The sequence below is a fragment of the Nocardioides sp. GCM10028917 genome (assembly GCF_042666175.1).
Taxonomy (GTDB): Bacteria; Actinomycetota; Actinomycetes; order Propionibacteriales; family Nocardioidaceae; genus Nocardioides.
In genome coordinates this window covers 1-54,558 of the sequence record NZ_JBHTFL010000014.1, presented here as the reverse complement: position 1 = coordinate 54,558, position 54,558 = coordinate 1, and the positions used below count along the sequence as shown (strand labels likewise).

60 protein-coding genes and 1 pseudogene (1 of these 61 only partly in view) are annotated in these 54,558 nt (G+C 71.9%); 40 read left to right on the top strand and 21 right to left on the bottom strand.

What is annotated here, in order from left to right:
• From sufU to ACFQW6_RS22510, 11 genes are all read left to right on the top strand, one after another.
• Positions 1-85 carry the end of a Fe-S cluster assembly sulfur transfer protein SufU gene (sufU, locus tag ACFQW6_RS22560; protein WP_378550890.1) on the top strand. 371 nt of this gene lie to the left of the window's left edge, so the window shows 85 of its 456 coding nt (coding positions 372-456); the start codon falls outside the window, past its left edge; it ends in the stop codon at positions 83-85.
• Positions 82-465, top strand: a complete 384-nt coding sequence (locus ACFQW6_RS22555) for a metal-sulfur cluster assembly factor (protein WP_378550888.1) — start codon at positions 82-84, stop codon at positions 463-465. Before sufU ends, ACFQW6_RS22555 begins: the two co-directional genes overlap by 4 nt.
• Positions 466-610: 145 nt before the next feature.
• Entirely contained in the window at positions 611-1,030 is a 420-nt protein-coding gene (locus tag ACFQW6_RS22550) for a hypothetical protein (RefSeq protein WP_378550886.1), read from the top strand.
• A gap of 54 nt (positions 1,031-1,084) precedes the next feature.
• Positions 1,085-1,867 (top strand): aminoglycoside adenylyltransferase domain-containing protein, encoded by a 783-nt coding sequence (locus tag ACFQW6_RS22545; protein ID WP_378550884.1) that lies wholly within the window; start codon positions 1,085-1,087, stop codon positions 1,865-1,867.
• 17 nt (positions 1,868-1,884) lie between these two features.
• Positions 1,885-2,280, top strand: coding sequence for a hypothetical protein (locus ACFQW6_RS22540; RefSeq protein ID WP_378550882.1), 396 nt, complete (start codon positions 1,885-1,887; stop codon positions 2,278-2,280).
• A 31-nt stretch (positions 2,281-2,311) separates the two neighbouring features.
• Positions 2,312-2,857, top strand: coding sequence for an NYN domain-containing protein (locus tag ACFQW6_RS22535; protein WP_378550880.1), 546 nt, complete (start codon positions 2,312-2,314; stop codon positions 2,855-2,857).
• Between the two features lie 69 nt (positions 2,858-2,926).
• A complete protein-coding gene (locus ACFQW6_RS22530; protein WP_378550878.1) occupies positions 2,927-3,853 on the top strand; it encodes an ABC transporter ATP-binding protein in 927 nt (308 codons plus the stop codon).
• Positions 3,853-4,722, top strand: coding sequence for an ABC transporter permease (locus tag ACFQW6_RS22525; RefSeq protein ID WP_378550876.1), 870 nt, complete (start codon positions 3,853-3,855; stop codon positions 4,720-4,722). The genes ACFQW6_RS22530 and ACFQW6_RS22525 overlap by 1 nt, the downstream gene beginning before the upstream one ends.
• On the top strand, positions 4,719-4,961 hold the full coding sequence (locus ACFQW6_RS22520; RefSeq protein WP_378550874.1) for a helix-turn-helix transcriptional regulator: 243 nt from the start codon (positions 4,719-4,721) through the stop codon (positions 4,959-4,961). Before ACFQW6_RS22525 ends, ACFQW6_RS22520 begins: the two co-directional genes overlap by 4 nt.
• Before the next feature lie 29 nt (positions 4,962-4,990).
• Positions 4,991-5,596 carry an acVLRF1 family peptidyl-tRNA hydrolase gene (locus ACFQW6_RS22515; RefSeq protein ID WP_378550872.1) on the top strand — a complete coding sequence of 202 codons (606 nt, stop codon included), beginning with the start codon at positions 4,991-4,993 and terminating at the stop codon, positions 5,594-5,596.
• A 41-nt stretch (positions 5,597-5,637) separates the two neighbouring features.
• Positions 5,638-6,546, top strand: a complete 909-nt coding sequence (locus tag ACFQW6_RS22510; protein ID WP_378550870.1) for a phosphotransferase — start codon at positions 5,638-5,640, stop codon at positions 6,544-6,546.
• A gap of 10 nt (positions 6,547-6,556) precedes the next feature.
• Here the strand turns inward: ACFQW6_RS22510 and ACFQW6_RS22505 are convergent, their stop codons facing one another.
• Positions 6,557-7,498 carry a neutral zinc metallopeptidase gene (locus ACFQW6_RS22505; RefSeq protein ID WP_378550868.1) on the bottom strand — a complete coding sequence of 314 codons (942 nt, stop codon included), beginning with the start codon at positions 7,496-7,498 and terminating at the stop codon, positions 6,557-6,559.
• Between the two features lie 108 nt (positions 7,499-7,606).
• Between ACFQW6_RS22505 and ACFQW6_RS22500 the strand changes: the two genes are divergently transcribed.
• From ACFQW6_RS22500 to ACFQW6_RS22485, 4 genes are all read left to right on the top strand, one after another.
• Complete coding sequence (locus ACFQW6_RS22500) at positions 7,607-9,205, top strand: ABC-F family ATP-binding cassette domain-containing protein (RefSeq protein WP_378550866.1); 1,599 nt, start codon at positions 7,607-7,609, stop codon at positions 9,203-9,205.
• Positions 9,206-9,235: 30 nt separating this feature from the next.
• Entirely contained in the window at positions 9,236-10,021 is a 786-nt protein-coding gene (locus tag ACFQW6_RS22495) for an enoyl-CoA hydratase/isomerase family protein (RefSeq protein WP_378550864.1), read from the top strand.
• A 92-nt stretch (positions 10,022-10,113) separates the two neighbouring features.
• Positions 10,114-12,003 carry an ABC transporter ATP-binding protein gene (locus ACFQW6_RS22490; RefSeq protein WP_378550862.1) on the top strand — a complete coding sequence of 630 codons (1,890 nt, stop codon included), beginning with the start codon at positions 10,114-10,116 and terminating at the stop codon, positions 12,001-12,003.
• Positions 12,004-12,059: 56 nt separating this feature from the next.
• Entirely contained in the window at positions 12,060-12,830 is a 771-nt protein-coding gene (locus ACFQW6_RS22485) for an SDR family oxidoreductase (protein WP_378550860.1), read from the top strand.
• On the opposite strand, the gene ACFQW6_RS22480 is transcribed toward ACFQW6_RS22485, so the two are convergent.
• Positions 12,774-13,694 (bottom strand): SURF1 family protein, encoded by a 921-nt coding sequence (locus ACFQW6_RS22480; protein ID WP_378550858.1) that lies wholly within the window; start codon positions 13,692-13,694, stop codon positions 12,774-12,776. The genes ACFQW6_RS22485 and ACFQW6_RS22480 overlap by 57 nt on opposite strands.
• Positions 13,695-13,764: 70 nt before the next feature.
• On the opposite strand from ACFQW6_RS22480, the gene moaA reads away from it, so the two are divergent.
• Complete coding sequence (gene moaA, locus ACFQW6_RS22475) at positions 13,765-14,754, top strand: GTP 3',8-cyclase MoaA (protein WP_378550856.1); 990 nt, start codon at positions 13,765-13,767, stop codon at positions 14,752-14,754.
• Between the two features lie 7 nt (positions 14,755-14,761).
• Here the strand turns inward: moaA and malQ are convergent, their stop codons facing one another.
• From malQ to ACFQW6_RS22460, 3 genes are all read right to left on the bottom strand, one after another.
• Positions 14,762-16,621 carry a 4-alpha-glucanotransferase gene (gene malQ / locus ACFQW6_RS22470; protein WP_378550854.1) on the bottom strand — a complete coding sequence of 620 codons (1,860 nt, stop codon included), beginning with the start codon at positions 16,619-16,621 and terminating at the stop codon, positions 14,762-14,764.
• Positions 16,622-16,649: 28 nt separating this feature from the next.
• A complete protein-coding gene (locus ACFQW6_RS22465) occupies positions 16,650-16,847 on the bottom strand; it encodes an acetone carboxylase (RefSeq protein WP_378550852.1) in 198 nt (65 codons plus the stop codon).
• A 197-nt stretch (positions 16,848-17,044) separates the two neighbouring features.
• Positions 17,045-17,335, bottom strand: coding sequence for a DUF3099 domain-containing protein (locus ACFQW6_RS22460; RefSeq protein ID WP_378550850.1), 291 nt, complete (start codon positions 17,333-17,335; stop codon positions 17,045-17,047).
• A gap of 76 nt (positions 17,336-17,411) precedes the next feature.
• On the opposite strand from ACFQW6_RS22460, the gene ACFQW6_RS22455 reads away from it, so the two are divergent.
• The 5 genes from ACFQW6_RS22455 (at position 17,412) to ACFQW6_RS22435 (ending at position 21,609) form a co-directional block, all read left to right on the top strand.
• A complete protein-coding gene (locus ACFQW6_RS22455; protein ID WP_191197183.1) occupies positions 17,412-17,624 on the top strand; it encodes a dodecin in 213 nt (70 codons plus the stop codon).
• An 88-nt stretch (positions 17,625-17,712) separates the two neighbouring features.
• The gene (locus ACFQW6_RS22450) at positions 17,713-18,441 is read left to right on the top strand and encodes a beta-ketoacyl-ACP reductase (protein WP_378550974.1); all 729 of its coding nucleotides are present in this window, start codon (positions 17,713-17,715) and stop codon (positions 18,439-18,441) included.
• A gap of 45 nt (positions 18,442-18,486) precedes the next feature.
• A complete protein-coding gene (gene fabI, locus ACFQW6_RS22445) occupies positions 18,487-19,257 on the top strand; it encodes an enoyl-ACP reductase FabI (RefSeq protein WP_378550848.1) in 771 nt (256 codons plus the stop codon).
• Between the two features lie 19 nt (positions 19,258-19,276).
• Entirely contained in the window at positions 19,277-20,977 is a 1,701-nt protein-coding gene (locus ACFQW6_RS22440; protein WP_378550846.1) for a Mur ligase family protein, read from the top strand.
• Positions 20,974-21,609, top strand: a complete 636-nt coding sequence (locus ACFQW6_RS22435; RefSeq protein ID WP_378550844.1) for a class I SAM-dependent methyltransferase — start codon at positions 20,974-20,976, stop codon at positions 21,607-21,609. Before ACFQW6_RS22440 ends, ACFQW6_RS22435 begins: the two co-directional genes overlap by 4 nt.
• A gap of 26 nt (positions 21,610-21,635) precedes the next feature.
• Here the strand turns inward: ACFQW6_RS22435 and ACFQW6_RS22430 are convergent, their stop codons facing one another.
• The 3 genes from ACFQW6_RS22430 to ACFQW6_RS22420 are packed head-to-tail and all read right to left on the bottom strand — an operon-like array spanning position 21,636 to position 25,761.
• A complete protein-coding gene (locus tag ACFQW6_RS22430) occupies positions 21,636-22,001 on the bottom strand; it encodes a cupin domain-containing protein (protein WP_378550842.1) in 366 nt (121 codons plus the stop codon).
• Positions 21,998-24,784, bottom strand: a complete 2,787-nt coding sequence (cphA, locus tag ACFQW6_RS22425) for a cyanophycin synthetase (RefSeq protein ID WP_378550840.1) — start codon at positions 24,782-24,784, stop codon at positions 21,998-22,000. The genes ACFQW6_RS22430 and cphA overlap by 4 nt, the downstream gene beginning before the upstream one ends.
• Positions 24,781-25,761 carry a cyanophycinase gene (locus ACFQW6_RS22420; protein WP_378550838.1) on the bottom strand — a complete coding sequence of 327 codons (981 nt, stop codon included), beginning with the start codon at positions 25,759-25,761 and terminating at the stop codon, positions 24,781-24,783. The genes cphA and ACFQW6_RS22420 overlap by 4 nt, the downstream gene beginning before the upstream one ends.
• Positions 25,762-25,794: 33 nt before the next feature.
• Between ACFQW6_RS22420 and ACFQW6_RS22415 the strand changes: the two genes are divergently transcribed.
• Together ACFQW6_RS22415 and ACFQW6_RS22410 are read left to right on the top strand one after the other, a co-directional pair.
• The gene (locus ACFQW6_RS22415) at positions 25,795-26,340 is read left to right on the top strand and encodes a SixA phosphatase family protein (RefSeq protein WP_378550836.1); all 546 of its coding nucleotides are present in this window, start codon (positions 25,795-25,797) and stop codon (positions 26,338-26,340) included.
• Positions 26,337-27,125 carry a putative protein N(5)-glutamine methyltransferase gene (locus tag ACFQW6_RS22410; RefSeq protein WP_378550834.1) on the top strand — a complete coding sequence of 263 codons (789 nt, stop codon included), beginning with the start codon at positions 26,337-26,339 and terminating at the stop codon, positions 27,123-27,125. Before ACFQW6_RS22415 ends, ACFQW6_RS22410 begins: the two co-directional genes overlap by 4 nt.
• On the opposite strand, the gene serB is transcribed toward ACFQW6_RS22410, so the two are convergent.
• The gene (gene serB / locus ACFQW6_RS22405; RefSeq protein WP_378550832.1) at positions 27,115-28,332 is read right to left on the bottom strand and encodes a phosphoserine phosphatase SerB; all 1,218 of its coding nucleotides are present in this window, start codon (positions 28,330-28,332) and stop codon (positions 27,115-27,117) included. The genes ACFQW6_RS22410 and serB overlap by 11 nt on opposite strands.
• A 177-nt stretch (positions 28,333-28,509) precedes the next feature.
• On the opposite strand from serB, the gene ACFQW6_RS22400 reads away from it, so the two are divergent.
• Both ACFQW6_RS22400 and ACFQW6_RS22395 read left to right on the top strand, forming a co-directional pair.
• Positions 28,510-28,944 carry a DUF805 domain-containing protein gene (locus ACFQW6_RS22400; protein ID WP_378550830.1) on the top strand — a complete coding sequence of 145 codons (435 nt, stop codon included), beginning with the start codon at positions 28,510-28,512 and terminating at the stop codon, positions 28,942-28,944.
• A 47-nt stretch (positions 28,945-28,991) separates the two neighbouring features.
• A complete protein-coding gene (locus ACFQW6_RS22395; RefSeq protein WP_378550828.1) occupies positions 28,992-29,348 on the top strand; it encodes a VOC family protein in 357 nt (118 codons plus the stop codon).
• 18 nt (positions 29,349-29,366) lie between these two features.
• On the opposite strand, the gene ACFQW6_RS22390 is transcribed toward ACFQW6_RS22395, so the two are convergent.
• Positions 29,367-30,077: a hypothetical protein gene (locus ACFQW6_RS22390; protein ID WP_378550826.1), complete on the bottom strand. Its 711-nt coding sequence runs from the start codon at positions 30,075-30,077 to the stop codon at positions 29,367-29,369.
• A gap of 78 nt (positions 30,078-30,155) precedes the next feature.
• On the opposite strand from ACFQW6_RS22390, the gene ACFQW6_RS22385 reads away from it, so the two are divergent.
• From ACFQW6_RS22385 to ACFQW6_RS22370, 4 genes are all read left to right on the top strand, one after another.
• Positions 30,156-30,962, top strand: a complete 807-nt coding sequence (locus ACFQW6_RS22385; protein WP_378550824.1) for an ABC transporter ATP-binding protein — start codon at positions 30,156-30,158, stop codon at positions 30,960-30,962.
• A 29-nt stretch (positions 30,963-30,991) separates the two neighbouring features.
• The gene (locus tag ACFQW6_RS22380) at positions 30,992-31,453 is read left to right on the top strand and encodes an NfeD family protein (protein WP_378550822.1); all 462 of its coding nucleotides are present in this window, start codon (positions 30,992-30,994) and stop codon (positions 31,451-31,453) included.
• 69 nt (positions 31,454-31,522) lie between these two features.
• The gene (locus ACFQW6_RS22375) at positions 31,523-32,671 is read left to right on the top strand and encodes an SPFH domain-containing protein (RefSeq protein WP_378550820.1); all 1,149 of its coding nucleotides are present in this window, start codon (positions 31,523-31,525) and stop codon (positions 32,669-32,671) included.
• Between the two features lie 10 nt (positions 32,672-32,681).
• Complete coding sequence (locus tag ACFQW6_RS22370) at positions 32,682-33,443, top strand: sulfite exporter TauE/SafE family protein (RefSeq protein ID WP_378550818.1); 762 nt, start codon at positions 32,682-32,684, stop codon at positions 33,441-33,443.
• 305 nt (positions 33,444-33,748) lie between these two features.
• Here the strand turns inward: ACFQW6_RS22370 and ACFQW6_RS22365 are convergent, their stop codons facing one another.
• Positions 33,749-34,762 (bottom strand): alpha/beta hydrolase, encoded by a 1,014-nt coding sequence (locus ACFQW6_RS22365; protein ID WP_378550816.1) that lies wholly within the window; start codon positions 34,760-34,762, stop codon positions 33,749-33,751.
• A gap of 76 nt (positions 34,763-34,838) precedes the next feature.
• Between ACFQW6_RS22365 and ACFQW6_RS22360 the strand changes: the two genes are divergently transcribed.
• On the top strand, positions 34,839-35,990 hold the full coding sequence (locus ACFQW6_RS22360; protein WP_378550814.1) for a PP2C family protein-serine/threonine phosphatase: 1,152 nt from the start codon (positions 34,839-34,841) through the stop codon (positions 35,988-35,990).
• A 3-nt stretch (positions 35,991-35,993) separates the two neighbouring features.
• Here the strand turns inward: ACFQW6_RS22360 and ACFQW6_RS22355 are convergent, their stop codons facing one another.
• The 5 genes from ACFQW6_RS22355 to ACFQW6_RS22335 all read right to left on the bottom strand — a co-directional run bounded on the left by ACFQW6_RS22355 (position 35,994) and on the right by ACFQW6_RS22335 (position 40,024).
• Positions 35,994-36,962: an ATP-binding cassette domain-containing protein gene (locus ACFQW6_RS22355; protein WP_378550812.1), complete on the bottom strand. Its 969-nt coding sequence runs from the start codon at positions 36,960-36,962 to the stop codon at positions 35,994-35,996.
• Between the two features lie 3 nt (positions 36,963-36,965).
• Positions 36,966-37,778 carry an ABC transporter permease gene (locus ACFQW6_RS22350; protein WP_378550810.1) on the bottom strand — a complete coding sequence of 271 codons (813 nt, stop codon included), beginning with the start codon at positions 37,776-37,778 and terminating at the stop codon, positions 36,966-36,968.
• On the bottom strand, positions 37,771-38,583 hold the full coding sequence (locus ACFQW6_RS22345) for an ABC transporter permease (protein ID WP_378550808.1): 813 nt from the start codon (positions 38,581-38,583) through the stop codon (positions 37,771-37,773). The genes ACFQW6_RS22350 and ACFQW6_RS22345 overlap by 8 nt, the downstream gene beginning before the upstream one ends.
• Before the next feature lie 70 nt (positions 38,584-38,653).
• Positions 38,654-39,178: a CAP domain-containing protein gene (locus ACFQW6_RS22340; protein WP_378550806.1), complete on the bottom strand. Its 525-nt coding sequence runs from the start codon at positions 39,176-39,178 to the stop codon at positions 38,654-38,656.
• A 324-nt stretch (positions 39,179-39,502) separates the two neighbouring features.
• Positions 39,503-40,024 carry a YbhB/YbcL family Raf kinase inhibitor-like protein gene (locus ACFQW6_RS22335; protein ID WP_378550805.1) on the bottom strand — a complete coding sequence of 174 codons (522 nt, stop codon included), beginning with the start codon at positions 40,022-40,024 and terminating at the stop codon, positions 39,503-39,505.
• Positions 40,025-40,073: 49 nt separating this feature from the next.
• Between ACFQW6_RS22335 and cobA the strand changes: the two genes are divergently transcribed.
• A complete protein-coding gene (gene cobA, locus ACFQW6_RS22330) occupies positions 40,074-41,309 on the top strand; it encodes a uroporphyrinogen-III C-methyltransferase (RefSeq protein ID WP_378550803.1) in 1,236 nt (411 codons plus the stop codon).
• Between the two features lie 37 nt (positions 41,310-41,346).
• Entirely contained in the window at positions 41,347-42,141 is a 795-nt protein-coding gene (locus ACFQW6_RS22325; protein ID WP_378550972.1) for a TrmH family RNA methyltransferase, read from the top strand.
• Between the two features lie 4 nt (positions 42,142-42,145).
• Here the strand turns inward: ACFQW6_RS22325 and ACFQW6_RS22320 are convergent, their stop codons facing one another.
• From ACFQW6_RS22320 to def, 3 genes are read right to left on the bottom strand one after another with little or no spacing between them, the layout of a single operon-like run.
• Positions 42,146-42,751: a DedA family protein gene (locus tag ACFQW6_RS22320; RefSeq protein ID WP_378550801.1), complete on the bottom strand. Its 606-nt coding sequence runs from the start codon at positions 42,749-42,751 to the stop codon at positions 42,146-42,148.
• A gap of 15 nt (positions 42,752-42,766) precedes the next feature.
• Positions 42,767-43,561: a TrmH family RNA methyltransferase gene (locus tag ACFQW6_RS22315; RefSeq protein WP_378550799.1), complete on the bottom strand. Its 795-nt coding sequence runs from the start codon at positions 43,559-43,561 to the stop codon at positions 42,767-42,769.
• Between the two features lie 4 nt (positions 43,562-43,565).
• A complete protein-coding gene (def, locus tag ACFQW6_RS22310) occupies positions 43,566-44,183 on the bottom strand; it encodes a peptide deformylase (RefSeq protein WP_378550797.1) in 618 nt (205 codons plus the stop codon).
• A gap of 88 nt (positions 44,184-44,271) precedes the next feature.
• Here def and ACFQW6_RS22305 point away from each other — a divergent pair, with 88 nt between their 5' ends.
• The gene (locus ACFQW6_RS22305) at positions 44,272-45,645 is read left to right on the top strand and encodes an acyl-CoA dehydrogenase family protein (protein WP_378550795.1); all 1,374 of its coding nucleotides are present in this window, start codon (positions 44,272-44,274) and stop codon (positions 45,643-45,645) included.
• Positions 45,645-46,862, top strand: coding sequence for an acyl-CoA dehydrogenase family protein (locus ACFQW6_RS22300; protein WP_378550793.1), 1,218 nt, complete (start codon positions 45,645-45,647; stop codon positions 46,860-46,862). The genes ACFQW6_RS22305 and ACFQW6_RS22300 overlap by 1 nt, the downstream gene beginning before the upstream one ends.
• Positions 46,863-46,954: 92 nt before the next feature.
• On the opposite strand, the gene ACFQW6_RS22295 is transcribed toward ACFQW6_RS22300, so the two are convergent.
• The gene (locus ACFQW6_RS22295; protein ID WP_300044628.1) at positions 46,955-47,242 is read right to left on the bottom strand and encodes a YiaA/YiaB family inner membrane protein; all 288 of its coding nucleotides are present in this window, start codon (positions 47,240-47,242) and stop codon (positions 46,955-46,957) included.
• Between the two features lie 97 nt (positions 47,243-47,339).
• On the opposite strand from ACFQW6_RS22295, the gene ACFQW6_RS22290 reads away from it, so the two are divergent.
• Genes ACFQW6_RS22290 through ACFQW6_RS22270 form a run of 5 tightly spaced genes read left to right on the top strand, consistent with a single transcriptional unit; the run spans position 47,340 to position 52,076 of the window.
• Entirely contained in the window at positions 47,340-48,779 is a 1,440-nt protein-coding gene (locus ACFQW6_RS22290) for a pyridoxal phosphate-dependent decarboxylase family protein (protein ID WP_378550791.1), read from the top strand.
• Between the two features lie 23 nt (positions 48,780-48,802).
• Positions 48,803-49,420 carry a hypothetical protein gene (locus ACFQW6_RS22285; RefSeq protein ID WP_378550789.1) on the top strand — a complete coding sequence of 206 codons (618 nt, stop codon included), beginning with the start codon at positions 48,803-48,805 and terminating at the stop codon, positions 49,418-49,420.
• 11 nt (positions 49,421-49,431) lie between these two features.
• A complete protein-coding gene (locus ACFQW6_RS22280; protein WP_378550787.1) occupies positions 49,432-50,868 on the top strand; it encodes a GuaB1 family IMP dehydrogenase-related protein in 1,437 nt (478 codons plus the stop codon).
• 1 nt (position 50,869) lies between these two features.
• Complete coding sequence (locus tag ACFQW6_RS22275) at positions 50,870-51,535, top strand: sulfotransferase (protein WP_378550785.1); 666 nt, start codon at positions 50,870-50,872, stop codon at positions 51,533-51,535.
• Complete coding sequence (locus ACFQW6_RS22270) at positions 51,528-52,076, top strand: nucleosidase (RefSeq protein WP_378550783.1); 549 nt, start codon at positions 51,528-51,530, stop codon at positions 52,074-52,076. Before ACFQW6_RS22275 ends, ACFQW6_RS22270 begins: the two co-directional genes overlap by 8 nt.
• 297 nt (positions 52,077-52,373) lie before the next feature.
• Here the strand turns inward: ACFQW6_RS22270 and ACFQW6_RS22265 are convergent.
• Positions 52,374-53,307: pseudogene (locus ACFQW6_RS22265) on the bottom strand (IS481 family transposase).
• Between the two features lie 93 nt (positions 53,308-53,400).
• Here ACFQW6_RS22265 and ACFQW6_RS22260 point away from each other — a divergent pair.
• A partial coding sequence (locus ACFQW6_RS22260) for a hypothetical protein (protein WP_378550781.1) occupies positions 53,401-54,558 on the top strand: 1,158 nt, incomplete at its 3' end.

The following is a 54,558-nucleotide window of genomic DNA, read 5'->3' as shown; positions in this document are numbered from 1 at the left end:
CGCACGCGTGAAGTGCGCGCTGCTCTCCTGGATGGCGTGGAAGGACGCGACCACCCAGGCCCAATCAGAAGGAGCCCCCTCATGACCAACCCCCAGGGCACCGACCACGGCGACCTCCCCGACGTGCCCGAGGCCGGGCAGGGCGGTGGCACCTCGACGGTGACCGTCGACGACGTCACCGAGGCGATGAAGGACGTCGTCGACCCCGAGCTCGGGATCAACGTCGTCGACCTCGGCCTCGTCTACGGCGTGCACCTCGACGAGCACAGCAACGCCGTCCTCGACATGACCCTCACCTCGGCGGCCTGCCCGCTGACCGACGTCATCACCGACCAGACCGAGTCGGCCCTCGAGGGCCTCGTCGGCGACGTCGCGATCAACTGGGTCTGGATGCCCCCGTGGGGCCCCGACAAGATCACCGACGACGGCCGCGAGCAGCTCCGCGCGCTCGGCTTCAACGTCTGAGCCTCCGTTCCCGGGAGCGAGCCACGATGCAGCGGTGGTCTCGCCCCTAGGGGGGTAGGACGTCTGTCCCGGTCGGGACGCGCGGGTCTACGGTGCCGGGACGGCCCCGCACGGTGCGGGACCGCTTCGTCGCAGGGGGTATCGCATGAAACGGATCGTGCCCACGGCGCTGACCACCGTCGCGCTCCTCGTCCCCACCTCCGTCCTCGCGCCCGCGGCCACCGCTGCTCCCGCGGAGGCAGGCACCGCGATCACCGGCACCTGGAAGGGTCAGGTGTTCGGCGACAACGGCGCCGACGCGGGCTACCGAGCCCGGGTCCGCATCGTCAAGCGCAACGGCGAGCTGCGCGGGCGCGTGGCTTCGGGCGGCTGCTACGGCGTCTGGCGCTACCGGGGCCGTTCGAACGGCTGGTACCGCTTCGCCGAAGTCATCACGCGCAACACGACCGGTGACTGTGCGAGACGCGTTGGTGTCAAGGTCCGCCGGGACGACGCCAAGCTGCGCGTCGTGTGGCGGGAGCGCACCTCGGGCGACACCGCGACGATGCTGGCGCGCAAGGTCTGACGGCAGGCCGATAATCCGTGGCGCCGCCGCCCGTCGCGAGCGCACACTCCATCCGTGCTCAACCCCCACCCCACGCGCTACGCCGAGCTCAACGGCGTGCTGCACGACCTCGTGACGGGCGCCCAGGAGGCGCTCGGCGACTCGTTCGTCGGCGCCTACCTGCAGGGGTCGTTCGCGCTCGGGGCGGGTGACCTCCACAGCGACTGCGACTTCCTCGTCGTGGTGCGGGAGCGGCCCGACGCGGAGCAGGAGGCCGCGCTGCGGCGGCTCCACGCCGACCTGCCGCACCGCGACGGCTTCTGGCACGGCCACCTCGAGGGCTCGTACGCCGTCGCCGGCGACCTCGCCACCGTGGCCGGGCTGGGCCGCGAGTGGCTCTACGTCGACCACGGCTCGGATGTCATGGCGTGGTCGGAGCACTGCAACCAGCCGTGGACCCGGTGGATCCTGCGCGAGCACGGCATCACGCTCGTCGGCCCGTGCCCGGTGGAGCTGATGGAGCCCGTCCCGGACGACGTGCTCCGCGACAGCGCGCGGGCGGGGCTCGCGTCGCTCACCGACGACGTCCTGGGCTGGTGCCCGCCGACCATCGCGTGGTGCCAGCGCTACCTCGTCGTGCAGGCCAGCCGCAGTCTCTACACCATCCGGACCGGCGAGGTGGCCAGCAAGCGCGACGCGTTGAGGTGGGTGATGGTGCACGGCGACCCCGGCTGGCGACCGCTGCTGCAGCAGGTGCTCGCCGACCGCGACCTCGGTCTGGACCCCAAGGCGCCGCCGCGCCCGGGCTCGATGGAGGCCGCGCGGGACTACGCGGCGTACGTCGCCGCCGTGGCCTGACTGGCTACCCTTCGGGCATGGATCACGAGGTCGACCCCAGCGCCGTCGAGTTGTCCGAGATCGAGTTCGACCACGAGGAGCTGCGGGTCTTCTGGGACCTCGCCCGCTTCCACGCCAAGCTCAACGCCGCGCCGACCTACTTCGGGCCGACGACGCTGGAGTCCGTGCCGCCTCCGGCGTGGGCGTACGGCGACTCGGCGGAGTCCGACGCCTACGTCGCGACGGTGCTCGCCGACGAGCGGGGCAGCACGACCGCGGCGGTGGACGACTACGCGGGCGACCTCCCGCAGCCCGGTGTCCTGTCCATCCTCTGCGACGGCTCCGGCCGACCGCGCGCGCTCGTCGAGGTCAGCGACGTGAGCGTCACCGGCGACGACGTGACCGAGTCGTTCAGGGTCGTCTACCAGCCCTGAGCCGGGCGGCCGCGTGTGGGAGAGTCCTCGCATGGCTGAGCGGATGACCTACCTCCTCGTCGACGGGGAGAACATCGACGCCACCCTGGGCACCTCGATCCTGGGCCGGCGCCCGCGTCCGGAGGAGCGGCCGCGGTGGGACCGGCTCCTGGAGTGGGCCGAGCGGGCGTTCGACCAGGACGTCTCGGGGTTGTTCTTCCTGGCGGCCACGACCGAGCTGCCCACCAGCTTCGTCCAGGCCCTGCTCGCGATCGGCTTCAAGCCGATCCCGCTCAGCGGTGAGGGCAAGATCGTCGACATCGCCATCCAGCGCACCGCCGAGGCGCTCGTCCACCGCGAGGCCGATGTGGTGCTGGTCAGCCACGACGGCGACTTCGTCGACCAGGTCTCGGCACTGTGCGACGGCACCCGCCAGGTCGGCGTCATCGGGTTCACCGAGTTCGTGAACTCGCAGTTCCGCAACCTGCCGGGCCTGCGGATCTTCGACCTCGAGTACGACCTCGGTGCCTTCAACTCGCCGCTCCCACGCACGCGCGTGATCCCGATCGACGAGTTCGACCCGCTCGACTTCCTCTGAGCTCGAGCCCGCGGGGCCAGCATGTAGCACTGTTGCTACAGCGATAGCACGTGGACTACATTTCGTTGGGTGAGCACGTCGACTGGAGCCGTCATCGACGTCCGCGACCTGCGCATGCGCTACGGCGACAAGGACGTGCTGGCCGGGGTCGAGTTCTCGATCCACGCCGGCGAGGTGGTGTGCCTGCTCGGCCCGAACGGCGCCGGCAAGACCACGACCATCGAGATCCTCGAGGGGTTCCGCGAGCGGTCGGCCGGCGCGGTGGAGGTGTTGGGGGAGGACCCGGCCCGAGCCAGCGAGGCGTGGCGCGCCCGCACAGGCGTGGTGCTGCAGTCCTGGCGCGACCACGCCCGATGGACCCCGCGCAGTCTCCTCGACCAGGTGGGCGGCTACTACGCGGCGTACTCGACGGCCGACCGGCAGCGCCCGGTGCCGACCGACGAGCTCCTCGACGTCGTCGGCCTCGTCGACCTGGCCGACCAGAAGATCGCGACGTTCTCGGGCGGCCAGCGGCGGCGGCTGGACGTGGCGATGGGGATCGTCGGCCGGCCCGAGCTGCTCTTCCTCGACGAGCCGACGGCAGGCTTCGACCCGCAGGCGCGTCGCGAGTTCCACCAGGTGGTGCACCGCCTCGCGGACCTGGAGCACACGACCATCCTGCTGACGACGCACGACCTCGATGAGGCCGAGAAGCTGGCCGACCGGGTGCTCATCCTGGCCGGCGGTCGCATCGTCGCCGACGACACCGCCGAGCGCCTCGCCCTCCGGGCCGCCCTCGAGGTGGAGGTCAAGTGGTCGCGGGGCGGTGAGCGCTTCGTGCACTCGACGGACGACGCCTCCGACTTCGTGCGCCGGCTGCTCAACGAGCCGGGCGAACCGGTGGTTGACCTCGAGGTCCGCCGCGCCAGCCTCGAGGACGCCTACCTCGAGCTGGTCCAACGGCACGAGGCGGGCCGGTCCGACGAGGCCGTCCGCGTCTTCAGGCAGGTGGTCTGATGTCTGCGACCTCCGGCGGGCCGGCCGTGCTGCACGCCGTACGGCTCGGGCTGCACCGCGGGTGGACCGAGTTCGTGCTGAGCCTGCGCAGCTCGCAGGACCAGTGGTTCTACCTCTTCACGGCGTTCCTGGCCGTCGGCTACCTCTACCTGCGACGTGACACGCCCGTCGACGACACGGGTCTCCTGCTGCCGTCCGTGGCCCTGCCGAGCATCCTGGCCGGGCTCATCGCGTTCGGCCTGGTGATCGGTCCCGCCTACAGCCTGGCGATGGAGAAGGAGGACGGCACGCTCCTGCGCGCCAAGGCCGTGCCCAACGGGCTCACGGGCTACTTCACCGGACAGCTGCTGTTCCACTCCGCCAGCCTCTTCCCGCAGATGGTCGCCGTCCTCGTCCCGAGCTTCCTGCTCTTCGACCACCTCATGTCCCACCCCAGCGGCTGGTTCACCGTCGTGTGGGTCACGGTCCTGGGCCTGCTCGCCCTGCTGCCGATCGGCATGGTGATCGGCGCGCTCGTGCCCGGGGTGCAGAAGGTCGGCATGTGGGGCATGCTGCCGATCATCGCGCTGGCCGGCATCTCGGGGATCTTCTACCCCGTGCAGGAGCTCTGGGGCTGGGTGCAGGTGGTGGCGCAGGTGTTCCCGATGTACTGGCTCGGCCTCGGGATGCGCTCTGCCTTCCTGCCAGACAGCTACGTCGCGGCGGAGATCGGCGGCTCCTGGCGCACCTGGCAGACGGTGGCCGTCCTGAGCGCCTGGGCGGTCGTCGGCGCCATCCTCGCGCCGGCGGTCCTGCGCCGCATGGCGCGGCGCCAGTCCGGGTCGACGGTCGCAGCAGCACGCGAGGCAGCGACGCAGTGGGTCAAGTGAGCGACACCGTCCACAACCGGATCATGCTGCTGCGTGCCGAGCAGGGGGTCTCGCGACGCCAGCTCGCGGACGCCCTCGGCGTGCACTACCAGACCGTGGGCTACCTCGAGCGCGGCGAGAACAGCCCCAGCCTCGACCTCGCGCTCCGGATCGCCGAGTTCTTCGGCGTGCCCGTCGAGGCGGTCTTCTCGCTGGCTCCCTTCCCACGCGTCAGCGACCAGTCCGGACGCGGGGCATGACGCGAGACCTGACGCGGTAGCGTCACGGCGTGCCGTCCGTCCTGGTCCCTGCCGCGCGCTGGGAGCGGTGGGTCGCCAACTTCGCCACCGGCCACGGCGGTGCGGAGCTCACCGTCACCGACGGCGAGCTGCGTGGACAGGCGGTAGACGGCTCCCACTTCACGGCCCGACTGCCCTTCGCGGGCGCGTACGACGGCCCGCCCGAGGCCGGTGACTTCGCGGCCGCGGCCGGGGCACCTGGGGAGTGGGGCGTCCTGCTCGTCCGCAAGGGCGGCTTCGCCGTCGCACGGATGGGCGGCGCCGCCCTCGTCGAGCACAAGATCGGCCAGCGCCACGTGCAGGGACGCACAAAGGCGGGCGGCCAGAGCCAGCAGCGCTTCGCCCGCCGCCGCGACAACCAGGCGCGGCAGGCCTACGAGGCGGCCGCCGACCATGCGGCGCGGATCCTCGGCGGCGTACGCCTCGTCGTCGCCGGCGGTGACCACCCTGCCGTCGATGCCGTGCTCACCGACCAGCGGCTGTCGTCGGTGAGGGTCGTGGACCCGTGGCTGGCGGTGCCCGACCCTCGCCGCGCGGTGCTGGACCAGGCGATCCTGGACGCGCAGTCGGTCGCCGTCGACGTGACCAACGCCTGAACGTACCCATCCCGGGCCCTCGACCGGCTAACGTCACGTCCATGTGGCAGCCGGAGCCGGGATGGCAGCGCCTCCCGGGCGCAGGTCCGGCCACCGTCGGCGTCTGGTCGGCCACCCACCGCGAACAGGACGTCGTCGTCAAACGGCTGCGCCGGCCCGAGCCGCAGGACGCGCCAGGCGTCCTCGTCCCGGGCGACGTCAACTACTGGCGGCGTGCTGCCGATGTCGCACTCAGCGGGGTGGTGGCCAGCGCCCCGGGCCTGCGGGAGGCGCCCGTGGTGCGCGTCGACGAGGACGAGGAGGGCATCACCCTGGTCCACGAACGGGTCGAGACCCACGCCCCGCCGGGCCTGTGGCTCGCGGCCTGCCTCGGACGCTTCGCCGCCGTCGACCTGGGGGAGCACCCGTGGCTGGCGCGCGACCAGCTGCGCAGCCGGCTCCGCCTCGTCGAGCGGCGCGGCGGCTGGCGGACCCTCGCCCGCACTCCCATGGCCGACATCGCCGATCACCTGTGGACCCGCCGCGAGGCGTGGCTGGACCGCTGCGACGCCCTCCCGCGGGTGGCCCAGCACGGCGACCCGTCGGCCGCCAACATCCCGGGACGGCACGGGGACGGCGCCGTCGCGATCGACTGGGCGCACCTCGGTCGGGGCCCGGTCGGCGCCGACCTCGGCTACCTGTCGCTGGCGACCCGCGAGGACGTCGAGCCCCTCGTGGCGGCGTACGTCGCCGCGCTGCCCGCCGGGCTCGCGAGCCCCGACGACGTGGTGACCGGTGCGCGGGTGATGGCTGTCTACACGGCCCTGACCCGGCTCGACTGGGCGCTCGCCCGGGTCGCGGAGGGCGAGGGTGCGCTCGCCGGCAAGTTCCGCCACCCGAGCGTGGCGCCGTACATCCGCTCCATGCAGCGCCAGGTCGGTCAGATCGAGGCGCTCCTCGGCGAGCGCTGACCGGGCCGGGTCACAGCGACGAGGCCGAGAAGGTGTCGCACGCCTGGAGGGTGCCCTCCTGGTAGCCGCGGGTGAACCACGCCATCCGCTGCTCCGACGAGCCGTGGGTCCAGCCCTCGGGGTCGACGCCCTGGCCCGACTTCTGCTGGATGCGGTCGTCGCCGACGGCCTTCGCCGAGTCGAGCGCCTCGGTGATGTCGCCCTCGTCGAGGTCGGTCAGGATGCCGTCGCCGTCGCTGGCGTCGCGGGTCCACATGCCGGCGTAGCAGTCGGCCTGCAGCTCGAGGCGTACGGCGTCGGAGTCGGGGCCCTTCTGGGTGCGGACCTGGCCCATCGTGCCCATCAGGTTCTGGATGTGGTGGCCGTACTCGTGGCCGAGGACGTAGGGCTCGACGAAGTCGCCGCCCTGTCCGCCGAGCTGCCCCTGGAGGACGTCCTCGAAGAAGGTCGTGTCGAGGTAGATCTGCTGGTCGGGCGGGCAGTAGAAGGGACCCACCTGGGACGACGCCTGGCCGCACCCTGTCTGCACGGCACCGGCGAAGGTGTTGATCGCCGCGGGGGTGAGCTCGGTGCCGGCCTGCTCGGGCAGCGTCTTCGCCCAGTACTGCTCGAGGGACAGCGCCACGGCCTTGCGGGCGCAGTCCGCGTCGCTGTTCGCGTCGGCGCCGCTCGTGCAGTTGGCGTAGCGCTCGTCCCCGGTGTCGATGCCTTCCGGCTCGCCCTGTCCCTGTCCCTGCGGGCTCGTGCCGCCACCGCCGCCCGTCCCGAGGCCGGTGCACTGGGTGAGCACCACGAACAGGATGATGATCAGGATGCCGCCGATGCCGCCGCCGGCCCGGGTGCCGCCCGGCATGGGGATCCGCATCCCGCCGCCACCCATGCCGCCGCCCCCGCCGCCGCCCGCGTCGCGCACGCGACCCCTGCTGATGTCGGCCTTCGGGTTGAACCGCATGGGAGTGCCTCTCGGGGTGTGTGACGACGTCTGGAGCCTGGGCGCACAGTAACCCCTGAGTCGCCGATGGGGCTCCCGCCTCCACCCCTTCGTAGGATGTCCCCCGAGATGATCACCGCCCAGAAGCTCGAGGTCAGAGCCGGCGCGCGGCTCCTCATGGAGGACGTCACCTTCCGTATCGCCGCGGGCGACAAGGTCGGCCTCGTGGGGCGCAACGGTGCCGGCAAGACGACCCTCACCCGCATCCTCGCCGGCGAGGGAACCCCGGCCGACGGCCAGGTCCTCCGCAGCGGCGAGGTCGGCTACCTGCCGCAGGACCCCCGGGTCGGCGACCCGGCGGTGATCGCCCGCGACCGGATCCTGTCCGCGCGCGGCCTCGACGACGTCGTACGACGCCTGCGCGAGGCCGAGGTCGACATGGCCAGCGAGGACCCCAAGATCCACGAGCGGGGCATGAGGCGCTGGACCCGCGCCGACGCCGAGCTCCACGCCGGCGGCGGCTACGCGGCCGAGTCCGAGGCCGCGCAGATGGCTGCCGCCCTCGGGATCGAGGAGCGCATCCTCGCCCAGCCGATCGGCACCCTGTCCGGTGGCCAGCGACGCCGCGTCGAGCTCGCCCGCATCCTCTTCTCGGGCGCCGAGATCATGCTGCTGGACGAGCCCACCAACCACCTCGACGCTGACTCGATCGTGTGGCTGCGCGACTTCCTCAAGGCGCACCGCGGCGGCTTCGTGGTCATCAGCCACGACAACGCGCTGCTCGAGGCGACGGTCAACAAGGTCTTCCACCTCGACGCCAACCGCGCCGTGATCGACGTCTACAACATGGGCTGGCACAACTACCTGACGCAGCGCGAGGACGACGAGAAGCGCCGCAAGCGCGAGCGCATGAACGCCGAGAACAAGGCCAAGGTGCTCACCGACCAGGCCAACAAGATGCGGGCCAAGGCGACCAAGGCCCAGGCGGCGCAGTCGATGCTCAAGCGGGCCGAGAAGATGATGGCCGGCATCGAGACGGAGCGTCAGGCCGACAAGGTGGCGCGCATCGCCTTCCCGGAGCCCGCGCCGTGCGGCAAGACGCCGCTCATGGGCTCCGAGCTGTCGAAGTCCTACGGCTCGCTCGAGGTGTTCACTGCGGTGGACCTCGCGATCGACCGGGGCAGCCGGGTCGTCATCCTCGGCCTCAACGGCGCGGGCAAGACGACGATGCTGCGGATCCTCGCCGGCGTCGACCAGCCCGACACCGGCGAGGTCGTCCCGGGCTACGGGCTCAAGATGGGCTACTACGCCCAGGAGCACGAGACGCTCGACGTCAACCGCACGGTGCTGGAGAACATGCACAGCGCCGCGCCCGAGCTCACCGACACGCAGGCTCGCTCGGTGCTCGGGTCCTTCCTCTTCTCCGGCGACGACGCCCACAAGCCGGCCGGCGTGCTGTCCGGTGGTGAGAAGACCCGGCTCGCCCTCGCGATCCTCGTCGTGTCCAGCGCCAACGTGCTGCTGCTCGACGAGCCCACCAACAACCTCGACCCCGCCTCCCGCGAGGAGGTGCTCCACGCGATCCGCAGCTACACCGGCGCGATCATCCTCGTCACCCACGACGAGGGCGCGGTGCGGGCCCTCGACCCCGACCGGGTGCTGCTCCTGCCCGACGGCGACGAGGACCTGTGGAACGAGGACTACGCCGACCTGGTGTCCCTCGCCTGAGGGTTACTCGCGAGTAGTAACCTGCTCGGCATGACTCCCGAAGAGCTCGCCACGGTCGGCCTCCGCCTCGACGTGGACGGCGCCGTCGCCACGATCACCCTGGACCGGCCCGAGGTGCGCAACGCGCAGACCCCGGCCATGTGGCTGGCGCTCGGCGAGCTCGGCGCCTCGCTGCCCGACGACGTACGGGTCGTGGTGGTGGCGGGGGAGGGCGACACCTTCTCGGCCGGTCTCGACCGCGCGATGCTCGACCCGGCCGACGCGGGGGAGGGCACGGTGCTCGGGCTGCTGGCGCTCAGCGACGAGGAGGCCTCCGCCCGGATCGAGGAGTTCCAGCGCGGCTTCACGTGGCTGCGCGACCCGCGCTTCGTCTCCATCGCCAAGGTGAGGGGCCACGCCATCGGAGCCGGCTTCCAGCTCGCCCTGTCGTGCGACCTCCGCCTGGTCGCCGACGACGCGAAGTTCTCGATGAAGGAGTCGGCCCTCGGACTGGTGCCCGACCTCACCGGCACCAAGCCGCTCGTCGAGCACGTCGGCTACGCCCGGGCGCTGGAGATCTGTGCGACCGCGCGCGTCGTGCCCGGGGAGGAGGCCGCCCGGATCGGCCTCGCCACCGCTTGCGTCCCGGCCGCCGGGCTCGATGCCGCCGTCGCCGACCTGGTCGCCGCGCTGGTCGCGCCGATGCCCGGTGTCGTCACCGAGACCAAGATCCTGCTCCAGGGGGCGGCCGACCGCGACCTGGACGAGCAGCGGCGCCTCGAGCGCGAGGCGCAGGTACGTCGGTTCCGCGCGGTCGCTGCCGCCTTCGCGGGCTGATCCGGTCACCGCGTCGACGCGGGTGTCGGTGCCGCGAGGAACAATGACGGCCTGCGGAGAGTTCACGCTGGTGGACCTCAGGAGGAGTGGGCATGTCGATGGGACCGGGCGCGGGTGGCCCGCCATGGCGGCACCTGCGCAGTGACCGGAGCGTCGTCGACAACAAGATCGAGCGGCGCACGCTGCGCCGGGTGCTCGGTTTCGCGCGCCCGCACCGCCGGCTGATCGAGGCGTTCCTGGCGGTGACCGTGGTCGACGCGGCGCTCGTCGTCGTCCCACCGCTGCTGCTCAAGGCGATCATCGACGACGGCGTGCAGACCGGCAACACCGCGCTCGTGGTGTGGCTCGCCGTCCTGGTGGCGGTGGTGGCCGTCGTCGACGCCGGCTTCGGGCTGATCACGGGGTGGCTGTCGAGCCGCATCGGTGAGGGCCTGATCTACGACCTCCGCACCCAGGTCTTCGCCCACGTGCAGCGGCAGTCGCTCGCCTTCTTCACCCGCACCCAGACCGGCGCCCTCGTCAGCCGCCTCAACAACGACGTCATCGGTGCGCAGCGGGCGTTCACGTCCACGCTCCAGGGCACCGTCTCCAACATCATCGCGGCCGTGGTCGTGGGCGTGACGATGCTCTTCCTCAGCTGGCCGGTCACCCTGCTGTGCCTTGCGCTGTTCCCGATCCTGCTGCTCGCCTCGCGCGTGGTGGGCGACCGCCTCGCCAGCCTCTCCCGCCAGCAGATGGACGGCAACGCCGACCTCGGCAACGCCATGACCGAGCGGTTCAACGTCGGCGGCGCGATGCTCCTCAAGCTCTTCGGTCGCCGCGACGCCGAGGACGTCGCCTACGCCGAGAAGGCGGCGGTCGTGCGCGACCTCGGCATCCGGATCTCCCTGCTCACCCGCATCTTCTTCGCCGCGATGACGCTCGTGCCGTCGCTGGCGACCGCGCTCGTCTACGGCATCGGCGGCTGGCTGGCCATCCGCGGCGACCTGTCCGTCGGCACCATCGTCGCCCTCGGCGTGCTGCTGACCCGCCTGCTCGGCCCGCTGCAGGGCCTCTCCAACGTCCGCATCGACGTGATGACCGCGCTGGTCAGCTTCGACCGGGTCTTCGAGGTCCTCGACCTGCCGTCCCTCATCCAGGAGAAGCCGGACGCCGTCGTCCTGCCGCCGTCGGCGTCGCGCCTCGAGTTCGACCACGTCGCGTTCACCTACCCGCGCGCCGACGAGATCTCTCTCGCCTCGCTCGAGACCGTCGCCCGCACCGAGTCGCGCGACACCGGGCAGGTGCTGCACGAGGTCACCTTCACCGCCGCGCCCGGTCAGATGGTCGCGCTCGTCGGCCCGTCGGGCGCCGGCAAGACCACGGTCACGCACCTCGTCGCCCGGCTCTACGACGTCGAGTCGGGTGCGGTGCGCGTCGGCAGCCACGACGTGCGCGACGTCACGCTCGAGTCCCTCGAGGACGTCGTCGGCTACGTCACCCAGGACGCGCACATGTTCCACGACACCATCCGCGCCAACCTCCTCTACGCCCGCCCCGCGGCGTCCGAGGCCGACGTGTGGGCCGCCCTCGAGGCCGCCCAGATCGCGGCGCTGGTGCGGTCGCTGCCCGACGGCCTCGACACGGTCGTGGGCGACCGGGGCTACCGGCTCAGCGGGGGAGAGCGGCAGCGGCTCGCGATCGCCCGCCTGCTGCTCAAGGCGCCGGCCATCGTGGTGCTCGACGAGGCCACCGCCCACCTCGACAGCGAGTCCGAGGCCGCGGTCCAGCAGGCGCTCGACGCCGCGCTCGAAGGACGGACGTCGCTGGTGATCGCGCACCGGCTCTCCACCGTCCGCAACGCCGACCTCATCCTCGTCCTCGACGACGGCCGCGTCGTGCAGCAGGGCACCCACGCCGAGCTGCTCGCCGCCGGCGGTCTCTACGCCACGCTCCACGCGACCCAGTTCCGCGCGGAGCGGTCCGAGGTCGTCCCCGGCTAGGTCGACGGTCTCGCGACGCCCCGAGCTCCCCCGTCGCTCGCGGCTAGGCTCGTGACATGGACCTGCAGCTGGCCGATCGAGTCTTCATCGTCACCGGCGGGGCCCGTGGGCTCGGTCGGGCGACCGCCGACGTGCTGGTCGCTGAGGGGGCCAGCGTCGTGCTGTCCGGCCGCTCGCAGGACTCGCTCGACGAGGCGACCCGCGCGCTCGACGAGGTCGCCGGGCGCCGGGCGGCGGTCGGCGTCGCGGCGGACAACGCGGACCGCGAGACCCCTGGGCGGCTGCTCGCTGCCGCCGACGAGGCCTTCGGGCGGGTCGACGGTGCCCTGATCAGCGTCGGCGGGCCGCCGAAGGGCCCGGTCACCGCCATCTCCGACGACCAGTGGAGCGCGGCCTTCGAGTCGGTCTTCCTCGGTGCCGTCCGCCTCGCACGCGAGCTCGGCACCGCGCTTCCCGAGGGCGGCTCGCTGGGGCTCGTGCTCTCCTCGAGCGTGCGCGCGCCGTTGCCGGAGATGGCGATCTCCAACGGCCTGCGTCCCGGTCTCGCCATGGTCGCCAAGAGCCTGGCCGACGAGCTGGGCCCACGGGGCGTCCGGGTCAACGGCCTCCTGCCCGGCCGGATCGCCACCGAACGGGTCGCGGAGCTGGACGCCTCCACCGGCGACCCGGAGGCGGCGCGCCGCGCCGCTGAGGCGTCCATCCCGCTGGGTCGCTACGGCAAGCCCGAGGAGTTCGGCGCGGTCGCTGCCTTCGTGCTGTCGCCGGCGGCGTCATTCCTGACGGGCGTGATGCTCCCGGTCGACGGCGGACTCCTCCGCGCCCTCTGAGTCGCTGTCCGACTCACGGTCCGACTCGCTCCCTGGGTCCAGCCGCTCGCGCCACGTACGGCGTCGCGCCCGGGCCGGCTGGGCCCTGCCGGTGCGCGTCGGCTCGGGCGCCGGGGCGTCCTGGTTGCCCCACGGGCCGCGGCCGCCGCGCCACTCGTCGTAGATCAGGTAGAAGAAGCCGAAGATCGCCAGGGCGCCGAAGAACCACCACTGGAGCCCGTAGAAGAAGTGCGGGCCGTTGTCGAGCTCGGGGAGCTCGACCGGCTGCAGCGGCGTCGCGGGCTCGGGCGACTCCGAGCGCAGGTCGACCCAGCCGCCGAGCACCTCGCGGTCGAGCGCCTCGCCGATGCGCGCGCTGTCGACGGCACGGGTGGACTGGTCGGTGACCGCGGCGCTGTCGCCCTCGGCGTCGCGGCGTACCCAGCCGGTGATCTCGACCTCCCCGTCCGGCGGAGCGGGCACGTCGGCGGTCGTCGCTCCGCGGTTGTCGGTCCCGAACCAGCCCCGGTCGACCAGCAGGCTCGTGCCGTCGTCGAGCTCCAGGGGGACGACGACGTCGACGCCGGCGGCACCGTCGCGGGTCCGGTAGCGGACGACCACGGTGTCCTCGACGGCGTACGTCCCCGTGGCCTCGACGATGCGCCACTCGTCGGCCGCTGCGACCGCCCGCCCGGGGGCCAGGACGTCGGCGACCGGGTCGGCGCCGGCCTCCTCGTTGCGCTGGATGATCTCGTTGCGCTCCTGCCGGTCGGCGAGCCGGTGGAACTGCCACTCGCCGAGCCGCCACGCGACCCACGCCAGGAAGACGACCACGAGCGCGAAGGCGATCCAGCGGCGCGAGACCAGGAACCGCAGCTTGTGCACCCGGCGAGGTTAACCGTCTCGTCCTGAGCGTCCGGCGGGTGGTGCGGCGTCCGCCGGTAGACTTGTGACCGTGACGACACCCCTGGCAGACCGCTTCGGCCGCGTGGCCACGGACCTGCGGGTCTCGCTGACCGACCGGTGCAACCTGCGCTGCAACTACTGCATGCCGGCCGAGGGCCTCGACTGGCTGCCCACCGAGCAGACGCTGACCGACGACGAGGTCGTCCGGCTGATCACGATCGGCGTCGAGCGGCTCGGCATCCGGGAGGTGCGCTTCACCGGCGGCGAGCCGCTGCTGCGTCGGGGACTGGTCGACATCGTGGGGCGTACGCACGCGCTCGGTGTCGAGACGTCCCTCACCACCAACGCGCTCGGGCTCTCGCGCACCGCGCAGGCGCTCGCCGACGCCGGGCTCGACCGGATCAACGCCAGCATCGACTCGGTGCGGCCGGAGACCTTCGCGACCATCACGCGCCGCGACCGCCTCAAGGACGTCGTGGCGGGCCTCGAGGCGGCCAAGGCCGCCGGACTCGGGCCGATCAAGCTCAACGCCGTCCTGCTGCGCGGCACCAACGACGACCAGGCCGCCGAGCTGCTGCGCTGGGCCGTCGAGCACGGCTACGAGCTGCGCTTCATCGAGCAGATGCCCCTCGACGCCCAGCACGACTGGAGCCGCACCGAGATGGTGACCGCCGACGAGATCTACGAGCAGCTCACGGCCGAGTTCGCCCTCACGCCGCACGGCGAGCCGCGGGGCAGTGCCCCCGCCGAGCTCTTCGACGTCGACGGCGGACCGGCGACGGTCGGCATCATCGCCTCGGTCACCCGCCCGTTCTGCGGTGACTGCGACCGGGTCCGGCTCACCGCCGACGGCCAGGTGCGCAACTGCCTCTTCGCCCGCGAGGAGTCCGACCTCCGTACGGCGCTGCGCTCCGGCGCCGGCGACGAGGAGATCGCGGAGCGGTGGGTCATCGCGATGCTCGGCAAGCGCGCCGGCCACGGCATCGACGACGTGACGTTCCTCCAGCCCGACCGCCCGATGTCCGCCATCGGCGGATAGGCGTACGTCAGTCGGGCTGGTCGTCCGCGCCGAGCCCCGCGTTGGCGAGGGCGACGAGTCGGGCGGCGGTCGCGGATCGGCCGAGGTCGTCGACCGGCAGTGGGAGCGGCAGGCGCCAGTTGTCGCGCTCGACGGTGCCGGGCATGTTCGGCCGGCGCTCCTCGAGCACGGCGTCCTCGAGAGACAGCGCCAGCAGGAGGCACGGGGCCCGGCAGAGCTGGCGGTACGCGGCGTCGACGGCCGCGGCCGGCGTGGCGTCCGCCTCCAGTCCGGCGCGGGTCAGCTTCCCCAGCAGCTCCTCACGGCCCTGCCGGACGTCCTCCTCCGGCATGCCGGTCGTCGCGAGCTGGTCGGCGGCGTCCGACCCCGTCCACAGGCCGGCCACCGTCGGCAGGTCGTGGCTCGTCACGGTGCCGAGGGCGGCCGAGGGCCAGGCGACGGGATGGGACTCCTCGAACCACAGCAGCTTGTAGGAGAGGATCGAGCGACTGGCGAGCGCCTCCGGGACCTCCGGCTCCACGATGCCGAGGTCCTCACCCACGATGACGGCGCGAGCCCGGTGTGACTCGAGCGCGACGATGTCGAGGAGGTCGTCGCTCGGGTAACGGACGTAGGCACCCTCGGTCGGGTCGGACCCCTCGGTGATCCACCAGAGCCGGAACAACCCCATGACGTGGTCGATGCGCAGTCCACCGGCACCCGAGATCGTGCTGCGCACCGACTGGATGAACGGTTCGTACTCCGCGAGCCGGAGCCGCCACGGCACCAACGGCGGGGATCCCCAGTCCTGCCCGAGCGAGTTCAGCGCATCGGGAGGGGCCCCGACCGTGACCCCCTGCGCCAGCGTCTCCTGCCACGCCCAGGCGTCCGCGCCGGCACCCGACACGCCGATCGGCAGGTCCTGGACGACCGTGAGCCCACCCGTCGCGCGACGGAGCTGCTCGTCGAGCTGCCACTGGAGCCAGGCGTGGAAGCGGACCTCCTCGGCGTGGACCTCGCGGAACGCCGGTACGCCGTCTCCGTCGGGTCGTCGGAGCGCCGCCGGCCACCGCCGCCAGTCGGGGCCGTGGTGCTCGGTCAGGACGCACCACGTGGCGAAGTCCTCGAGGGCAGCGCCGTGCTGACCGCGCCAGCGGTCGAAGTCCTCCGTGTCGCCGGTGGACAGGTGTCGGTCGCACGCTCGGCGCAGGGCGGCACGCTTGACGGTCCACACGTCGTCACGCTCGACGAGCTCGCTCCGGACCAGGCGATCGAGCGCGTCGGCGTCGACGTCGGCGGGGTCGTGGCCGGGCACGTGCGGGACGTGGAGGTAGATCGGGTTGCGGAAGCGACGGGTGGCGGGCAGGTAGGGGCTCGCCTCCACGGGGACGATCGGCGCGACGGCGTGGACGGGGTTGACGATGAGGAACCCGCCACCCTCCTGCTCGGTCCACGAGCGCAGCTCCTCCAGGTCCCGGAGGTCGCCGATGCCCCAGCTCGAGCGGGATCGCGCGCCGTACAGCTGCACGGCCCATCCCCAGGCGCGACGCTCGGGCAACCAGCAGCGTCCGGGCGACACGACGAGCAGCCGTGACGGTGCGTCGTCGACGTGCAGTCGGTGGTAGCCGAGAGGGAAGTCGTCCGGCAGCCGGCCGTCGACCACGACGTCCGTGCCGTCCTCGCACGTGACACGGACCGTGCCGAAGCCCAGGTCACGACCGGGTCGGGTGACGAGCGGGGCACGTCGTTCGAGGTCGTCGGGTGCGGTGCCGATCGCCTGCCGCAGCCGGTCGATCGTCCGGCGAGACGCGCGCTGGACGGTCCCGCTCGCGTCACGCCACGAGTGCTGGACGCCCCAGGCGTCGATGCTGCCGGATCCCACGGTCACCCCAGCCCTGTTCCCCGAGCGAGCCGATCTACCGCTGGTGCTCCACGACGTCCTTCAGGAACCCGCGCGCACCGAGGAAGTCCGAGAGCGAGGCCCGGTGCTCGTCGCAGGCGAGCCAGGACTTGCGGCGCTCCGGGGTGTGGATCTTCGGGTTGTTCCACTGGAGATCCCACACGGCGTCGGCCTGGCAGCCCTTGGCCGAGCAGATGTCACGGTCGAGCTCCATCGGCGTCCTTCCGGCGGGGGCCTCCCCGTCCCACGGGGGTGTCCTGGACATGAGAAGTGCCGGACAGCCACGGGGGGAAGCTGTCCGGCACCTCGATGCACACGCAGACGGGGGATGCTGCGCTAGCGAGGAAGATCATTCCATGGGACTGGGTGAAAACCAAACTTTCGACACCCCGTGGCGTCGTGTCGTTTTCCTCAATCTTCACCGTCAGATGCCGTCAGTTCGTGGGTGCCGGCGTTGGTCGGCAGCCTGAATCCGTCGTCTCGCTGGTCGTTGGCGTTGGCCATGACCACCGCGAAGAGCGGGAGGAAGACGGCCGCAGCGACCAGGACCCACCGCAGGACGCCGGGACCGACCGCGACGGCGCCCACGAAGCACACGAGCCGGATCGTCATCGAGATGGCGTAGCGGCGCTGACGCGACCGCATGTCGTCTGCGGCGCTGCTGCGAGCCGTGGTGATGCGCACGGCATCGGACTTGGCCATGCTGGAAGTCTACGCCGCTAGGCTCGCAGAACCACGGGCCGGTGACGGTCCGCACAGCCGTCGATCAGGAGGCATCATGACCAACCGCACCTATCGCGTCACGGAGATCGTCGGCACCTCGCCCGACGGCATCGACCAGGCGATCCGCAACGGCATCGAGCGCGCCGGGCAGACCCTGCGCCACATCGACTGGTTCGAGGTCACCCAGGTCCGCGGCCAGGCCAAGGACGGGGTCGTCGAGCACTTCCAGGTCGGCATGAAGGTCGGCTTCCGCCTCGAGGACGAGTAGTCACGCCCCGGGCGTTCGCGTGTCCCGGGGGCGCGGCGTGATTCCGGATACCCCCCGGTAATCACTAGCGTCGGGGAGCGTGAGCCAGATTAGCGGATCCAGCACCCCGACCGAGCCGCGATCGGTCCTGGTGACCGGCGGCAACCGCGGCATCGGCCGCGCCATCGCCGAGGCGTTCATCGCCCAGGGCGACAAGGTCGCAGTCACCACCCGCAACGGTGGCGCGCCCGAGGGTGCGCTCGACGTGCGCTGCGACATCACCGACGCCGCCCAGGTCGACGCGGCCTTCGCGCAGGTCGAGGAGGCGCACGGCCCGGTCGAGGTCCTCGTCGCCAACGCCGGCATCACCAAGGACACCCTGCTGCTCCGGATGAGCGAGGACGACTGGTCCTCGGTCATCGACACCAACCTCACCGGCACCTTCCGGTTGGCCAAGCGCGCCGCCAAGGGCATGCTCCGGCTGCGGCGCGGTCGGATCATCCTGATCTCCTCGGTGGTCGGGCTCCTCGGCTCGGCCGGCCAGGTCAACTACGCCGCCTCCAAGTCCGGTCTCGTCGGCATGGCCCGTTCGCTGGCCCGCGAGCTCGGCAGCCGGTCCATCACGACCAACGTGGTCGCGCCGGGCTTCGTGGAGACCGACATGACCGACGTGCTCACCGACGACCAGAAGACCCTCATCAAGACCCAGGTCCCGCTGGGCCGCTACGCCTCGACGGCCGAGGTCGCCTCGGCGGTCACCTGGCTCGCCTCCGACGGCGCCTCCTACGTCACCGGCGCCGTGATCCCGGTCGACGGCGGCCTCGGCATGGGCCACTGATCCTTCCTCCCGCGAGACACGAGCACTGACGAAAGGTCCAACGACATGGGAATCCTCGACGGCAAGCGCATCCTCGTCGCCGGCGTCACGATGGACAGCTCCATCGGCTTCGCGACCGCCAAGGTCGCGCAGGAGCAGGGCGCCACGGTGCTGATCTCCAACTTCGGCCGCGCGCTGGGCATCACGAGGCGCATCGCGAAGCGGCTCCCGCAGGAGGCGCCGGTGCTCGAGCTCGACGTGACCGACGAGGACCACCTCGCGGGCCTCGCCGACCAGGTCCGGGAGCACGTCGACGGCCTGGACGGCGTCGTCCACTCCATCGCCTACGGCAACCCGGAGACGCTGCTCGGCGGCAAGTTCATGGACGGCCCGTGGGAGGACGTCGCGCAGGCGGTGCAGGTGTCGGCGTACTCCCTCAAGTCCTTGGCCGTCGCCACCAAGCCGCTGCTCTCGCCGGGCTCGTCGATCGTCGGGCTGACCTTCGACGCCACCACCGCGTGGCCGGCGTACGACTGGATGGGCGTCGCGAAGGCGGCGCTGGAGAACACCTCCCGCTACATCGCCCGCGACCTCGGGCCCGAGGGCATCCGCTGCAACCTGGTCTCGGCCGGCCCTCTGAAGACCCTCGCCGCGAAGGCGATCCCGGGCTTCGAGGACCTCGAGTCGGCGTGGAAGGACCGGGCGCCCCTGGGGTGGGACGAGTCCGACCACAGGCCGACCGCGCAGGCCGTGGTGGCGCTGCTCAGCGACTTCTTCCCGGCGACCACCGGCGAGATCGTGCACGTCGACGGTGGCTTCCACGCGATGGGCCTGTGACGTTCGGTAGTTTCCCCGCGTGACCTCTCTCGTCGAGCTGCGCGTCCTCGAAGGCCCCAACCTCTACTTCCCGCGCGCAGCGGTGAAGCTGACGCTCGACGTCTCGACGATCACCGAGGCCGGCGACGAGGCCGTGCTGCGGTTCGCCCGCCGCATCGGGCTGCGCACGACCAGGCCCGGCTCGCCCGGCTCAGGCTTCCGGCAACGGTTCGCCCTGCGGGCGGTCGAGCGGCTGGTCCGGGCCATCGCGGCGGAGGCAGGCACGCGTCGCCTCGCCGTCCGGGTACGCCCCACCAGCGACCCCGACGTGGTCATCGTGGCCTTCCCGTGGCGCAACCGCGGACGCGCGAAGGCGCTCGGCCAGGCGGTCGCCCACGCGCTGGACGCGCTGCCGACGCCCGACGTCGAGGAGGCCGTCAGCGCTGCGGCGGCCGAGGTCGCGGCAGCACCCCGCGGCGACACGCCCGGCACCATCACGCCGACCATCCCGGTGGTGGCGGTGACCGGCACCAACGGCAAGACCACGACCAGCCGGATGATCGCGCACGTCGCGCGGACCAGCGGGCTGGTCGTCGGGTGGTCCAACACCGACGGCATCTACCGCGACGGCGTGCTGGTCGAGGCAGGCGACTACTCCGGACCGTCCGGTGCCGGCCGGGCGCTGGGGCTCGACGGCGTGCAGCTCGCCGTGACCGAGACCGCCCGTGGGGGCATCCTGCTCAAGGGCATCGGCATCAGCCGCAACGACGTGTCGGTCGTGACCAACGTGACCGCCGACCACCTCGGCCTCCAGGGCATCGACACGGTCGACCAGCTCGCCGAGGTGAAGTCCGTCGTGCCGCGGATCACCCGCAAGGACGGCTGGTCGGTGCTCAACGGCGACGACCCCCGGGTGCTGGCGATGCGCAGCGTGATCTCGGCACGGCCGTGGATCTTCAGCCGCGACCCCGACTCCCCGGCCGTGCGCGAGGTGCTCACCGACGGCGGACGCGCCACCACGGTGATCGACGGCTGGATCACCGTGCTGGCGCCGGGCGCCGACCCCGACCCGCTCGTCGAGCTCGCCGACGTCCCGATGACGCTGGCCGGTTTGTCCCGCTTCAACATCGAGAACGCGCTCGCCGCTGCGTCCGCCGCCCTCGCGATCGGTCTCCCTCGCGACGCCGTCGTCGCAGGACTCACGTCGTTCCTCCCCGACGCCGAGCACAACCCGGGCCGGATGAACTTCTTCTCGCTCCCGGCCGGCGACGGGCAGAGCGTGTCGGTGGTCATGGACCTCGCGCACAACGAGGCCGGGCTCGAGGCGCTGCTGGAGATCATGTCGGGCGTACGACGTCCCGGTGCTCGCCTGCTGCTCGGCCTCGGTGCCGTCGGTGACCGCACCGATGAGCTGATCGACGCTCTCGGGGAGATCGGCGCCAAGGGCAGCGACGTCGTCGCGATCGGCCACAAGGAGTGGTACCTCCGCGGCCGCACCATGGACGAGATCGACGCCCTGCTGCGCGCCGGCGCCGCCCGGGTGGGGGTTACCGACATCGACACCTACGCCACGGAGGTCGCCTGCCTCGCCGCACTGGTCGAGCGCGCCGAGCCCGGTGACGTCGTCGGGCTCATGTGCCACGCCGAGCGGCAGGAGGCGTACGACTGGATCGCCGCGCACGGCGGCACGCCCGACAGTCCCGAGGTCCTCTCGCAGAAGGTGCGGGCGGCTCAGCGGTGACCGACGGCTGGGCGCAGGTGTACGACGCCCTCGCGCCGACGTACGACGAGATGACCACCGGCAACGGCTGGTCGGCCAACCAACGCGCCCGAGGGCTGCTCACGCCGCTCGGCCTGGCTCCGGCGCGGGTCCTCGACCTCGGCGCCGGCACCGGGCAGACAGCGACGGTGCTGCACGAGCTGTTCCCCGCTGCCGCCCTGACGCTCGTCGACCCGTCGCCCGGGATGCTGGAGCTGGCGCGCGACAAGGTGCCGGACGCCGAGATCGTGGCTGCGGACGCCGAGTCGTTCCTCCGCGCCCACGAGGGCCAGTGGGACCTCGTCACGGCGATCGGCTTCCTCGAGCTGCTGCCGGACCTGTTCGAGGTGCTCCGCCTGGTCGCCGGACGGCTGGCGCCAGGCGCGCACCTGGTGGTGAGCCACGAGCCGCTGCTGGACGACGGGTCGGTGCAGGCCTCCCCGGTGAGCGTGGTGGGCGGCGACCATCGGGTGCGCCGCCACCCGAGCGAGGAGGTCGAGCGTCGTGCAGTGTCGTACGGCCTCGAGCGGGTCGCCTCGGACGTCGGAGTCGCGTTCGAGCGCACCGACGACGGCCCCGCGGTCTACGAGATCGTCGTCTGGCGCGCTCCGTAAGAGCGAGGGGTAGTCGACAGCCGGGCTCAGATGTCGCCCGGGTCCACCTGCTCGCCGGGCGCACCGATGTCGAGGTCCCCCTCGACGATGAGGGCCGAGAGCCCGGTCGCCGAGCGCGTCTCGTGCTGCTCGCCGGGCTCCCACACGGCGGCCTGCCCGGGGGAGAGGCGGCGCGTGGAGCCGTCCGCGCCGCTCACGTCCGCCTCGCCGGCGAGGACCACCAGCAGCTGGCGGCCGACGGCCGGGTGCCGTCCGATGGCACCGCCGGGTGCGAGCGCGACCGACACGAGGTGGGCGTCGGCGCTCAGGCCGAATGCACCGACGGAGAAGCCGCGGCTCCCGTTCGCCTCGATCGGACGGTGCGGGAGGTCCGTCAGGTCGAGGATCCTCACGCGCCGCCCGCCGCCTGGTCGGCGGGAGGGGTGTAGTCGGGGTCCGCGGAGGGCGCGTCGGGGTTGGTGGTGGAGCCGGCCTGGGCGACGTCGGACCAGTTCTCCAGCTCGGCCATCACCTCGGCGTGCTTGTCGACGCACACCACCACGAGGTCTCCACGGTTGGCACGGCTCATCGCGTGGCGCACGGCCTCGATCTCCTCGAGCACCAGCTCTGCCTGCTTGCAGCGGGCACCCTCGTCCATCGCGGCGCGTACGCCGTCCAGGACGAGCTGGGCGGTCGCCCCGCGCTCGCGACCGCGGAGCGCCACGTCCTCGCGCACGATGCACACGTCGAAGTGCTGGGCCGCGATCTGCCCGAGCTCGTACATGTCCTGGTCGCGGCGGTCGCCGGCCGTGGCGATGATGCCGATCCGCGAGGGCCGGGCCAGGTCGTGCGACGACTCGAGCGACTCGCCGACGCGGTCCACGAAGTCGCCGAGCATCTTCATGCCGGGCGCGTTGTGGCAGTAGTCGACGATCACGTTGACGCCGTTGACCTCGACCTCGTTGAGGCGGCCGGGGGAGAGGTAGTAGTTGGTCGAGAAGGTGCGCAGTCCCTGCCGGATGTCGTGGAGCGGGGCCCCGGCGGCGAAGGCCGCCGCGGCCGCGGCGAGCGAGTTCTGCACGTTCATCCGCGCCCGTCCGCTGAAGGTGGCGGGAAGGAGGTGGGTCCATGCGAGCTGCATCTCGCGACGGCCGTGCTGGACGACCATCATCTCGCCGCGCTCGGTGGGGTTGAGGACGATGGCCTTGCCGCCGCGGCGGCAGTGCGCGTCGATCATGTCGCGCACCTCGCTGCCGGGCTCCTCCATCGAGAACCACACGACCTGGCCCGAGCACTTGCGGCGCATCTCGCGCACCAGAGGGTCGTCGGCGTTGAGCACGGCATGCCCGTCACGGGGCACCGCCTCGACGATGACGGCCTTCACGTCGGCCAGCTGCTCCACGGTGTCGATCCCGCGGAGCCCGAGGTGGTCGGGCTGCACGTTGAGCACCACGGCGACGTCGTTGCGCTCGTAGCCCAGGCCCTCGCGCAGGATGCCGCCGCGGGCGACCTCGAAGACGGCGAAGTCGACGCGCGGGTTCTGGAGCACCATCCGGGCCGACCGTGGTCCGGACGCGTCGGCCCGGATCACGAGCCGCTCGTCGATGACCACGCCGTCGGTGGACGTCATGCCGACCTTGCGGCCCATGCCCTTGAAGATGTGGCTGATCATCCGGCTGGTGGTGGTCTTGCCGTTGGTGCCGGTGACCGCGACGATCGGGATCCTCGACGGGGCGCCCGGCGGGAACAGCATGTCGACCACCGGCTTGGCGATGAACTGCGGCTCGCCGATGGTCGGATGGGTGTGCATCCGGAACCCCGGCGCGGCGTTGACCTCGCAGATCGCCCCGCCGGCCTCCCGCACCGGCTCCGTGATGTCGGGGCAGATGAAGTCGATGCCGGCGATGTCGAGGCCGACCATCCGGGCGGCCTCCTCGGCGATCTCGACGTTCTCCGGGTGCGCCTCGAAGGTGCGGTCGATCGAGATGCCGCCGGTCGACATGTTGCCCGTCAGCGCGAGCTTCACCATCTCGCCCTCGGCGGGCACGGAGTCGAGCTTGTGGCCCTGGTCCGCGAGCACCTCGATGGCCGCGTCGTCGATCTTGATCCTGGTGAGCACCTTCTCGTGCCCGACCCCACGGCGCTGGTCGGCGTTGGTCAGCTCGACCAGCTGCTCCACCGTCGAGCGGCCGTCACCGGTGACCGACGCCGGGACCCGCTCGGCGATGGCGACCATGCGGCCGTCGATGATCAGGCAGCGGTAGTCCTTCCCGGTGACGAAGGACTCGACGATCACGTTGCCGCGCCTCGACTGCCCCTCGGCGATGGGGAACGCGGCGCGTACGTCGGCCTCGTCCTGCAGGTCGAGGCAGACCCCGCGGCCGTGGTTGCCGTCGAGCGGCTTGAGCACCACGGGATAGCCGATCCTGCGGGCCGCCGCGACGGCCTGGTCCTCCGAGCGGACGGACTCCTGCTTGGGGACCGGCAGCCCCGCGGCACCGAGCAGCTTGGTGGTGAGGTCCTTGTCGGAGGCGATGTCCACCGCGATGGACGAGGTCTCCGAGGTCATGGTCGCGCGGATCCGCTTGGCGTGGACGCCCTGACCGAGCTGGACGAGGGAGTACTGGTTGAGCCGGATCCACGGGATGTCCCGGGAGACCGCCTCGTCGACGATGGCCTGGGTCGACGGGCCGAACGCGGTGCGCTCGGCGCGTCGGATGAACTCGTCCCGCTCCGTCTCCCAGTCGAAGTCCGGGTCCCCCTCGACGAGGTGGTTCACCAGGCGTACGGCCAGGCGCCCGGCGGTCAGGCCGACGTTCTCGTCGATGTAGCCGTAGATGATGTTGTAGCGACCCGGCTGCCCCTTGACCTGCCGGGTCTTGCCGCGGCGGATGTCGTGGCCGACGAGCTGCTGGAGGGCCAGCGCGACGTGCTCGGCGACGTGGCCCAGCCAGGTGCCCTCGTTGAGGCGCTCGAGGAAGCCGCCGCGTCGTCCGCGCGAGCACGAGTGCTCGCGCAGGCCGGGCAGCATCGCGACCAGGTCGTCGCTGAAGCCGGGGATGGTGTTGCTGGGGAACTGCTCGAGCGAGCCCAGGTCGACCACCAGGTGGATCGACTTGTCGTAGGACCAGACGTTGGCGCCGCGGTAGACGCGGGTCTCGACGATCTCCAGGTCTGGCGTCGGTCGCTCACTCATGTGTGGTCTCCGTGGTCGGGTGCGGGGGTCTGGGGGGCTGAGCCGCGGCGCAGCTTGAGGCGTCGGCGGATCGCGGCGGGGGTCGCGTCGGCAGCGGCGATGTCGCGGGCCAGCTGGCGGAGGTCGCGGCCTGCCTCGGCGAGCTCCTCGGCGTCCTCCCGCTGGACGGACGGCTCCTGCGGCACGAGCTCGCGGGTGGTCAGGTTGAAGACGGTGTCGGCCGGCAGCGTGTGGAACACGACCCCGCTGGCGAGCAGCGGCGAGGACCGGGTGGCCTCGTAGGCGTTGGAGACCATGCGCGAGCCGTCGAAGATCGTCACCGCGCCCTTGCCCAGCACCCGCATGACGGTGTCGCCGTCGACGTCCTCGACCAGGCCGCACGTGTCCTCGTCGACGCCGATGCCGAGCAGCTGCGGGCTCTGGGCCACGATCATCAGCAGCCGGCCGTAGCGGTTGCGCTGGTCGAAGTGCTGGTCGATGACGGCCATGTCGACGAGGCCGAGGCCGGCCGCCACCTGCGTCATCCGCTGCTTGGGCGTGGCCCCGCCGACGCCGAAGGCGACCATGTGCGACGACTGGATGCTCGCGCCCGCCGAGGTGCCCGCCACGACCGCACCGCGCTCGTGCGCCCGCAGGATCGCCTCTCCGACCGGCGTGCCGCACACGATGGACGACAGCTTGAGCTGGTTGCCGCCGGTCATGAAGATCCCGGTGGCCTCGTCGAGCGCCTTCACGAGCGCCGGGTCGTGGGCCTGGTCGCGCGACTCCGGGCGTACGGCATCCACGTCGGCCGCGCCGAACTTCGTGAACAGCGCGTCGTAGACGTCCACCACCTCGCGCCCCAGCGAGGAGGCCGTCGGGATGACGGCGATGCGTGCGTCCCGGCCGCCGCTCAGCGTGACGAAGTGCTTGAGGATGGTGGGCTTGCGCACCTTGTCCTCGGCGCCCCCGATGATCATGAGTGGTCCCCTGGGCATGACACGCAGGCTAGCGGCTGGAAGGGTGAGGGAATGCAGGAGTCTGTGGGGAAGACGTCGGACGCGGGTTCGCGCCGACTGGTCGTCATGCGTCACGCCAAGGCCGAGCACAGTGCGAGCACCGATCACGTGCGTGCGCTGGCCGAGCGTGGGATGGGCGACGCGGAGGCGGCCGGACGCTGGATGCGCGACCACGGCGTCGAGCCCGACGCCGCGCTGGTCTCCGACGCGCTCCGCACCAGGCAGACGTGGCAGCAGGTCGCCGCCGGCGCCGGCTGGGACGAGGCCATCGCCGTCTTCTCCGAGGGCCTCTACGCCGCCGGAACGGACTCGGCCTTCGACCTGGTGCGTGAGGTCGCGGACGACGTACGGACCCTGGTCGTCATCGGCCACAACCCGACCATGGGGTCGCTGGCCGAGCTCGTCGACGACGGCGAGGGCGACGGCGAGGCGACGACCGCCATGGTGACGCGCGGCTTCCCGACGTCGGCCGTCGCGGTCTTCGCCGTCGAGGGCTCGTGGGCCGACCTCGGTCCCGGCACGGCGCGGCTCGACGCGTTCCACGTCGGGGCTGCGTGAGCGATCCGCAGGTCGTGGCGCGGCTCCGCGCCGCCGGCTGCGTGTGGGCCGAGGACGAGGCGGCCCTGCTGGAGGAGGCCGCGGCGTCGCCCGACGAGCTCGAGGGCCTCGTCGTACGTCGTGCTGCCGGCGAGCCCCTGGAGACGGTGCTCGGGTGGGTCGCGTTCCTGGACCGGCGGCTGGTGGTCGCCGCCGGCGTCTTCGTGCCCCGGCGGCGCACCGAGCTCCTGGCGAGGACGGCGCTCGAGCGAACCCGCGCCGTGCCGGTCGGCCGCGGACGGCCCGTCGTGGTCGAGATGTGCTGCGGGGTGGCGCCGGTGGCCGCGAGCCTCGAGGGCACGCACGCCGAGGTGCACGCGTCGGACATCAGTGCGGCGGCCCTCGCGTGCGCCCGGTCCAACGCACCGTCCGCGGCGCTCCACCTCGGGGACCTGTACGGCGCCCTGCCGACCGGCCTCGTCGGCCGCGTCGACGTGCTGGCCGCCAACGCGCCCTACGTCCCCACTGACCGGGTGGCGGCGATGCCGCCGGAGGCTCGCGACCACGAGCCGCTGGTGGCGCTCGACGGCGGCGTCGACGGCGTCGACCTGCACCGGCGGCTCGCGGCGGACGCCGCGCGCTGGCTGGCGCACGGGGGAGTGCTGTTGATCGAGACCAGCCCCGGACAGGCGGGGCTCACGATCGGCGCAATGCAGGCGGCCGGGCTCGCGACGCGGGTCGAGACCGACGACGAGGTCGGCGGGTGCGTCGCGGTCGGCGTACGCCCCGACGTCGTCAGCCGATGAGCGGCGGCGCGGGGGTGGTGATCCCCACCGCCGCGTCGGCCTCCTCGATCTGCTCGCGCGAGATGCCGAGGAGGTAGAGGATCGCGTCGAGGTAGGGGACGTTGACGGCCGTGTCAGCGGCGTCGCGGACCATCGGCTTGGCGTTGTAGGCGATGCCGAGGCCGGCGGCGTTGAGCATGTCGAGGTCGTTGGCGCCGTCACCGATGGCGATCACGGCGTCGAGGGGTACGCCGACCTCGGCGGCGAACTCGCGCAGCGCCGCCGCCTTGCCCGCCCGGTCGACGACGTCGCCGACGATGCGACCGGTGAGGCGTCCGTCGACGACCTCGAGCTCGTTGGCGCGAGCGAAGTGGATGCCGAGGTCGGCCGCGAGGCGGTCGGTGATCTGGGTGAAGCCACCGGAGACGATCGCGAAGCGGTAGCCGAGGCGGCGCAGCGTGCGCACCATGGTGCGGGCACCGGGCGCGAGCAGGATCGACTGGTAGACGTCGTCGAGGGCGGACTCCGGGACGCCCTCGAGCAGCGCGACCCGCTCGCGCAGGGACGCCTCGAAGTCGAGCTCGCCGCGCATCGCCGCCTCGGTCACGCGAGCGACCTCGACCTCCTGCCCGGCGTGGGCGGCGAGCATCTCGATGACCTCGCCCTGGATCAGGGTGGAGTCGACGTCCATCACGATCAGCCGGATGCCGCGGCGGTGGAGGGAGTCGCGCTGGACGGCGAGGTCGATGCCCTGCTTGACGGCCTCGACCGAGAGGAGGGGTCGCAGCGTGTCGGCGGGCGCGCCGGAGACGTGCAGCTCGATGGCGGTGACGGGGTAGCGCGCCATGCGCTCGATCTTGTCGATGTTGGCGCCCGAGTCGGCGATCCGGCCCGCGATCGCGGACATCGCCGAGGCCTTGAGCGGGTTGCCGATGATCGTGATGTGCGAGCGTTCGCCGCGCCGGCTGCGGTTGTCGCCGGCGCCGCGGTCCACCTCGACGCTCATGTCGAGGTCGGCGGCGGTGCGCTCGATGGTGTCGCGCAGCTTCTTCCAGTCCCGCGGCGCGGTGACGAGGATGCCGAGCACCAGCCGTCGTCGGAGCACGATCTGCTCGATGTCGATGACCTCGACGCCGGCTGCGGCGAGCGCGGCGAAGATCGCTGAGGTGACGCCAGGCCGGTCCTTGCCCGTGAGGGTGACCAGGAGAGTCTTCGGCTCGTCTTCCATCGTGCGTCGAAGGCTAGTCCCGGTGCCATGCGGTCCGCTGCCGGGTCCGCGCATCGGGCGGACCGGCGCCATGTGCCGGTGCCCCCGTCGCGGTGCTGGCCTCCGGCGCGGCGGATGCCCTACGTTCGTGCCGGTGGCGGCCCGGCCCACGGCGCCGCCCACGACCAGGGGGTATCCATGGACTTCATGACGGCGGTCCGCACGTGCTTGTCCAAGTACGTCGGCTTCTCGGGGCGCGCGCGGCGCTCCGAGTACTGGTACTTCGCACTGTTCTCGTTCCTGGTCAGCCTCGCGGCCAGCGTCGTCGACGCCGTCATCGGCACCGACTACGACGGCGCCACCAGCGGTGGCCTGATCCAGACCGTCGCCAGCCTGGCGCTCTTCCTGCCCAGCCTCGCAGTGGGCGTCCGCCGCCTGCACGACACCGACCGCAGCGGCTGGTGGATCCTCATCGGCCTCATCCCGATCATCGGCTGGATCCTGCTCATCGTGTGGTTCTGCACGGACTCCAAGGCCGACAACCAGTACGGCCCCAACCCCAAGACCGGACCGACGGGCCAGGCCGGCGACTACCCGCCCCCGGCCTACGGCAGCGGGCAGTACGGCGGCTGACGCTGCGGGGGCTCGGCGCTGTCGGTGGCGCGGCCTAGCGTCGTGGCATGAGCCAGGTCCACCACACCATCGACTACATCGAGATCAACGTCTCCGACATGGCCACCGCGCGTGCGTTCTACGAGCGGGCGTTCGGCTGGGCGTTCAACGACTACGGTCCCACCTACTCCGGCATCCGGGCGGCGTCCGGCGACGGCGAGGTCGGCGGCCTCAACGGCACCGGGACACCGGGACCGGGCGGTCCGCTGGTGCTGCTGTTCTCCGACGACCTCGACGCCACGGTGTCCGCGGTCGAGGCGGCAGGCGGCACCGTCACCTCCCGCCCCTACGAGTTCCCGGGCGGGCGGCGCTTCGAGTTCAGCGACCCGAGCGGCAACGTGCTCGGGGTCTGGGCGACGCACTAGCTCCCTCGCGGTCGGGCCTCAGCGGTCGGGCCACACCTCGGGCGAGCAGGCTGCCACGATCGCGCGCCGGGCGGCGCGGCCGAGCGGCTGCAGGAGGTCGCGACGCCGCTCCGCCTCGTACGACGACAGCGCCCCGCCGTCGTCGACGAGGGCAAGGTCGACGATCGCCCACGCCTGCAGGCCGCGCGCGGCGAGGTCGACGCACCGCGGCGGGGTGCCGAGCGGGGCGTCGAGGGACGGGCGGTGGTGCAGGTTCATCAGCGCGTCGGCGGCCTCGGGACGCCACCTCGCCACCTCGAGGTCGGCGAGGTCGCCCGCCGCGCCGACGAGCGCGCCGCGCAGGGTGCGGTCGGCCTCGCCGACGTCCGGCAGCTGGCGGCGCGAGGCCTCGTGGGACTGCCACTGCACCGTCTCGCCCTGCTCCTCGGGCACCAGACCCAGGTCGCCCACCACGACGGCCTGCCCCGCCTCGAGCGCCGCGCTGTTGAAGTCGCGCGGGCCGCCCAGACCCAGCGGGTCGCCGTCGACAGGCAGGGCCAGTCCGGCGTACGACGCCCCGGTGCCCCGCGCGCGCGCCAGCAGGTCGAGCGTCGAGCCGCCCGCCAGGAGGTGGGTGTCGGCGGCCAGCGCGTCGAGCACGTGGTCGGTCTGCTCGTGACCGCGCAGCCATGCCGTCAGCCACCAGGCGAGGGTCGCCGAGTGGGGGAGGGCCAGGTGGGTGCGCGACATCGCGGGCGAGGCTACTCGCCGTCCCGCACCGCCGTGTCCGGGGCGGAGCGGCGGCCGGTGCTGGATAGGGTGACGAGCATGGTCGCCGTCATCGAGTTCGCAGGGGTCACGGTGCGCCGGGGCCAGTCGCTGCTGCTCGACGACGTCAGCTGGATGGTCGAGGAGGACGAGCGCTGGGTGGTCCTCGGACCCAACGGCGCCGGCAAGACGACGCTCCTCCAGGTCGCCGCCGCGCAGATGCACCCGACCTCGGGGGTCGCCGGGATCCTCGACGAGGTGCTCGGCACGACCGACGTCTTCGAGCTGCGCCCGCGCATCGGCCTCACCAGTGCCGCGCTCGCCGACCGGATCCCGCGGTCCGAGCTGGTCAAGGACGTCGTCGTGTCCGCCTCCTACGGCGTGCTCGGCCGCTGGCGCGAGGAGTACGCCGACCTCGACCACGACCGGGCCGCGACCCTGCTCGCGGAGGTGGGCGCCGACCACCTGGCCGAGCGCACGTTCGGCACCCTGAGCGAGGGCGAGCGCAAGCGGGTGCAGGTCGCCCGGGCGCTCATGACCGACCCCGAGCTGCTGCTGCTCGACGAGCCGGCCGCCGGCCTCGACCTCGGCGGGCGCGAGGACCTGGTGGCGACGCTGTCCCAGGTCGCCCTCGACCCCGACTCCCCGGCGACCGTGCTGGTCTCGCACCACGTCGAGGAGATCCCGCCCGGGTTCACCCACGCCCTGCTGCTGCGCGAGGGCCGGGTCGTCGACTCCGGGCCGGTCGACGACGTCGTCACCGCCGAGTCGCTCTCGGAGACCTTCGCGATGCCGCTGCTGCTGAGCAGATCGGACGACCGCTTCGCGGCGCGCCGACGCCCTGCCGAGCGCGTCGTTCCCGCCTGACATCACGCCCCACTGGATAGGGTCGGGCCATGGACTGGATCCGCGACCACCTCTGGGAGACCTGGCTCGGTCTCTCGATCGTGCTCGGTGTGGCGGAGATGTTCAGCCTCGACCTGATCCTCGCGATGCTCGCCGTGGGAGCCGTGGTCGGGATGGTCGCCGCCATCATCGGCCTGCCGGTCGTCGTGCAGGTCCTCGCGGCACTGGCCGCGTCCATCGCCATGCTGGCCTTCGTCCGGCCGGCCTTCGTCAAGGGCCTCCGCAGCGGTCCGGAGCTCTCCCTCGGGCACGGCAAGCTGGTCGGCAACCGCGCGCTCGTCACCCAGGAGATCACCGGCCTGGCGCCGGGTCGCATCAAGGTGGGCGGCGAGCTCTGGTCGGCGCTGCCCTACGACGAGCACCTCAAGATCGCACCCGGCGAGACCGTCGAGATCCTCCAGATCAAGGGCGCGACCGCCTACGTCCACCCGGTGGGCACGCTCGAGCCCTGACCCGGCGCCGTACGCCGCTCACGACCGCTCCACCGCCAGCCACAGCACCACTCAAGATCGGGGGAACCCATGGGGACTGCTCTACTGGTCCTGCTCCTGCTCGTCGTCCTGTTCGTCGTCGTCATGCTCGCCAAGACGGTCCGCATCGTGCCCCAGGCACGGGCGGGCATCGTCGAGCGCTTCGGCAAGTACAAGGGGACGTTGCCGGCAGGACTCAACATCGTCGTGCCGTTCATCGACCGGCTGCGCTACCTCATCGACCTGCGCGAGCAGGTCGTGAGCTTCCCGCCCCAGCCGGTGATCACCGAGGACAACCTGGTGGTGTCGATCGACACGGTCATCTACTTCCAGGTGACCGACCCGGTGACCGCGACCTACGAGATCGCCAACTACATCCAGGCGGTCGAGCAGCTGACCATGACGACCCTGCGCAACATCGTGGGCGGCATGGACCTCGAGCAGACGCTCACCAGTCGCGACGAGATCAACACCGGCCTGCGGGGCGTGCTCGACGAGGCCACCGGCAAGTGGGGCATCCGCGTCAACCGCGTCGAGATCAAGGGCATCGACCCGCCGCCGTCGATCAAGGACGCGATGGAGAAGCAGATGCGCGCCGACCGCGACAAGCGCGCGCTCATCCTCACCGCCGAGGGTCAGCGCCAGTCGGCGATCCTGACCGCGGAGGGCAACAAGCAGTCGGCCATCCTCAATGCCGAGGGTGACCGGGAGTCGCTGATCCTGCGCGCCCAGGCCGACCGCGAGGCCGCCATCCTTCGTGCGCAGGGTGAGGGACAGGCCATCCAGACCGTGTTCCAGGCGATCCACGACGGGCAGCCCGACCAGTCGCTGCTCGCCTACCAGTACCTCCAGATGATGCCGAAGATCGCCGAGGGCAGCGCCAACAAGGTGTGGGTCATCCCCTCGGAGATCACGAAGGCCATGGAAGGCCTCGGCTCGTCCATCCACGAGATCGCCGGCATCCCGAAGGACGCCACCCCGCGCACCCGCGTGGACATGGGCCCCTCCGAGCCGCAGCTGCCGCGCGGGTCGGACGATCCGGAGACGCGGGCGACCAACGAGGCGGTGCAGGAGGCGATCGCCGCGGCCGAGAGCGCCGCCCGCCCGGGCAGGACCGCACTGTCGATCGACCCTGCGGCCACCGCCACCGGCACGCCCGGCACCGATCCCGCTGAGCCGGGAGCACCCGCCGGCCAGTGAGTCCAGTCGCATGAGTCCACTCGAGGCGGTGCTGATCGCCCTCGCGGGAGTGGCGGCCGGCACCATCAACACCGTGGTGGGGTCGGGAACGTTGATCACGTTCCCGACCCTCCTCGCGTTCGGCGTACCCCCGGTGACCGCCAACGTCAGCAACACCGTCGGGCTCGTCCCGGGCAGCATGTCCGGCGTCTTCGGCTACCGCCGGGAGCTCGCCGGGCAGGGAGCCCGCGTGCTCCGCCTGGGCACGGCCTCGCTGCTCGGCGGTGTCGCCGGTGCGCTGCTCCTGCTCCGGCTGCCGTCGTCCGCGTTCGACGCGATCGTGCCCGCGCTCATCGCCCTGGGAGTCGTGCTCGTGGTGCTGGGCCCGCGCATCCAGCGGTCCGTCGCCGCTCGCGCCGAGTCTCGCGGCGGCATCCCCGACCACGGCGTGTGGTGGGTGTGGCCGGCGGTCGCCGCTGCCGGCGTCTACGGCGGCTACTTCGGGGCGGCCCAGGGCGTGCTGCTGATGGCGATCCTGGGCATCGGCGTCGCGGACTCGATGCAGCGGCACACCGCCACCAAGAACGTCCTCGCCCTCATCGTCAACGCCGTCGCCGCGCTGGTCTTCATCGTCGTCGCCGACATCGACTGGACCGTCGCCGGTCTGATCGCGATCGGCTCCGTCATCGGCGGCCAGATCGGTGCGACCGTCGGGCGGCGCCTGCCACCCGTCCTCCTCCGCGCCGTGATCGCCACGGTCGGGGTCGTCGCGCTCGTGGCGCTCCTCGCCTGAGCGCGGCGCACACGGTCGTAGGTCGAAGTCTGCTCGTGCCAGGTACGAGCGATGTGGAAGTCAGTGACGCCGCCACTGCACTGGGCGCCGCCGACCCCGCAGCTGGCTAGACCGGGCATCGAACCGGCCGACGGTGGACCTACCCTCGTGGAGAGGTGGTTGTCATGGTGTTCTGGTTGTTCCTCGCACTGCTCGTCGCCTTCTTCGCCTGGGCGTCCTGGGTCATCCGGAGGCGGAACCAGACCCCAGCGTCGCGAGACACGCCGCATGACCCCACCATCGGCGGTCCCATGCGTGGAGACGGCTCATGACGGCGAGGCGCGACCCGCTCTAGGAGCCGACGCCGGTCGCTCCGACGCCTCCTCCACCCACGCGTCGAGCCACGTGCCGATCGCGTCGTACGCCTCCGCACGCACGGCGGGCCGCGACAGGACGACGTCGTGGATCGCGCCCTCGATCGCGATCGAGGTGACGTGCGTGCCGACCGACGAGGCCCAACGGCGGATCTGCTCGACATCGAGCACGATGTCGTGCGTGGCGGCGGTCTCCTCGGTCTGCTCGCCGAACCACGACCGGGCGGATGAGAGCACGAGGCTGGGGGAGTCGATGCCGAGACCGGCGTGCAGCAACGCGTGACCACGTCGGACGGCGCGCAGCCACCCGACGTAGATGGGGCGGGAGTCCAGCGGCTTCCAGCCCAGGTCGTAGTCCCACTCGCCGGCGTGCTCGTGGTGCAGCGAGCGGCCGTAGACGGTGCTGACCCGGCGCGGGATCTCCTGCATCGGCCGGCTGGCGCCGAGACGCTCGATCGCCAGCCGCGTCGCGGGGCTGCGCATCCACGCGGCGCCCTGCATGTCGAACCACGGTGAGTTGAGCACCATCGCCGTCAGCTCGGCCGGCCGTCGCTCCTTCAGCCAGAGCGGGACCGTCAGGCCGCCGGTCGAGTGGCCCGAGGCGATGACGTCGCGGTGCCCGTCGCGCTGGGTGATCCGCCACCACGCCAGGTCGAGCTCGGCGAAGTACTCACCGAGGTCGGCGACGTAGTGCGGGGTCTGGTGCTCGCGCAGCGACCGGCCGTACTTGCGGAGGTCCAGGGCGTAGAACGCGTAGCCCCGGTCGGCCCACCACCGGGCGTACTCGGTGTGGAAGAAGTAGTCGGCGAAGCCGTGCACGTGCAGCACCGCACGCCCGTTGGGGTGCTCGGGGAGCAGCGTCACGAGCGTCGCGACGACCGGGCCCTCGGGATCGGGCGGGAGGGAGATCGTCTCCACCCGGAAGTCAGGTCCGAGGATGTCGGCCTGCAGCGGGACCAGAGCCATGTGACGAGCCTATCGATCGTCGCTGACTTTCCCGGTTCCGCCTCGGCGAAGGTCTGTCGAGCCCTACCCTTTGCCGGTGTCGAGTGCTGCGGGGAGTGTGCTGCGCGGAATCGCGTCGTACGTCCAGCAGCGCGTCGAGGGCTGGCGCACCGGCTCGCGCGGCAGCCAGGCATTTCTCCTGCTGGTGTTCGTCGCCCTCGTCGGCGCGGCCGTGGGCATCGGCGAGCTGGCCAGGGTCATCGTCCCGGTGTCGCTGTGGTTCCTCGTCCTCATGCTCGGCCTGATGCTGCTGCGGTTCGTGCCGCTGCTCCTGCTCATCGTGGTGCTGGGGGCCGCCGCCTTCTGGACGTCGGTCGAGACCGGCTTCGCCACCCCCAACCGCGAGTCGGCGCTGTTGATCCTCGCCGTCGGCGTGCTTCTCGCGATCTACCAGTCGAGCCGCCAGCGCTCGGGCCTGCCGATGGCGTTGAGCGAGGCGGTGCTGACCGAGCTGCGGGACCGGCTGCAGCGCCAGGGCGTGGTCCCACCGCTGCCTCACGGCTGGCGCTCCGAGTCGGCGACGATCACGGCCAACGGCCCCAGCTACGCCGGCGACTTCCTCGTCGCCGACCTCCGCGAGGGTCGGTGGCTGGAGATGGCGCTCGTCGACGTGTGCGGCAAGGGCACCTCCGTCGGACCGCAGGCGCTGCAGTTCGCCGGCGCGCTCGGCGGCCTGATCGGCGCCCTGCCGCCGGCCGAGCTGATGGCGGCCGCCAACCACTTCCTGCTGCGCCAGGAGTCCGACGAGTCGCTGGCGACGGCCGTGCACCTCAAGATCGACCTGGTCACCGGCGACTACACGATCACCAGCGCCGGGCACCCGCCGGCGCTGCACTGGCACCTGAGCCAGCGGGGATGGGCCATCGACAACGCGCGGGGCATGGCTCTCGGCGTGATCGACGACGCCGAGTTCACCCCGAGCCGCGGTCGGCTGCGCCCCGGCGAGGCGCTCATGTTCTACACCGACGGCGTCATCGAGTCCGCCGACCGCGACCTCGACGCGGGCATCGACTGGCTGCGTCACGCCGCCCTCCAGGCGGTCGAGACCCGCGGGTTCACCGGCATGCCGAAGCGCGTGCTCAAGAAGGTGCCGCGCGGGGACGACGACCGCGCCCTCCTCGTGCTGGAGCGGCAACCGCTGACCTCGCCCGAGCTCCACTCGGAGCGGGCTCGCAGCCTCGGTGTGTGAGGCTCACACGCTGCGCGAGTAGAGCTCGCGGATGACGTCCTCGATGTCCGGCTCCTGGATCGACAGGTCCGCGACGTCGTACGACGCAGCGACGGCCGCCACGACGGGCGCGGCGCTCGCCTCGGCGGGGAACGACAACCACTGGCGCGGACCCTCGACCCGGCGCACGACCGCACCGAGCACCTCGATCGGGGGCGCCTCGTCCACCAGGTCGACCACCAGCGTGCGGGTCGAGCCGCCCTGCTCGTGCAGCCCGGCCAGCGGGCCGTCGAAGACCGAGGTGCCGTGGTCGATCACGATCACCCGGTCGCACAGCGCCTCGATGTCCTGCAGGTCGTGGGTCGTGAGGACGAGGGTGGTGCCGCGCTCGTCGTTGAGCGCGCGGAGGAACTCGCGCAGGCGACCCTTGCTCACCACGTCCAGGCCGATCGTCGGCTCGTCGAGGTAGAGCACCTCGGGGTCGTGCAGCAGCGCCGCGGTGATGTCGCCACGCATCCGCTGGCCGAGGCTGAGCTGGCGCACCGGGGTGTCGAGCTGGTCGCCGAGGTCGAGCAGGTCGACGAACCGGTCGAGGTTGTCGCGGTAGCGCGCGGGTGCGATCCGGTACATCTTCTGCAGCAGGTCGAACGAGTCGCGCAGCGGGAGGTCCCACCACAGCGTCGACCGCTGGCCGAAGACCACCCCGATGCGACGCGCGAGCTCGACGCGGTCGCGACTGGGGTCGAGGCCGGCGACCCGCACCTGCCCACCGGTCGGCACGAGGATCCCGGTCAGCATCTTGATCGTGGTCGACTTGCCGGCGCCGTTCGGCCCGATGTAGCCGACCATCTCGCCGGCCTCGACGGAGAACGTCAGGTCGTGCACGGCCAGCACGGTGTCGCGGACCCGGCGGCGGCGCCCCTCGACCCGGCGGCGTACGTCGAAGGTGCGCTCGAGGTCGCGCACGTCGATGAGTGGCTCGGTGACGGACATGGGTCAGCTCCCCGTGGAGGTGTAGTGGCGGACGCCGGAGCGCCACACGAGCAGGGCGGCGGCCATGGTCAGCACGCCCGCGACCGGCGAGAGGAACTGGAACGCCTCCGGCATGCCGGTCGGGTCGGAGCGGCCGAGCAGGAAGAGGCAGGGGTACCAGTTGACGAACGCGACCGGGATCACGAACGTCAGCCCGACCAGCACCTCGCGCGGGAAGATGTTGAGCGGGTACTGCGTCACCGTGGCGCCGCCGTAGGTGAAGGCGTTGGCGAACTCCGTGGCGTCCGTCGTCCAGAACTGGACGCACGAGAAGCCGACGAAGAGCCCGAAGAACACCAGTCCGCCGCTGACGAGCATCGACACGGCCACCAGGACGCGCACCGGGGTCCAGTCGACGGAGGTGCACGCCCACCCGAACACGATGGTCGCCTGCGTCAGCCGCCCGAGCCGGCGCAGCGTGAACTGGTCGGCGCACACCTGCACGAGCAGCGGCACCGGCTTGGTCATCATCTGGTCCAGCCGGCCGGTGCGGATGTAGCTGCCGATGCGCTCGACGCTGCCGATAGCGGTGTCGGCGACCGCCAGCGCCAGCGACGCGCTGCCGTAGAGCAGCGCCACCTCGGGGAGCGTGAAGCCCGCGAGGTCGTCGAGGTGGGCGAACATGATCCACAGGCCGACGAAGTCGAGACCGGTGATCAGCCCGTTGCCCACGGCGAGCAGCACGAACGAGGTGGGGTACTGCCATGCCGCGCGGACCCACAGCCAGGCGATCTGCAGGTACGAGCGTAGGTGCAGCGCCGCCGCCGACTCAGCCACCCTGGACCACCACCTTGCGCGTGGCCAGGCGCACCACGCCCTGGCAGGCGGCCAGCAGGACGACGGCCCACATCACCTGGAAGCCGAGGGCTGCCACCAGGTCGGCGCCCGTGTGCTTGCCCAGCCAGATGTCCGCGGGCACCTGGACGTACGACGCCCACGGCAACGCCTGGGCGAGCGTGCCGAGCCATCCCGGGAACAGCACGAGGGGGAGCATCATCCCGCTGAAGAAGATCGCGAAGGCCCCGCTCATCACCTTCACGCCCGACTGGTCGAGCAGCCAGAAGGCGGTGCTCGCGACGAGGAAGCGCATCGCGAAGCTCACCACGACCGCGAGCACCAGCGACACCGCGAAGGCGAGGGCGGTCAGAAGGGAGGAGGGAAGGGCGATGTCGAAGACGACGTAGCCGATGACCGTGGGCCCGAGCCCCCGGGTGAGGAAGTGGTACGTCGCCCGGCCGAGGTCGCTGGCGAGGTACCACCCCACCAGCCCGACGGGCCGGTAGAGGTCGATCGCCACGTCGCCGGTGCGGATCCGCTCCGCGAGGTCGTCCGTGGTGCCGCCGCCCCAGATCGCGACCGTCATCAGCAGCGCCTGGCCGAGCCAGACGTACGTCACCGCGTCCTGGGCGTCGTATCCACCGGCGGTCGGGTTCGCGTCCCAGAGTGCGAGGTAGGCGTAGGAGTAGATGATCCCGAAGACCGAGTTGGTGAAGATGCCCGCAAGCGTCGCGGCCCGGTAGGTGGAGTAGCGGCGGAACGCGCGGGTCGCGACGGCGACGTGCAGCACCGGCTTCCCCCTCACGCGTGTTCGATCCCCGGCCCACCCACGAGGGGGCCGGGGATCGTCTCACATCGCAGGGGTGCGGTGCACCTCAGCCGTGGCGGACGAGGTTGACCACACCGATCGTGCGCCCCTGGGCGTCACGCGTGATGGCTACACCGGCGCGCTTGGCGCGCGGGCTCAGCAGGATCTCCCGGTGGCCGGGGGAGTCGAGCCACAGGGAGACCATGGTCTCCGGGCTCAGGTTCGTGCCCCGGACGAGCGTCTCGCCGGCCCAGGAGTTGTCGCACTTGCGGATGACCTCGCGCTGGTCGCGGTGCGCCAGCACCCCGGTCCGGGCGATACGGGCGCCCCACTGCTCGGCGAGCTGGTCGGTGCAGACGTCGAAGGTCCGGATCTCGCGCAGGCCGTGCTCGGCGCGCGCCTCGTTGATCCGGACCATGAGCGCGTCCTCGAGCTGGTCGCTGCTCGCGTCGGTCGCGACGACGGAGGCGGTGCGGGGCACGGCCCACGTGGTGGCCTCCGCCGCGGTGGCACCTCCCGCCGTCACAGCGGCGACGGCGGCGGCGGCGACGCCGAGGCCGGCGAGGCGCGAGAGGGAGCGAGAGTGCTGCACGGGGGTGTCCTCCGGCGGAGATCCGCGGTTCGGGGGTTGAGCAAATCTTGATGGAATCTGCTGGAACTTGACGTTGACCCTAAGTAAAGGGTCCGACTGATGTCGAGTTCTCGACGGTTGGCCGCACTTCATGCGGAACGTTTCATCAATTTTTGGCAGGTCTTCTGTCGGATCACATGGAAGCGGCTTGATGGTTCCTGCCGGGCGAGAACGCGAAAAAAGAGACCCGTGGTCTGGACCTCTCGGTCCGGAACACGGGTCTGCTGGGATTGGAGGGACAGGTGTGACCGGTGGGGCGCGGAATGCGGATGCGCCCGGGCGTGGTCAGTGCTGGTAGGTGCCGTGCAGGATCGCGCGGCCCAGCGTCTTGAAGGCCAAGTTGAAGGAGACCACCGCGTTGGAGGCATCCGCGTCGACGCCCAACGTGGCGTCCTTCACCGCGTGCACCACGAAGAAGTAGCGGTGCGGGTGGTCGCCCTGCGGGGGTGCTGCCCCCATGAAACCGGCGTCACCGCCGTCGTTGCGGACGTGGAAGGCGTTGCCGGGCAGGTCCCCCGATGCCGCGCCGGTGGGCAGGGAGGTCACGTCGGCCGGGATGTCGACCAGGCTCCAGTGCCAGAAGCCGCTCGGGGTCGGCGCGTCCGGGTCGAAGCAGGTCACCACGTAGGATTGGGTGCCCTCCGGCGCCCTCGACCAGCTGAGCTGCGGTGAGGTGTTGCCGCGGTCGGCCACCTGGTCGTCCTTGAGCGGTGCGCCGTCGGTGACGTCCTCGCTCGTGACGGTGAAGGACTCGGTCGCGGGCAGGTAGTCGTAGGGATTGGGGGCCACGGGTCGCTCGATGCTCATTCCTCGAACGTAGCCACCTGCCTGCGCGCCCGAAAGGGACAATCGGTGCATGACCGATCGCGGTGCCGCCCCCCATCCCTACCTGGCGGGGCTGGTGCTCACCGGTCGGAAGGTCGTGGTCGTGGGCGGCGGGCACGTCGCGCAGCGCCGCGTCTCGGGGCTGCTCGGTGCCGGCGCCGACGTGACGGTCGTCAGCATCGACGTGACCCCGGCGCTCGAGGGGCTCAAGGGCGAGCTGACGCTCGTGCTGCGCGAGTTCGCCGAGAGCGACCTCGACGGCGCCTGGTACGTCGTCGCCGCGACCGACGACCCCGCGGTGAACGCGCGCGTGGTCGCGGCCGCCGACGCCCGCCACACCTTCTGCGTCCGCGCCGACGACGCGCTCGGCGGCACCGCGTGGACCCCGGCGGTGGGCCACCACGGCACGGTGACCGTGGGGGTGCTGGGCAACCGCGAGCCGAGGAAGTCGGCCTCCCTGCGCGACGACATCGTCACCGCGCTGCGCGACGGGCACCTGTCGGCGTCCGACGCGCTCGACCGCAGCCCCGGCGTCGTCCTCGTCGGCGGCGGACCGGGCGAGCCGGAGCTCGTCACGGTCGCGGCCCGCCATGCCCTCGCGACCGCCGACGTCGTGGTCGCCGACCGGCTGGCGCCGCGCGAGCTCCTCGACGAGCTCGGTCCCGACGTCGAGCTGATCGACGTCGCCAAGCTGCCACGCGGCCGGTCCGCCTCCCAGCAGACGATCAACGAGGTGATCATCGACCGGGCGCGGGCCGGCAAGCGGGTGGTGCGCTTCAAGGGAGGCGACAACTTCGTGTTCGGCCGCGGCTACGAGGAGCTGCTGGCGTGCGCGGCTGCCGACGTGCCCGTCACCGTCGTCCCCGGGCTCAGCTCCGCCATCGCCGTGCCGGCGCGGGTCGGCATCCCCGTGACCCACCGTGGGATCGCCCACGAGTTCACCGTCATCTCCGGGCACCTCCCGCCCGGCCACCCGCACTCGCTGGTGGCGTGGGACGCGGTCGCCGGCCTGCGGGGCACCCTCGTCCTGCTGATGGCGGTCGACAACGCGCCCGCGATCGCGGAGGTCCTGCTCGCCGGCGGGCGCGACGCCGCGACTCCCGTGGCCGTCATCGTCGACGGCACCATGCCGACCGAGCGCACGGTCCTGAGCACCCTCGGCACTCTGGCCGCTGACCTGGTGGCCCACCGTGTCGTCCCGCCCGCGATCATCGTGGTGGGCGAGGTGGTCGCCGTGGCACGTCCGGCACACTACGGGCGTGGCTGACCCCGACCCGACCGACCGGACCGGCGTGCGAGGCGGGATCGTCGAGCTGGACGACCCCGACGACCCGCGGCTGGCCGACTACCGCGACCTGCGCGACGTCGAGCTCCGCAAGAGCCTGGAGGCCGAGCACGGCCTCTTCCTGGCCGAGGGTGAGAAGGTGGTGCGCCGGGCGATCGAGGGCGGTCACGAGGCGCGGTCGTTCCTGATGGCCCCGCGCTGGCTCGACGGCCTCGGCGACGTGCTCGACCGCAGCTCCGCGCCCTGCTACGTCCTGCCCGAGGCGCTCATCGAGCAGGTCACCGGCTTCCACGTCCACCGCGGCGCGCTGGCGTCACTGCGTCGGCGGCCCCTGCCGCCCGTGGGTGACGTGCTCGCTGGGGCACGATCGGTGCTGGTGCTCGAGGACCTGGTCGACCACACCAATGTCGGTGCGGTCTTCCGGTCCGGCGCCGCCCTGGGCTTCGACGCCGTGCTGCTCGCACCGCGGTGCGCGGACCCGCTCTACCGCCGCTCCATCAAGGTCGGGATGGGTGCGGTGTTCTCCACCCCGTGGACCCGGCTCCCCGACTGGTACGACGCCCTGCCGGACCTCTCCCGACGCGGCTTCACGACGGTCGCGCTGACCCTGGGACCCGACTCCGTCCCCATCGAGGAGGCCGTCGCCGGCGTCGATCGCCTCGCCCTCGTGCTGGGGTCCGAAGGGCACGGCCTGTCGTCACGCTGGGAGGCCTCGGCCGACCGCCGTGCCGTGATCCCGATGGCGGCCGGCATCGACTCCCTCAACGTCGCGGCGGCCAGTGCCGTGGCCTGCTACGCCGCGGCCCGCCGCTGACGGATCAGCCCAGGCGGTGCCGCAGCCGGCGGGCAGCCACGACGACCAGGGCGATGCCGATGAGCACGTAGACCACGTTGCTGACCGGGCCGACGTACCCCTCGACGACGTGCCACTGCTCCCCGAGCTCGTAACCGGCCACGATCAGCGCTGCGTTCCAGACCAAGCTTCCCGCGGTCGTGAAGACGCAGAAGCGCAGCAGCGGCATCCGGTCGATGCCGGCGGGGATCGAGATGAGGCTGCGGACGCCCGGCACCAGCCGACCGACGAAGACCGCGGTCCGCCCGTGCCGGCCGAACCAGGCCACGGCCCGGCGGACGTCCTGGGCGTGCATCAGTGGGATCCTGTCCGCCAGCGCGCAGATGCGCTCGAGCCCCCAGGCCGCGCCGAGCCAGTAGAGGACGAGCGCCCCTGCCAACGAGCCCGCCGTCGCCCAGGCGGTGGCGGCGAGGACGGTGTAGTAGCCCTGGCTGGCGGTGTAGCCGGCGAGCGGCAGCACCAGCTCGCTCGGGACCGGTGGGAAGACCGTCTCGAGGGCGGTGGCGAGGCCCACCCCGGGGGAGCCGACGGTGCGCATCACGAGCACGACCCAGTCGAGCACTGCCTCCACGTCGTACGCCGTCCCTCAGCCGCGCTGGCGCAGCGACTCGTGCAGGACGATCGAGCCGGCCACGGCGGCGTTGAGCGACGACGCGGTGCCGACCATCGCGATGGCGACGACCTCGTCGCACGCGGACCGCCACCCCGAGGACAGGCCGTGGGTCTCGTTGCCGACGACGATCACCACCCGCCCGCCCAGGTCGGCGTCCGCCAGAACACCGCCCTCCTCGTCGGTGCCGACGATGCGGTAGCCGTGGGCGTGGGCGTGCTCGACGACCGGGCCCGGGCCGGGCACGCGCAGCACCGTCAGGGCGAACAGCGAGCCGGTGCTCGCGCGCACCGCCTGCGGGTCGTAGGGGTCGGCGGCGTGGCCGGTGACCACGAGCGCGGAGGCGCCGAAGGCGTCCGCGGACCGGGCCAGCGTCCCGATGTTGCCGGGGCTCGTGGGGCGGTCGAAGACCACGACGGGACCGTGCCGCCGCCGCGAGTCCTCCAGGCGCGCGACGCCGTCGTCGGGCATCTCGACGACCGCGACCAGCTCGGCCCCCTCCTCGCGACCACTGAGCCGGGCGTGCAGCTCGGGAGAGAGCAGCACCCGTTCGGCGTCCGTCGTCGTCCAGAGGCCGTCGGACCACGTGGAGGCGGCGCCGTCGGCGCGGAGCAGGGCGCGCACGGTCCAGCCCTCCTCGACGGCCCGGGTGATGGGGCGGACGCCCTGCACCAGGAACTCACGGTTGCGGTGGCGCTTGGAGCGATTGGTCAGGAGCGCCTCCCACTGCTGGAAGCGGGCGTTCTCCCGGGTGATGCGGAGCTCGTGCATCGCCTCAGCCGACCGCGTCGGCGGGCCAGGACAGCGGGTAGTCCTCGGCGGCGGCGTCATGCTTCTTGGTCAGCCGCTTGCGCGACTTCGACGACAGGCGGTCGCCGAAGACGGTGCCGAGGGTGTGGTCGGTCTCGTGCTGCAGGCACCGGGCGAGCAGTCCGTCGCCCTCGAAGGAGACCGGCCGGCCGTCGAGGCCCTGGCCGTCGACGCGCGCCCAGTCGGGACGGGGGCAGGGCTCGAAGGAGCCGGGGAAGGACAGGCAGCCCTCGTCGTCGTCCTCGAGGCGGCGGTCCTTGCCCTCGGGGAGGGTGAGCACCGGGTTGCACACGACCCCGACGGTGCGCACGCCCTCGTCGTCGGGGCAGTCGAAGACGAACATCGCGACGTCCTCGCCGACCTGGCACGCTGCGAGACCGACCCCCTCGGCTGCGTACATCGTCGCCACCATGTCGGCGGCGAGCGCGGCCAGCGCGTCGTCGTACGTCGTGACCGCTGCCTGAGGGCGGTGCATGACGGGCGTGCCCCACCGCGTGATCGCGCGCACCGTGCCACCCTCGGGGAGGGCGCCGTGGGGCGCCCGGAGATCGGGTGTGGTGTCAGTCGGCTGCTCGTCTGGCATGCGGGCGATCCTAACGAGAGGGGCGCGGGTGGCACGCACAACGGGAGGGCCTCTGGCCAACGGTGTAACTCAGAGTTACAGTTTCGCCATGACCTTTCTCAGCAACCTCCGGCCGGGCGGGCGCCACGGGTTGTCGTCGCGGGAGGCCCGCGACGCGATCGGTCTCGTGGTCGCCGGGGTCAGCCGGTTGGCGCAGAGCGACCTCATCGACCGGGTGGGCCTGCGCAAGCAGGCCGAGCACGCGGTGTACTCCACCACGCGCAACGGATTCCGGGTGGCGACGGCCGCCGGACGCACCTTCGCCCGCGCCGGTCGGCGCACCGCCGGGGCCCGTCCCGCCAACGCCGCGTCGCGCGGCGTCTTCGACCTCACGCCGACCGACGACGAGGCCATGCTCCTCGACGTGGTCCGGGAGCTGGCCACCGAGGTGCTGCGGCCCGCCGCCTCCGCCGCGGACGAGGCGTGCGCGCCACCGGCGGACGTCCTCGCCGCGGCCCAGGACGTCGGCCTGCCCGCCCTCGGTGTCCCCGAGGAGCTCGGCGGGATCATGGAGGAGCGCTCGGCCACCGCCGGGGCCCTCGTCGCCGAGGCCCTGGCGCACGGCGACATGGGGCTCGCCGTCGCCACCCTCGCCCCGGGCGCCGTGGCCACCGCGATCGGGCTCTGGGGGACCGAGGCCCAGCAGCAGACCTACCTGCCCGCGTTCACCGGCGACGCCGCGGGACCGGGCGTCCCCGCCGCCGCGCTGACGCTCGCCGAGCCGACGGTGCTCTTCGACCCCTTCGAGCTCTCGACCACGGCCCGGCGCGACGGGGACGGCTTCGTCATCGACGGGGTCAAGTCGGCCGTCGTCCGCGGTGCCGACGCCGAGCTCTTCGTCGTGGCGGCGATGCTCGACGGCACCCCGGCGCTGTTCCTCGTCGAGTCCGGCGCCGAGGGGCTGGAGGTGGAGGCCGACCCCTCGATGGGCGTGCGCGCCGCCGGGCTGTCGCGCCTGCACCTCACCGGCGTACGGGTGGGCGCCGACGCGCTCCTCGGCGACACCGACGGCACAGCGTACGCCGAGTGCGTCCGCCTCTCGCGCCTCGCGTGGTGCGCGCTGGCGGTGGGCACCGGGCAGGCGATCCTCGACTACGTCAAGGACTACGTCAACGGGCGCGAGGCGTTCGGCGAGCCGATCAGCCACCGCCAGTCGGTCGCCTTCATGGTCGCCGACATGGCCATCGAGGTGCAGGCGATGCGCCTGCTCACCTGGAAGGCCGCCTCGCGCGCCGCCCGCGGCCAGGACTTCGCACGCGAGGTCGGCCTGGCCCGGCAGCTGTGCACCGAGAAGGGCATGCGGATCGGCCTCGACGGGGTCCAGCTCCTCGGCGGGCACGGCTTCGTCAAGGAACACCCGGTCGAACGGTGGTATCGCGATCTGCGGGCCGTCGGCGTGATGGAAGGCGCGGTGCTTGTCTGATGATCAACCTGGAGACCCCCACGAAGCACGCGACGCTCATCGACCAGGCCCACCAGCTGGCGATGAACATGCTGCGGCCGATCTCGCGCAAGTACGACCGCGCCGAGCACGCCTACCCCAAGGAGCTCGACATGCTCGCGGCGCTGATCGACGGCGTGTCCGAGACCGGGGCGAGCAGCGGCGCCGGCGCGGGCGGCGTACGACGGGACGCCTCCGCCGAGGACGAGACCGACACGGTCCGCAACGGGGCCAACCTCGCCTCGGTCCTCTCCGTCGCCGAGATGTGCTGGGGCGACATCGCGCTGCTGCTGTCGATGCCCCGCCAGGGCCTGGGCAACTCAGCGATCGCGTCGGTCGCCAACGAGGAGCAGCTCGAGCGCTACCGCGGCACCTGGGCGGCGATGGCGATCACCGAGCCCGGGACCGGGTCGGACTCCGCCAACATCACCACCACGGCGGTCAAGGACGGCGACGAGTACGTCATCAACGGCGAGAAGATCTACGTCACGTCCGGCGAGCGCGCCGACTCGGTCGTGGTGTGGGCGACGCTCGACAAGGAACTCGGTCGCGCCGCGATCAAGTCCTTCCTGGTCCGCAAGGACAACCCGGGCATCAAGGTCGAGCGGCTCGAGCACAAGCTCGGCATCCGCGCCTCCGACACCGCGGTCATCACCTTCACCGACTGCCGCGTCCCGGCCGAGGACCTGCTCGGCTCGCCCGAGATCGACGCGAAGTCGGGCTTCGCCGGGGCGATGGCCACCTTCGACAACACCCGCCCGCTGGTCGCCGCGATGGCCGTCGGGTGCGCCCGCGCGTCGCTCGACCTGACCCGGGACCTGCTCGAGCAGGCGGGGGTGCTGATCGACTACGACCGCACCGCGCAGTCGCAGTCGGCGGCCGCGGCGACGTTCCTGCGGCTCGAGGCCGACTGGGAGGGCGCCAAGCTGCTGATGATGCAGGCGGCGTGGATGGCCGACAACCGCAAGCCCAACTCGCTCGAGGCCTCGATGGCCAAGGCGAAGGCCGGGCGCGTCGGGTCCGACGTCACGCTGTCCTGCGTCCAGCTGTGCGGCACCCTCGGCTACAGCGAGGGCGAGCTGCTGGAGAAGTGGGCCCGCGACTCCAAGATCCTCGACATCTTCGAGGGCACCCAGCAGATCCAGCAGCTGATCGTCGCGCGCCGGGTGCTCGGGTTGACGAGCGCCGAGCTGCGGTAGCGATCCTGCACACGCGCCGACCGGGCACTTCGTTGCGACGAAGTGCCCGGTCGTCTGTTGCGGTCTGGCAACGAAGTGCCCGGTCGGCGAGGTCAGGAGACCGACTTGAAGGGGTCGTGCTCGGAGAGGATCCGGTCGACGCGGGCCTGGTCGATTCGGGAGACCACGTAGGAGTCCTCCTGGGCGTCGCGGACGCACTTGGCGAGGGTGAAGCTCGACGTCGTGAGGAACATCGTCCCGAGCCCGAGGAAGGCGCGGATCCACGGGTCGACGGGGAGGTAGAAGATCGCGAAGATCATGGTCAGCAGCGCGACGGCGAAGGAGACGCCGGCCTGCAGGAAGAAGGCGTTGGTGTTCTTGGTCGGGGTCGAGGAGGTCATGGGTCAACCGTCGCCCGCCGCCGGCCGGGCCGGACCCGCAGACCTACCCGACCACCGTTGAGCACGGGCACTCAACCGTTCCGAGTACGTTCTGCCCATGCCCGACCAGCCAGCCCACATGACGCCCGAGGAGTTCCGCCGCCACGGGCACGCCGCCATCGACTGGATCGCCGACTACTGGGCCTCCCTCGACGACCTGCCCGTCCGCGCCCAGGTCGAACCCGGCGACGTACGTCGCCTCCTGCCGACGTCGGCCCCGGAGGACGCCGAGCCGTTCGACGCGGTGCTGGCCGACCTCGACCGCGTCGTCGTGCCCGGGCTCACCCACTGGCAGCACCCGCGGTTCTTCGCGTACTTCCCGGCCAACTCCTCGCCGGCCGCGATCCTCGGTGACCTCCTCTCCAGCGGCATCGGTGCGCAGGGGATGATCTGGGCGACCAGCCCGGCGGTGACCGAGGTCGAGCAGGTGGTGCTCGACTGGTTCGCCGAGGCGCTCGGGCTGCCGGAGGCGTTCCGCAGCGACGGGCCGGGCGGCGGCGTCATCCAGGACACTGCCTCCACCGCGACCTTCACCGCCCTGCTGTCCGCCCTGCACCGCGCCAGCGGGGGCGACGTACGACGTCACGGCGTCGGCGACGTCGGGTGGCGGGTCTACGGGTCCACGCAGGCCCACTCGTCGCTGGTGAAGGCGGCGATGATGGCCGGCCTCGGCGAGGACGCCGTGCGCACGATCGCCGTCGACCCCGTCACGCAGGCGATGGACGTCGACGCGCTGCGCACCGCGATCGCCGACGACACCGGGGCGGGGCTGCGACCGGTGATGGTGCACCTCGCCGCCGGCAGCACGTCGACCGGCGCGATGGACGACGTCGCCGCGGTCGCCGAAGTCGTGCGCGACACGGGCGTCTGGCTGCACGTCGACGCCGCCTGGGCCGGCGTCGCCGCGGTCTGTCCGGAGCACCGTGGCCACCTCGCCGGCGTCGAGCATGCGGACTCGTTCGTCACCAACCCGCACAAGTGGCTGCTGACGACCTTCGACTGCAGCACCTTCTGGGTGCGCGACCGGGCCGCCCTGACCGGCGCGCTGTCGATCCTCCCGGAGTACCTCCGCAACGCGGCCACCGAGTCGGGCGAGGTCGTCGACTACCGCGACTGGCACCCGCAGCTCGGCCGGCGGTTCCGCGCGATCAAGCTGTGGGCGGTGCTGCGCACCTATGGGCTGGAGGGCCTGCGCCGGCACGTCCGCAGCGGTGTCGCGCTCGCCGAGCACGTCGCCGAGCTGGTCGCCGCCGACGACCGCTTCGAGATGGTGACCGAGCCGTCGCTGTCGCTGGTGGTCTTCCGGCTCGCCGCGGGCGACGAGCCGACTCTGGCGGCGATGGAGGCCGTCAACGCCTCGGGCGAGGCGTACCTCTCGCACACGACGGTCGAGGGCCGGGCCGCGATCCGGCTCGCCGTCGGCAGCTGGCGCACGACCGAGGCCGACGTCGACCGCACCTGGCGAGCGCTGCAGCGGGCGGCGTCCGCTCAGGACTGACCCGGGCTGGCAGGGTGGGCGGCATGAAGCTCTTCGCCGACACGCCGCTCCGCCGCACGCTGCAGGTGGTCGCCGACGTCCTGTTCGTCGTGTGGCTCGTGCTCTGGGTCTGGATCGGCATGGCCGTCCACGACGGCACCGAGCAGCTGGCGGCACCCGCCCGCCAGACCGACTCCGCGGCGACGTCGATGGCCGAGGAGCTGCGCGACGCCGGCGGCCGGCTCGGGGAGGCACCGCTCGTCGGCGACGAGCTCGCGGTCCCGTTCGACCGCGCGGCCGACGCCTCCGACGGGCTGGCCGCGGCGGGGCGCGACACGGTCGAGGCCGTGGAGCGGCTGGCGCTGCTGCTCGGCCTGTCGGTGGCGCTGATCCCGATCCTCATCGTGTCGGCGATCCACCTGCCCCTCAGGTGGCGCTTCATCCGCGAGGCGACGGCCGGCGCGAGGTTCATCGACGCGTCCGAGGACCTCGACCTCTTCGCCCTCCGTGCACTGGCCAACCAGCCGATGCACGTGCTGGCGAGGGTGAGCGACGACCCGGCGGGTGCCTGGCGCGAGCGGGACCCCGACGTCGTACGCCGTCTCGCAGCGCTCGAGCTCGCAGACGCCGGGCTGCGCCCGAAGCACCTGCCGGCCGCGTAGAGTCCAGACACGTGCAGTTCCTCGACGGCGCAGCGCCGCCCCACGACCTGACCTACGACGACGTCTTCATGGTCCCGCGCTCCTCATCGGTCGCGAGCCGCTACGACGTCGACCTCGCCACCGACGACGGCACCGGCACGACCCTGCCGCTGGTCGTGGCCAACATGACCGCGATCGCGGGCCGGCGGATGGCCGAGACGGTCGCCCGGCGCGGCGGCATCACGGTGATCCCGCAGGACATCCCGATCCCGGTGGTCGCCGACGTCGTCCGGTGGGTCAAGCAGCGGCACCGCGTCTTCGACACGCCGATCGAGCTCCGACCCGACCAGACGGTGGCCGAGGCGCTCTCCCTGATCCCGAAGCGGGCGCACAAGGCAGCGGTCGTGGTGCAGGAGGGCCGCCCGGTGGGGGTCGTCTCGGAGGCCGACTGCGCCGACGTCGACCGTTTCGCCCAGGTCTCGGCCGTGATGAACCAGGACGTCGTCACCGTGTCGGTGGGCACCGACCCCCGCGAGGTGTACGACGCGATCGAGCGGGCCAAGGCGCCGCTCGCGGTCGCGGTGTCCGACTCCGGCGAGCTGGTGGGCGTGCTGACCCGGCTCGGCGCGCTGCGCGCCACCCTCTACACCCCGGCCGTCGACACCTCCGGGGGCCTGCGGATCGCGGCCGCGGTCGGCGTCAACGGGGAGGTCAAGGACCGGGCGGCGGAGCTGCTCGCGGCGGGCGTCGACTGCCTGGTCGTCGACACCGCCCACGGCCACCAGGACCGGATGGTCCAGGCCCTGCAGGCGGTCCGCGCCCTGTCGCCCGACGTACCGATCGCCGCGGGCAACGTCGTCTCCGCCGAGGGCACCCGCGCGCTGATCGAGGCCGGCGCCGACATCGTCAAGGTCGGCGTCGGGCCTGGTGCGATGTGCACCACGCGGATGATGACCGGCGTCGGCCGGCCGCAGTTCTCCGCGGTGCTGGAGTGTGCCACCGCCGCGCGCGAGCTGGGCAAGCACGTGTGGGCCGACGGAGGCGTACGCCACCCGCGGGACGTCGCGCTGGCGCTCGCCGCCGGCGCCTCGTCGGTGATGATCGGCTCGTGGTTCGCGGGCACCCACGAGTCGCCGGGCGACCTGATGCTCGACGTGGACGGCCGCCCGTTCAAGGTGTCGTTCGGGATGGCCTCGGCCCGGGCCGTCGCGAACCGCACGTCGGGGGAGTCGTCGTACGACCGCGCCCGCAAGGGCCTGTACGAGGAGGGCATCTCGTCCTCCCGGATGTACCTCGACCCCGACCGCCCCGGCGTCGAGGACCTCATCGACCAGATCTGCTCCGGCGTCCGGTCGGCCTGCACCTATGCCGGTGCGACCAGCCTCGCGCAGCTCCACGAGCGCGCGCTCGTGGGCGTCCAGTCCGCCGCCGGCTTCCACGAGGGCCGTCCGCTCGAGAAGTCGTGGTGACGTGCACGAGCTGAAGCACGTCTTCGTGATGACGTACGGCAGGTCCGGCTCGACCCTGCTGATGGGCATCCTCAACTCGATCCCCGGCTGGCTGCTGCGCGGCGAGAACCGCCACGCGATGCGCCACCTCTACGACTTCCACCGCAGCGGCCTGACCGAGAGGGCGCGCGTCGACCCCGCCCGTGCGAGCCGGCCGACGCACCCGTGGTTCGGCATCGAGGCGTTCCCCGAGGCGGCCTCCCTGCAGCACATCCGCTCGCTGGCGGAGGCGACGCTGCTGCGTCCCGAGCACGGCACGAGGGTCACCGGCTACAAGGAGATCCGCTGGTACGACGAGGACCTGCCGGACTACGTCGACTTCCTGCGCCAGGTCTTCCCCGGCGCCCGCTTCGTGGTCAACACGCGCAACCTCGAGGACGTCGCGGCCAGCAACTACTGGACGCACAAGGACGACCCGCTGGCGCAGGTCCGCGCGATCGAGGACAAGATCCTCGCCACGTCGGCCGGGCTGGGTGACGCCGCCTACCGGGTCCACTACGACGACTACGTCGCCGATCCCGAGGTGCTGCGCGGGCTGTTCGACTGGCTGGGCGAGGTATACGACCCGGACCGGGTCGGGTCCGTGCTCGCGACGCCGCACTCGCGCCGCGGCAACCACCGTGACTGACCACGTCCTGGTGGTCTCGGCGACCGCCGCCGAGGCCGCCCACGTCCCCGCCGACCTGCCGCTCGTCATCACCGGCCTCGGCAAGACCGCGGCCGCCGCCGCGACCGCCCGCGCGCTGGCGTCGTACGACGACCTCGCCGGCCTCACGGTCGTCAACATCGGCACGGCGGGAGCGCTGCGTCCCGGCCTCACCGGGCTGTTCGAGCCCGGCACGGTGCTCAACCACGACATCAGCGCCGACCTCATCCGCGCGCTGGGCTACGACCCGCAGGAGCTCCTCGAGGTGGGCGACTCCGACATCGTCCTCGCCACCGGCGACGTCTTCGTCAGCGACCCCGCCGTCCGCGACGCCCTCGCCCAGCGCGCGCACCTCGTCGACATGGAGGGGTACGCCGTCGCCTGGGCGGCCCGCGAGGCCGGCGTGCCCGTGCGGCTGGTCAAGCACGTCTCCGACACCGCCGACGAGTCCGCGCTCGACTGGCCGTCGATGGTCGAGGCCTCTGCCCTCGCGCTGGGGGAGTGGTTGCGCCACCTGGTCTGACGCGGTCCCCGGCCCGCTGGTTGAGGAGGGACGACGTCCCGTCACGAGACCGGCCGCTGTCGACCGATGACGGACCCGAGCCTCGGCTCTGACTCGAAGTTCGCTCGCGCCATGTACGAGCAAAGTGGAAGTCCGCGCGCCTGCCGGCGCTGGTCGAGGAGGGACGAAGTCCCGTCGCGAAACCCGCCACGCGCTGGTTGAGGAGGGACGAAGTCCCGTCACGAAACCACTCTGAGAAAGGGTGGCAGCAACCGTCCACAGCCCATGGCTACTGTCGGTTGTGTAACTGACGGACGCCTATGACAGTGGGTCTGCGACTTTCTGTCGTAGGCGTTCGTACGGTGTTTGGCCGTCGAGTGCGCCGTGAGGGCGATCGTAGTTGTAGTAGTCCTCCCACTCCTGGAGTCGTGTCTCGAACAGGCGGGCATCGTCGATGACTTCACCCTCGAGGAGTCGGTAGAACTCTTCGGAGTCGATGCGGTGAGATCTCTCCACCTTGCCGTTTAGACGTGGCGTTCGAGGCTTGATCTTGATGTGGCCGATGCCTTTGTCGATCAGATGCCAGTGGAACGCAGAGCCGAACTCCTGGCCGTTGTCGGTCTGGACCTGGTCGACCGCGAACGGGAGCTTGGACAGCACGTGGTCGATGAACGCGATCGCGGTCTGCTGGTCGTTGCGGGGATAGGCACGCAGCACGCGAAGCCGGGTGCAGTCGTCTATCGCGGTGTGCTGGTAGTAGCGCTTCTTCCGGCCCTTCTGACCCAGGGGCTCGATGAACTTCACGTCGACTTGCAGCTGGTGGCCCGGGCGCTGCTTCTCGTAGCGCTTCCAGCGGGTCTCGCGTCTCTTTTAGCGCTGTGAGGCCGGCAGCCGGCCCACGCCAGCTTTGTGAAGGATTCGCCACACGCCTGAGGGGCTGATCTTGATCTGGTGGTACCGCTCCAGGTACATCGCGATCTTCTGGGGCCCGAAGTGATAGCGCTGACGGAGCCACAAGATCTTCTCCACGACCTCGGCGTTGGTCGCTTTTGGTGAGCTGTGCGGTGCGCTTGAGCGGTCCTTCAGGCCCTCGAAGCCTTCGTCCTCGTAGCGCTTGAGCCACCTTGTAGTAGCAGGTCCGACTGATGCCGTAGTAGCGGCAGGTCGCGGAGACGCTGCCGCTAACTTCCTCGACGTGTTTGAGCACTGCGAGCTTGTGCTTGGCCCGCCGTTCCAGTTCCCGTTCTGTCATACAGGTCTCCTAGGGATCAGAGACCCGAACTGTCAACGACGTCCGTCAGTTTTAGAATGGCTGATGTCTGTGGTCGCCGATAGAATCGAACACATGATCGAGACGCTGGCAGGGCCGCAGGCAGGTGGGGTCGATGACCTCACCGGTCGTGACCTGCTTGCCTCGATCCGCGAGCGTCGCGCTGCGGAGGACCGTGCCGCAGCCGACGTGCTGGTGCTCGCCGCCCGGTGGGCCGACCTGCATCCGCCGGAGTCGATCCACGACGCGGCTGCATTCACCGTGCCGGGTTGTGAGCACGAGGAGCCCATCGCGGGCGACGGTACTCCGCTGGTCGCGGAGTTCTGCCTCGCGGAGCTCGGCGCCGTCCTCGGCATCTCGACGACTGCGGCGAAGAAGCTCGTCGGCCACGCCCTCGAGCTCCGCCACCGCCTCCCACGCTTGTGGGCACACGTCCAGACCGGCCTGGTCCCGGCGTGGCGGGCCCGCACGGTCGCGGAGGTCACCATCCACTCGGCCCCGGCGCTGACGGTCGAGGCTGCGGCGTTCGTCGACGCGCAGGTCGCCGCGGTCGCCGGTCGGATCGGTGCGGCGCAGCTGGACCGACTCGTCGCCGAGACCATCAAGCGCTACGACCTCGCCGGACGTGATCCGGCCGCGGATCCGGAGGACGGCTACCTCCACGTCGACCCGCGCCACGCCACCCTCCACGACGACGACGTGCACTACGCCGGCACGATGCGCTTCGAGGCCGAGCTCGACATCGCCGACGCCCTCGACCTCGACCGCGCCCTCGCGCACGGTGCCGCCAGCTTGAAGGCCCTCGGGTCGACGGCCCCGCTCGGCGCCCGCCGCGCCGCCGCTCTCGGCGATCTCGCTCGCAGCCAGACAGCGCTCGACCTCCACACCCAGGGCGCCACCGGCGTCCGCGACGTCGACGGCTTGCCCGCCGCCCGCGAGGTCGTGCTTCATGCCCACTTCGACGCGTCCCTCGACGGGCTGGCCACCGTGTTCAGTCCGACCGGACGGATGGAGGAAGGCCAGCGCCTGCTCCTCCTCGACCAGGTCAAGGACTGGTGCTCCGACTCCCGCACGAAGGTCACCGTGAAGCCGGTGATCGACCTCAACGCCGACCTCTCCACGCCGGCGTACGAGGTGCCGGACCGGATCCGCGAGCAGGTCATCCTCAGGGATCGCAGGCGGAATCTAGGTAGTCACGCAACACCGGATGTGTTCGTGGTCTGGGACAGTATC

Excerpts from the sequence above, each read along its gene's own strand:
- ACFQW6_RS22375 (WP_378550820.1), top strand. The coding sequence starts at position 31,523 with ATGGGGACTGCTCTACTGGTCCTGCTCCTGCTCGTCGTCCTGTTCGTC.
- ACFQW6_RS22365 (WP_378550816.1), bottom strand. The coding sequence starts at position 34,762 with ATGGCTCTGGTCCCGCTGCAGGCCGACATCCTCGGACCTGACTTCCGG.
- ACFQW6_RS22285 (WP_378550789.1), top strand. The coding sequence starts at position 48,803 with ATGAAGCTCTTCGCCGACACGCCGCTCCGCCGCACGCTGCAGGTGGTC.
- ACFQW6_RS22415 (WP_378550836.1), top strand. The coding sequence starts at position 25,795 with ATGCAGGAGTCTGTGGGGAAGACGTCGGACGCGGGTTCGCGCCGACTG.
- ACFQW6_RS22355 (WP_378550812.1), bottom strand. The coding sequence starts at position 36,962 with ATGTCCGTCACCGAGCCACTCATCGACGTGCGCGACCTCGAGCGCACC.
- ACFQW6_RS22370 (WP_378550818.1), top strand. The coding sequence starts at position 32,682 with ATGAGTCCACTCGAGGCGGTGCTGATCGCCCTCGCGGGAGTGGCGGCC.
- ACFQW6_RS22525 (WP_378550876.1), top strand. The coding sequence starts at position 3,853 with ATGTCTGCGACCTCCGGCGGGCCGGCCGTGCTGCACGCCGTACGGCTC.
- ACFQW6_RS22335 (WP_378550805.1), bottom strand. The coding sequence starts at position 40,024 with ATGAGCATCGAGCGACCCGTGGCCCCCAATCCCTACGACTACCTGCCC.
- ACFQW6_RS22505 (WP_378550868.1), bottom strand. The coding sequence starts at position 7,498 with ATGCGGTTCAACCCGAAGGCCGACATCAGCAGGGGTCGCGTGCGCGAC.
- ACFQW6_RS22455 (WP_191197183.1), top strand. The coding sequence starts at position 17,412 with ATGACCAACCGCACCTATCGCGTCACGGAGATCGTCGGCACCTCGCCC.
- ACFQW6_RS22550 (WP_378550886.1), top strand. The coding sequence starts at position 611 with ATGAAACGGATCGTGCCCACGGCGCTGACCACCGTCGCGCTCCTCGTC.
- ACFQW6_RS22385 (WP_378550824.1), top strand. The coding sequence starts at position 30,156 with ATGGTCGCCGTCATCGAGTTCGCAGGGGTCACGGTGCGCCGGGGCCAG.
- ACFQW6_RS22315 (WP_378550799.1), bottom strand. The coding sequence starts at position 43,561 with ATGCACGAGCTCCGCATCACCCGGGAGAACGCCCGCTTCCAGCAGTGG.
- ACFQW6_RS22390 (WP_378550826.1), bottom strand. The coding sequence starts at position 30,077 with ATGTCGCGCACCCACCTGGCCCTCCCCCACTCGGCGACCCTCGCCTGG.
- ACFQW6_RS22510 (WP_378550870.1), top strand. The coding sequence starts at position 5,638 with ATGTGGCAGCCGGAGCCGGGATGGCAGCGCCTCCCGGGCGCAGGTCCG.
- def (WP_378550797.1), bottom strand. The coding sequence starts at position 44,183 with ATGCCAGACGAGCAGCCGACTGACACCACACCCGATCTCCGGGCGCCC.
- serB (WP_378550832.1), bottom strand. The coding sequence starts at position 28,332 with ATGGAAGACGAGCCGAAGACTCTCCTGGTCACCCTCACGGGCAAGGAC.
- ACFQW6_RS22535 (WP_378550880.1), top strand. The coding sequence starts at position 2,312 with ATGGCTGAGCGGATGACCTACCTCCTCGTCGACGGGGAGAACATCGAC.
- ACFQW6_RS22490 (WP_378550862.1), top strand. The coding sequence starts at position 10,114 with ATGTCGATGGGACCGGGCGCGGGTGGCCCGCCATGGCGGCACCTGCGC.
- ACFQW6_RS22420 (WP_378550838.1), bottom strand. The coding sequence starts at position 25,761 with ATGCCCAGGGGACCACTCATGATCATCGGGGGCGCCGAGGACAAGGTG.
- ACFQW6_RS22465 (WP_378550852.1), bottom strand. The coding sequence starts at position 16,847 with ATGGAGCTCGACCGTGACATCTGCTCGGCCAAGGGCTGCCAGGCCGAC.
- ACFQW6_RS22380 (WP_378550822.1), top strand. The coding sequence starts at position 30,992 with ATGGACTGGATCCGCGACCACCTCTGGGAGACCTGGCTCGGTCTCTCG.
- ACFQW6_RS22400 (WP_378550830.1), top strand. The coding sequence starts at position 28,510 with ATGGACTTCATGACGGCGGTCCGCACGTGCTTGTCCAAGTACGTCGGC.
- ACFQW6_RS22290 (WP_378550791.1), top strand. The coding sequence starts at position 47,340 with ATGCCCGACCAGCCAGCCCACATGACGCCCGAGGAGTTCCGCCGCCAC.
- cobA (WP_378550803.1), top strand. The coding sequence starts at position 40,074 with ATGACCGATCGCGGTGCCGCCCCCCATCCCTACCTGGCGGGGCTGGTG.
- ACFQW6_RS22460 (WP_378550850.1), bottom strand. The coding sequence starts at position 17,335 with ATGGCCAAGTCCGATGCCGTGCGCATCACCACGGCTCGCAGCAGCGCC.
- ACFQW6_RS22495 (WP_378550864.1), top strand. The coding sequence starts at position 9,236 with ATGACTCCCGAAGAGCTCGCCACGGTCGGCCTCCGCCTCGACGTGGAC.
- ACFQW6_RS22295 (WP_300044628.1), bottom strand. The coding sequence starts at position 47,242 with ATGACCTCCTCGACCCCGACCAAGAACACCAACGCCTTCTTCCTGCAG.
- ACFQW6_RS22300 (WP_378550793.1), top strand. The coding sequence starts at position 45,645 with ATGATCAACCTGGAGACCCCCACGAAGCACGCGACGCTCATCGACCAG.
- ACFQW6_RS22555 (WP_378550888.1), top strand. The coding sequence starts at position 82 with ATGACCAACCCCCAGGGCACCGACCACGGCGACCTCCCCGACGTGCCC.
- fabI (WP_378550848.1), top strand. The coding sequence starts at position 18,487 with ATGGGAATCCTCGACGGCAAGCGCATCCTCGTCGCCGGCGTCACGATG.
- ACFQW6_RS22500 (WP_378550866.1), top strand. The coding sequence starts at position 7,607 with ATGATCACCGCCCAGAAGCTCGAGGTCAGAGCCGGCGCGCGGCTCCTC.
- ACFQW6_RS22485 (WP_378550860.1), top strand. The coding sequence starts at position 12,060 with ATGGACCTGCAGCTGGCCGATCGAGTCTTCATCGTCACCGGCGGGGCC.
- ACFQW6_RS22540 (WP_378550882.1), top strand. The coding sequence starts at position 1,885 with ATGGATCACGAGGTCGACCCCAGCGCCGTCGAGTTGTCCGAGATCGAG.
- ACFQW6_RS22395 (WP_378550828.1), top strand. The coding sequence starts at position 28,992 with ATGAGCCAGGTCCACCACACCATCGACTACATCGAGATCAACGTCTCC.
- cphA (WP_378550840.1), bottom strand. The coding sequence starts at position 24,784 with ATGAGTGAGCGACCGACGCCAGACCTGGAGATCGTCGAGACCCGCGTC.
- ACFQW6_RS22305 (WP_378550795.1), top strand. The coding sequence starts at position 44,272 with ATGACCTTTCTCAGCAACCTCCGGCCGGGCGGGCGCCACGGGTTGTCG.